We start from the raw sequence: 56,094 nt of genomic DNA on the forward strand, positions 1-56,094 counted from the left end.
GGATTTTCGGTTTTATGTAAAAGTTGCTGCTTGGCGAGGAAGTTTAAGTGCCGCGGCGATCAATTTTTTGTTTACTTGATGAGGGATATACCATGCCTTTCGTATATTGGACTTCCGATTTGGACACCGGACTCGACGATATCGATGCACAACACCGCCAATTGGTTAATTATACTAATAAGTTGTATGATGCCAGAGAAGCTAACGATAAAGAAGCTATCGAGCTGGAACTCCAACACCTGATTGACTACACCGTAGAACACTTCAGCTACGAAGAAATGATGTTGGAGGAGGCACAGTACCGTCTGGTAGAGCAGCACAGAAAAGTGCATCAAAACTTCGTAAACCGTATGAGTACCCTGCAAGCCCGTTATCACAACGGCGACCTTGAAGCCTTGGATGAAGTAATTACTTTATGTGAAGGCTGGTTGTTCCGCCACATCCGTATTAACGACCATGGCTACGTTGACAGCGTGAAAGCATCCGGCATCCGCTCTTAATCTGAGTAGATTTTGCTCCATAGGCTACCTGAAAATCGTTTCAGGTAGCCTGTTTGTATAGCCATCCAGAATAGGAATGATACGGTGTTGCCTTGTCTTGCTACTGTTTTTTGTCTGTAGTTCGGCGTCTTCATCCTACTTGGGAAGACTATATTAAGGAGCACATTATAAATAGAATGCAGAAATGATTTACTCCTCTGGTATATATTGAACATTACTTATCCGTATTACTTTGCAGCTCCATCCCAGCTATGAAGGGAGCTTTCATGAACCTACTTGATGAAACTATAAAACACAACAAACACTTCGTTGAAAGCGGCGAATGCGTAGAATTTTTCAGCAATAAATACCCTGAAAAGAAACTGGCCATCCTATCCTGCATGGATATACGTATTTTTCGAGCTGCTGTATGCCGCCTTAAACTTGAAAAACGGCGATGGCAAAGTTATCCGTAATACCGGCGCTATAGTGCTGCACCCGTGGGGTTCAGGAATACGCAGACTCTTGGTGGTTGTGTTTGATTTAGATGTGGAAGAAATCATGGTGGTGGTGCATCATGACTGCAGCATGTGCGGCTTTTCTCCCAATCGCCCGTTTAATAAGGCCCGCGCCGCCAGCATTCCGGAGGCGAACACCAACATCCTATGTCATACTGGTATTGACTTAGACGTCTGACTCACCGGCTTCGATAATGCTGACGACAGCGTACGCCAACCGTGAAGTCCATCAAACAACACCTGCTGATGTCTGAGTGCATCGCCGTATGCGGCTTGGCTATCCACCCTGCTACCGGCAAGCTCACCGTGGTGGTGGAAGGCAATAAAAAAGCCGCCGAGTAAATGCCGCTTTGTCCAATAGCCTGCGCTTCATGCCCGCTGCTCTAGTTTTCAGGTAGCTTTTTACTGATGTCTGCGGCGTGGTATTTAGTGGTCGCCTACGGTGTCGGCAGCACGGGTTAGACCTTGGGATAGGGATTCCACCATGGAGGAGTAGCCGTCACCTTGCTGCGGGGTTTTGATGTTGAATGGGGTGGTGCGGCCGTTCGGCCATTGGGCATAGCCGCTCACGAGGGTGTGGCCTTGGAAGCTGCCTTGGAATTGTTCGATATAAATCTTGAGCACGGGCAGGCCGTTGCCGCGGCCGTAGGGCACGAAGCGGGCGCTGCCGTGGCGGTTGAGCCGGTTGCTGAAGGCGGCGGCAAGGCTTTGATCCAGCGGGGCGGCCCATAGGTGGTGGCGGGCGAAGTTGAGGCGGTGGGCGTCGGTTTGGTAAACGAGGCCGCCTTGGCCGAGCGGCTCGGCCAGGATGATTTGCACGGCGGTTTGGCCACTGCTTTGGCCGGCGGGCGGCACGAAGGCGCTGTCGGGCAGGCTGAAATACTGGGTAGCGGGGGTAGAGGCACAGGCAGCCAGCAGCAGGGCTGTGGCGGCAGCGGACAGTTTGGCAAACAAGGACATCAGCGACTTCCTTTCGGGGTAGGGTCGGTGGCGGAAGAGTTGAAAATCAGGGCGTTGGGTTGCTCTTTGAGGGTGTTGAGCACGGGCGCGGCCTGTTGCAGGGTGCGGTCGATGCTGCGCAGGGTTTTCTGCACGTCGCCATACACGGGCGATTGCGGGGATACGCCCTGCAGGGTAGTGCGCAGTTCGGCCAGGGTGCGGTTGAGCTCGCCGGGCAGCTGTTGGGTTTGCGGCTGGCCGAGCAGGCGGTTGGCTTGGGCGAGCGTGCCTTTCAGCTCGGTTAGGCTGCCGTTGAGTTCGCGTACGGTTTTATCCAGCGGCAGGCGGTTGAATTTATCGAGTAGGGCGGATACCTGCTGCTGCAAATCGCCCAGGCTGCCTCCGTTGCGGCTGGCAATCACAGTGTTGCCCTGATAGCTGGCGGCGGGTTTGAGCACGCTTTGGCCGGGGGCTTCGGAAAGCTCGACAAACAGGGAGCCGGTGAGCAGGTTGTTGCTGGAAAGGGTGGCGCTGAGGCCTTTATTGAGGGCGCGGCTGATTTGGTCGGCCCAGGCTTCTTTGCTTTGGCTGTCGGCGTTGATTTCGAGGCGGGAGGGATCGATGCGGATGCGCACGGGAATCCAGCCGTTATCGAACAGGTTGAGACTGTCGTTGCGGCTGAAATAGGGCACATCAGTTACCGTGCCGATGGGGATACCTTTGTATTCCACGGGCGCGCCGGCGGCTAGGCCGCGCACGCTTTGTTTGAAGAAGACCACATAATACAGCGAGCGTGCGTCGGCTTGGTTGTCCACGTCGGCACGGCTGTCGTAGAGGGGGAAGAGGGTGTTGTTGCCTACTTGGCTGCCTTTGTTGCCGCCGGGCGGGTCGTCGAAGGCGATGGCACCGGAAATCAGGGCGGGCAGGGAAGGAGTGTCCACTTTGAGGCCGCTGCCGCCGAGCTCGATTTTGAGGCCGCTTTGCAGCCAGAAGCGCACGTTGTTGCCGATGAGTTTGTCGTTGGGGCTGCCTATGAAGATTTGGTAGTCGGTGGTTTTAGACACGGGGTCGAATTTCGCGCCCTCTACGATGCCCACCACGATGTCGCGGTACATCACCGGGCTGCCGCCGCTAAGAATTTTGCTGCTGCCGCCTTTTAAGCGCAACCGCAGGCCGCCTTGGGAGAAGGCAGACACGGGCGGCACATCGGCCACGGTGAATTCGCGTGCTTCTTCCGGGCTTTTCCCGGGCATCAGGGCGATATACGAGCCGGACACGAGCGTGCTCAAGCCGGTGATGCCGCTTTGGTCCACGCGCGGTTTCACCATCCAAAATTGGCTGTCTTTACGGATCATGTCTTTAGCTTCGCCGGTGAGCTGGGCGGTGAGTGCTACGCCTTCCTGGCTAGGGCGCAGGTGGATGGCGGTAACGCGGCCCACGTCTACATCCAACACCTTAATCACGGTGTTATTCACTTCAATGCCCTCGGCATTACTCATATACAGCGTGACTTCCGGGCCGGTGTTGCGGATGTGGTCGAACAGCAGCCAGCCGCCGGTGAAGAGGGCAATGAGCGGAATCAGCCAAACCATAAAGGAAAAACTGCGGTTGCGGCGGATTTTTGCCTGTGGTTCGCGTGTGGAAGAAGGTTTATTCATTGTGTGATTTGCGTTTTATGGAAGAGGTTTTCAGGTAGCCTATGCTGCGTTGGGGCTACCTGAAAATGGTTCGGGCAGCCCTAATGGTTTCAGGTAGCCTTTGTGTTGCGCTGGGCAGCTTTGTCCCACATCAGGCGCGGGTCGAAAAAATGTGCCGACAGCATGGTGAGCAGCACCACCAAGCAGAAATACAGCGCCGCCGGCCCGGGCACAACTCGCGCCATGTGCGTGCGGAAAGTGGACATCAGCATGATGATGACGAAAATATCAATCATCGACCAACGCCCGATGGATTCCGTAAGCAAATACAGCTTGGAAAGCTTCTGCGGCGCCATCTTGGTGCCGAACTTCGCCGCATACAGCAGCACGCCCATGGCGATGATCTTCAGCCACGGCACCATAATGCTGGCGCTGAAAATAATCATGGCAATGTAGTGGTCGCCGTCGCGCCACATAAACTGGATGCCGCTGAAAATCGTGCTGCGTTCGATAACCGTGGGGTTGGACGACACCATAATCGTCATCAGATTGGCCGGCAGCAGCAAAATCACAGAAGTAATCAATAGTGCCAAGCTCAAGCTCAGACTGTTTGGCCGCCGTTTGTGCAGCCCCGAGCCGCAAATTTCGCATTCGGTTTCGTGTGCCGGCCGCTCAAACAAACACTTGCCGCAAAACACCGAGCCGCCTTCTGGTCGCACCAAATCCTTATCCCCACGCAGCCGCTGGATTTGGTAATACACCCAATGCTCCGGCACGGAAAGCGCAGTGCGGATAAGCAGCACGGACAGCACAAACATCAAATAAAACGCCGGCCCGAAATACACTTCCGCCACTTTGCCTAGCTTGATGTAGGCCACCAGCGTGGAAATAAAAAACACATCCACCATCATCCAGCCGCGCAGCCGCACCAGCCAGCGCGTGGCCCGCAGCACACCAGGCGGCGGCTTGCCCCACAGCAGCCCGCCATACACATACAAACACAGCAGGCAGAAGAAAAACGGCGCGCCGAAGGTGAGCACAAACATCACCTCGGCCAAAAAGCCGGATTTCTGCAAAATCAGCACCTTCATCATTTCCGGCATAGTGAGCGGCACCTCTAGGCCCAACACCGTAACATGCATATACAGCCCGGAAAACACCACCGCCAGCATAACCAGCGAAGCCAAAGCCAGCGCCAGTGGCAGCAGAAACGGGTTGGTTTCCACACGCGCCAGCGGATGGCCGCAGCGCGGGCAAAACGCCGCTTTCCCCGGCTTGAGCGGCGGCAGGCGCAGCTCAAGCCCGCAGGAATGGCAGGAAATATAGTGTGCCGGCATTACCGCCTTCGGCTGATAAGGTCGGTAGCGGCGCGCGCGGCGCAAGCGGGTAGCGAATTTCAAAAGGAAACCGGAAGATAATGAAAAATGATGATTATAGCCTAAAGCGGATTGGCAGCAATAGCTTAGGGGCTGTTGACAACTGCTGGTTTCCGCGTCTTTTTGCCCCAAAGGCGGCATCTTCCGCGTTGGAAATTCTCGCAAGGTGTCCAACCTTACTGCGGTTTCCGCCTTGAATCTGCCGCCTTTGGGGCAAAAATCCGCTTGGAAAAGTAGCTGTCAGCAGACTCTAGCAGGTTTTCAGGTAGCCTTGGCTGGGGAGAAGGCTAGCTGAAAAATAATCGGTATTGGAAAAAAGAGTTGGGCAGATAGTGTTCAGGTAGCCTCTTTGTGTAAAAGACAGGCTACCTGAAAATGGTGGAAGCGGTATCTGCTGTCCGCAAAAAAAGGCTACCTGAAAAATCGTGGCTGTTGCGGATAGGAGTTTGGTGTGGAAGTGCGGCACACTGTTTCAGGTAGCCTGAAGCAGCAAGTTAGGATTGAGTTTAGACGATGGCGGTGGCCAGCCACAGTTTGGCCGCGAAGAAGATAAACAGAGCGCCGGTACCACTTTTACCGAACACAGCCACACGGCTGTATTTGGTGCCCACACGGCCAACCGAGTTAGCCATCAGAATCAGCATACCCATGCACAGCAGGCTGCACAGCTGGAAGGTGCCGCCCAAGAGCAGGAAGCTCAGGTGCGGGTGTTCATAGCGGATATCGACAAACTGCACCATGATGGCTGGGAAAAACAGCAGGCTTTGCGGATTGAGCAAGGAAATGGTGAGCGATTTGCGGAACACTTGCAGCAGGGTGCCTTCGGCAGCATGATGCAGTTTGAGCCAACCTTTGCGTAACAGCATGATGCCCAAATAGGCTAAGTATGCGCCACCGGCCAGTTGCAGCAAGTGGAAGCCACAATCAACACACCATTGCCGACAAAGATACCGGCGAAGGCACTCCAACCTGTTTTGGTGCCGTATTGCCTGACCACTGATAAGCAGTAAATCATATTCGGTCCGGGCAGCAACACCAGCAGCAAAACGGCTAGCAAATAAGCAGAAAAATTAATAATACCGAACATTTATATACTCCCAAATACTCAGGTGGCCATACTATTACAACTGGTTTCTTGATTAGAATACTGCTTAAGGAAGCCTGTGATAGGTAAAATAGATGATAAATTTCCGCCTCATTCGCCATTTGTGGATGTTTTTTGCCGTGGCCGAAGAAGAACACTTCGGGCGCGCCGCTGAACAGCTGAATATGTCGCAGCCGCCGCTCACCGAACATATCAAACAGCTCGAGCAGACCTTGGGTATGGTGTTGTTTGAACGCTCGCGGCGTGGTACCAAACTCACCGCTGCCGGCTATTCCATCCTGCCTGCCGTGCGCAAATTTGCCGAGCAGATGCAGCAGCTGCAAACCACCGTGCAGGAAATCGCCGCTGGCCATAGCGGCATTCTGCATATCGGTGCGATTACCGTGGCGCTGTTGGAAGTGGTGGTGCCGCTCATTGAGCACATCCGGCACTATCCCACACTCACCGTGCGGGTGCGCGAAATCGATAGCGGCGACGCCGAGCCGCTGCTGCAAGTGGGCGACATTGACCTCGCCTTCGCCCGCCTGGAAATTCCATGGGACAGCACCATCCGCCTGCACACCCTACGCCGCGAGCAGCTAGCCGTGGTGTTGCCGAAAAGCCATCCCTTTGCCAAACGAGAATCGATCGATTTAAAAGACCTGGCTTGCGAAGGCTTTGTGATGTTTGAGCGCGCAGTCAGCCCCGATTCCTTCGACGCCCTGCTTGCCGCCTGCCAACGCGCCGGCTTTGTGCCCAATATCCTGCACGAAGTGCGCTCTATCGCCTTACAGGTAGCCTTTGCCGGTTGCGAGCAGGAAGTGGCATTGGTGCCGGTGTCTTCCGAACGCTACCTGCCCGATAACGCCGTGTTGCGGCCGCTGAACGACGATATCCAAATCACCAGCGTGGTCCTGGCCTGGCATGAGGGGCAGCACGATCCGCTGTTGGAGAATGTGCTGGATTTGGTGCGGGAGTATTTTGGCGACAAGGGAGAGGAAGGGATAAAGGCTACCTGAAAATTTCAGGTAGCCTTTGGGAGATAAGGTATAACAACGGTATTTTGCCAGGTGGGGTGAATAAATACAGGTGTGCATTCTTTGAATCAAGTTCAACACTTCGGCGCGGGTATTAATGTTTCGTTGGATAAGGGTAGTCTGCCTAACAGTTATTCAAAATAAAGTAGAATGATAGCGAAATGAATTCACTTTAACTTCATTGCTCTAATAGTTTGATGGCCGGGAATGCTTGACCGAACTATTTAATATAGCTATCTTTCAATAAAAAATAAAAATATTTACATACGCACCGCAATGCTTTTCCCACTCCTTAAATAGAAAGGATCTTGCAATGCCTTGCTTCCCCCGCACTTTACCGCGTCTGACCGCTCTCCTGCTGTTGGCCTGTACTGCTGTTTCCGCTGCCGCACACGGTGACCACACCCATTGGGGCTACACCGGACATGACTCTCCCGAAAGCTGGGGCAACCTGTCTGAAGAATTCCGTTTGTGCTCCACAGGCAAAAACCAATCACCTGTAAACATTACCGAAACCGTTTCCGGCAGACTGCCTGCCATTCAAGTTAATTACCGTCCGAGTGCCGTAGAAGTTGAAAACAACGGTCACACCATCCAGGTTAATTATCCTGAAGGCGGCAACATCCTGACTGTGAACGGCCGTACCTACACCCTGAAACAGTTCCACTTCCACGTGCCGAGCGAAAACCAAATCAAAGGCCGCACTTTCCCGATGGAAGCCCACTTCGTCCACTTGGACGAAAACAAACAGCCTTTGGTATTGGCAGTACTGTATGAAGCCGGCAGAACCAACAACCGCCTGTCTTCCATCTGGAACGCAATGCCGATGACGGCAGGAAAAGTGAAACTGGATCAGCCGTTCAATGCCGCATCACTGTTGCCGCGGAACCTGCAATACTACCGCTTTGCCGGTTCGCTGACCACACCGCCATGCACCGAGGGCGTATCATGGTTGGTGTTGAAAACTTATGACCACATCGACCAGGCGCAAGCGGAGAAATTCACCCGTGCCGTTGGTTCACACAACAACCGCCCTGTACAGCCGCTGAATGCGCGGGTCGTTATTGAATAAGCAGTAAAGCCGCGAACAGAAAAGCAGCTTGCACTTTGGAAATTTGGAAGTGCAGGCTGCTTTTTTGGGTTTGAGTACAGGTCAGGCTGACATTTCAGACAGGGTGGCAATGGATTACAATAACAGAATTGTTAAAGGTCTTATCGGATACAAGCATCTGATAAAAATTAAGATATTAAAGTTGTCTGAAAGTTTGAAACAATGGTTTAAACGGCAAAAAGCGCATGTATACCGCACACACCCTACATATCGGTTTTAAAGTTTGTGCCGCTCGCAGGTAGTAAGGCTTGTGGCACAGCCAAGCACACGGCGGGTGGGAACGCAGGCTGCGGCTCATTGAAATCGTTTGTATTTTGCGAAGGGAGAATATTGATTTATGTTTTCAATATTAGGTGCAATATTATTTGGAGTTATAGCAACTATGACAGTGCTTGTTGCTTGCGGTTTGCCTTTGGGCGAATTTACAATGGGTGGACAACATAAAATCTTACCTAAAAAATTTAGGGTTGTAGCAGCCATTTCGGTGGCTATCCAAATTTTTGCAATGATAATTATTTTGCAAGCCGGAGGTTTTATTCCCTTGTGGTTTTCTTTTAAGGTTACTAAAAATATTTGTTTCTTCTTTGCCGCTTACCTATCTTTGAATACTATTATGAACATGATTTCAAAAAGCAGAAAAGAAAAATATGTGATGACTCCGCTTTCACTTATAGCCGGAATATGTTTTTGGATAACGGCATTTCAGATATAGTATGTAAAAGGGGCAAAGAACGCGTGCGTACCGCATGGCTTGTGTGACGCAGCTACGCACACGGTTGGTGGGATGCAGGCTATGGCTTGCTACGCTTACTAAAAGTTTGCTTTTCTAAAGTCTTTAGTTTCCACTTTAGGATTAAACTCTGTGCCCAAATAAATTGTAGCTTTACTATCCAACCAGCAAATAAAATTTGCCAAATGACTGGCATGATAATTAAATATTGCATCAATTTTATTTTTGTCAAATTTTAAGTATCCATTATCATCAAAATTAGTGAGGTTTTTTTGAGTAAAGTTTTTTTCTTCATTTTGATCAAATTTAGCATCGTTATGAATAATCATATGCCTTAATTTTATAGTCATATTTATCCATGGAATAACCTGTCTATCACTAAATAATAAAGGCAAATCATTTGTATTATTGCAACAATGCCTACAAACAATATATGGATAAATTAATGTTTTCGAATCAATGACGATATCCTTGGATGATATTGAGGTCTGATATTTTTTCTTCTTTATGTTAGCTAAATCCATATTAGGTAGATACAATTCTGTAATTTTTACCATAGCTTCATCAAGCGATGCTACTAACTCCACCAAAACAGGATAAGAAACATTGCTCATAAATTTTTCATTTTTAACATCATGCCAAATTGTTCTTATGTCTGTTGTTGTTGTCCAATCTCGATCAAAATCATCGCTAGCTATTAGTGAGTTATTCAAAATATCTAAAATATTACCCGGTATTAATTTTACGTCTTTAATACTTAATAATAATTCATTAACTGCTCTTAGAATGATAAAATTATTCATCGCATATTGAGTACGGTTACGATATGAGTTATAAATGTTCGCCAAAGTATCATTTGATTCACAATTAAGCTTTATAAAATGATTCATCTCAACTCCTAGAAATATAAAACTATTCCGCACCAAACAACAAATTCTCCTTAATCCCCCGAATCCTATCCCTCAACACCGCCGCCTCTTCAAACTGCAAATCCCTAGCCGCCTGCTGCATGGCTTTTTCCAGTTTGGCGATTTCTTTAATCGCGTCTTCTTCGTTGTGAATCTCGCCGACTTTAACCTTGTTCTTGCCTTTCAGACGGCCTTTGCCGCCGTCTTCTTCGTGGTACACGCCGTCGATGATGTCTTTGACCTGTTTTTTAATCTGCTGCGGCACGATGCCGTGTTCTTCGTTGAATTTAATCTGTTTTTCGCGGCGGCGTTCGGTTTCGTCGATGGCGGCTTTCATGGAGTCGGTGATTTTGTCGGCGTACAGGATGGTGACGCCGTTCACGTTGCGCGCGGCGCGGCCTATGGTTTGAATCAGGCTGCGGTGCGAGCGCAGGAAGCCTTCTTTGTCGGCGTCGAGGATGGCGACGAGGGAGACTTCGGGGATGTCGAGGCCTTCGCGCAAGAGGTTGATGCCGACCAGCACGTCAAACAATCCGAGCCGCAAATCTCTAATGATTTCAACGCGCTCTACGGTGTCGATGTCGCTATGCAGGTAGCGCACTTTGATGCCGAGTTCGCTGTAATAGTCGGTGAGTTGCTCCGCCATGCGTTTGGTGAGGGTGGTAACGAGCACGCGTTCGCCTTTTTGGATGCGATCGTTGATTTCGCTCATTAAGTCGTCGACTTGGGTGGCGACGGGACGGATGATGATTTTGGGGTCGACCAACCCTGTGGGGCGGATGACTTGTTCGACCACTTGTCCGGCGTGTTCTTCTTCGTATTTGGCGGGGGTGGCGGAAACGAAGACGGTTTGCGGCATGACTTTTTCAAATTCGTGGAATTTGAGCGGGCGGTTGTCGCGGGCGGAAGGCAACCTGAAACCATAATCGACGAGGTTTTGCTTGCGCGATGCGTCGCCTTTGTACATGCCGCCGATTTGGGTAACGGTAACGTGGCTTTCGTCGATGAACATGATGGCGTTGCTTGGCAGGTAGTCCATCAGCGTGGGCGGCGGTTCGCCTTCTTTTTTGCCGGAGAAGTGGCGGGAGTAGTTTTCGATGCCTTTGCAGAAGCCCATTTCGTAGAGCATTTCGAGGTCGAAACGGGTGCGCTGTTCGATGCGTTGTTGTTCGACGGGGCGTTGTTCGCGGGCGAAAAATTCGATGCGTTCGCGCAATTCTTCTTTGATGGACTCGCAGGCGCGCAAGACGGTGTCGCGCGGGGTAACGTAGTGGCTGGACGGGAAGACGGTGTAGCGGCCGACGCGTTGGTGCAGGCTGCCTGAAAGCGGGTCGAACATATCGAGGCGGTCGATTTCGTCGTCGAACAGGCTGATGCGCAGGGCGTTTTCGGAGCTTTCGGCGGGGTACACGTCAATCACGTCGCCGCGTACGCGGAAGCTGCCGCGTTTGAAGTCCAAATCGCCGCGTTCGTACTGCATGGAAACGAGCGTGGCGATGATGTCGCGCTGCTCGATGGTGTCGCCTTCTTTGACGGACAACACCATTTGTTGATACTCGGTCGGGTCGCCGATACCGTAAATGGCGGATACGGTGGCGACGATAATCACGTCGTCGCGCGTCATCAGGTTTTTGGTGGCGGAAAGACGCATTTGCTCGATGTGTTCGTTGATCGCGCTGTCTTTTTCGATGAACAGGTCGCGGCTGGGCACATAGGCTTCGGGTTGGTAATAGTCATAGTAGGAGACGAAATATTCCACCGCGTTTTCGGGGAAAAACTCGCGCATTTCGGCATAAAGCTGGGCGGCAAGGGTTTTGTTGTGTGCCATGATGATGGCGGGGCGGCCGCTTTGCGCGATGACGTTCGCCATGGTGTAGGTTTTGCCCGAACCGGTTACGCCGAGCAGGGTTTGGTAGGCCAGGCCGTCTGAAAGCCCTTCGAGCAGGCCGGCAATGGCGGTGGGCTGGTCGCCTGCGGGCGGGAAGGGTTGGTGGAGTTTGAAGGGGGAGTTGGGGTATTGGATGATGTCCATGAGGCTACCTGAAAAAGCGCGGGCAAAGGTGGAATTATAACGCTAATGCGTGTGTTTGCTGCTGGGTGGCTGGGGAAGTTTCAGGTAGCCTTTTGTGGCAGGATAGAGCGGCAATGGGGGAGGGTGGTATTGTTATGCTGCCGGCTCAGTTTCTACACAGCTAAAACCACAGCCCGGCTTTGCCTCCATCCGATTTTCAGGTAGCCTTTGCGGCTTGATACGAACCAGGAGTTTTCCATGAGCAATATCCGCCCTTATTTGGATACCGTGCCGCAGGTGCATGGCAGTTGTTATCTCGATCCGCTATGTTTGGTGGCGGGGGATGTAGTGTTGGCCGAGGAGGTGTCGGTATGGCCGTTTGCCGTATTGCGCGGGGATGTGAACAGCATCCGTGTGGGGCGGGGCAGCAATATTCAAGATCATGTGATGCTGCATGTGAGCCACAAAACGGACAGCAAGCCGGAAGGTTCGCCGCTGATCATTGGCGAGGATTGCACCATCGGCCATCATGTTACGCTGCACGGCTGCACCGTTGGCAACCGTGTGTTGGTGGGAATGGGCAGTATTGTGTTGGATGATGTGGTGATTGAAGATGATGTGATGATTGGGGCGGGCAGCTTGGTGCCGCCGCGCAAACGGCTGGAAAGCGGCTATTTGTATGTGGGCTCGCCGGTAAAGCAAGTGCGGCGGCTTACGGCAGAGGAGCTGGCGTTTCTGCCTTATTCGGCGGCGCATTATGTGCGGGTGGCAGAGGGGCATAAGGCGGGCGGCTGATTTTAGTTTTGTAGAACCCCGTCGTCTTCGGCTACTTCGTTTTCATTTCGTGGAAGCGGGGGCTTTCAGGTAGCCTGCTGTGTCATAGAGGCTACCTGAAAATGATTGTGCTATTATTTGAAAATACTTGTTTTGTATTCAATTGGATGAAAGGAAAAAACCATGAAAGCAACATATCGATTGGCCGCTGCGGCGGTGTTGGCTGCCCTGTTGTCGGCCTGCGGTGCCGGCGTGGGCGTGAGCGGCGGCAACGGCCATGTGGGTGCGCGCGGCTCGGTAGATTTGGGCAACGGCAATAGCAGCGTTACGCCTTATGGCAAAGTGGGTGTGGGGGTGGAGGTAACGCGTTAAACGGTTTTACCTTCGGTTGATGCTGCCCCGTTTGAAAGGCTACCTGAAAACTGTTTGGATGGTTTCAGGTAGCCTTTTTGTTGTTCGGTATTGTTATTCAGCCGCGGCACATCAGGCGTTGTGTTTCGTGCCACATGCCGTCGGGGCGCGGTTCGACCACGGCGATGAGGCCGTGGGCTTGACAGGCAAGCTCGGCGGCACTGATGGTTTGCTCAAACGGAACGCGGGCGGGGGCGAGGTAGGCGAGTCGGGGCAGGGGGTGGAAGCGTTGTGCGGCTTGGGTGGGGGAGTCTGCCCATTGTGGGAGGAGGAGGCCGCTCCAGCCGAGGAGATTGAGGGGACTGCCGTTGAGGATGCCGTTTGGAGTGAAGCCGATGCCGCGGATGATGGTGGCGGTGTTGAGGGCTTGGCTAAAGTTTTTGGGTTGGAGGCAATCTGTTTTGCTCGTATTGGCTTCGCGGGGGCTTGCTTCGTTCGTTTTAGCTTCGCAGAAACTCGCTGCGCTCGTTTTCAGGTAGCCTTGGAGTGGGGCGGGCAGTTGGACGCGGGCTTGAGGGGTGCGGAAGAGGCGGCATTGTTGTTGCAGTTTGGCGGCTTTGCCAAGCAGGGTGTCGGTGGGGTTGAGGCCTTGGAAGTCGGCAGGCGTTGTGCCGCCGTAGTATTTGCAGGTGAGTTCGAGGTGGTAGAGGGCGGAGTCGAGCAGGCAGAGGAAGTCGGCGGCGCCGATGGTTTGGCCGCTTTCGCTGCGGACGGGGTGGTTGCGGGTGATGAGTTGGCAATGGGGGGCGTGGGCCAGCCAGAAGGCGAGCAGGCTTTCGGCGTAGTGACCTAGGCGGTGGCCGAAGGGGGCTTCTTGTTCGAGCCATTGCGTCAGTGGGGCAGGGGCGTCGTCGAGGCTGAGCAGGAAGCGGAAGCCTTGGCTGCCGAGCAGTCGGAGGATGGGGAGCTCGCAGCCGCTGTGCCATAGGGGCGGGGCGGTGAGTAGGGAGGCGAGGTCGCGCACGGCGGGGTGGCTCAGCCGCCACCAGATGGCATCGAGGGCGTAGTTCATGCTTGTGCGGGGAGGGAATGGGATGGCAGGAATGTAGCGATGGCGGGGTGGGCAGTCAAGTTGTCTCAAAAGGCTACCTGAAAAGGGGGCGTGGTTTCAGGTAGCCTTTCTTGTTGATTGTGTGTGAAATCATTTGTTTTTTATGGGTTGACACCGGATAATGCGTGCGACGCGGCGTGTGCCGGATGAATTAACGAGGCTGTGTATGTATAAAACGAAGAAGCGTGGCTGGCTGCCGTGGGTGGTTGGGGTATCGCTGTTGTTGGTGGTGGTGCTTTTAATTGTGCAGATGCGCGATGTGCTTTCGCCGTTTGTGGCGGCTGCGGTGTTGGCCTATATTTTGAACCCGCTGGTGGAAAAGCTTTGCCGACACAGGGTGCGGCGTGCGACGGCGGCGATGCTGGTGATGGTGTTTGCGTTGCTGCTGCTGGTGTTGTTGCTGTTGATTGTGGTGCCGATGTTGGTGCAGCAATTTGGCAGTTTGCTGGATAAACTGCCGGAATTGGTGGCATTTGCGCAAAATAAGGCGCTGCCCTGGATTAATCATATGCTGGGCACGCATTGGGTGTTAAACGACCAATCGGTATCGAAATGGCTGAGCGGCCATGTGGGTAGCGTTCAGGCAGGGCTTTCCAAGGCGTTGCCAGCCTTGCTGGAACAGGGCGGCAGTTTGGTAACCAGTTTTGGTAATTTGATGGTGCTGCCATTTTTGCTGTATTACTTCTTGCTGGATTGGTCGCGCTGGGCAGAGGGAATTAACACCATGATTCCGCGCCGCTATCTGGCGGCTTATACGCGTATCGGCGGTAATATGGATACGGTGTTGGGCGAATTTTTGCGCGGGCAGCTGATTGTAATGTTGATTATGGGCCTGCTCTATGGTTTGGGCCTGATGCTAGCTGGGTTGGAATCTGGCTTTGCTATTGGTATGGTGGCCGGGCTGTTGGTGTTCGTGCCTTATTTGGGCGCGTTCACCGGCCTGCTGCTGGCCACAATGGCTGCGTTGTTGCAGTTTGGCACTTGGCAGGGGCTGATTACGGTGTGGGCAGTGTTTGCCGTGGGGCAGTTTTTGGAAAGTTTCTTCATCACGCCGAAGATTGTGGGCGACCGCATCGGGCTTTCGCCGTTTTGGGTGATTTTCGCCTTGATGGCTTTCGGTAGCCTGCTGGGCTTTGTGGGCATGCTGCTGGCGCTGCCTTTGGCCGCGGTAACGCTGGTGTTGCTGCGCGAGGGTGTGGCGGCATATATGGATAGCGGGTTCTACCGGCGCGAGAAATAGTCGGGTAGGGCAGGCGTTGTTTGCAAAGGCTACCTGAAACGCAGCACGGCGGAATTTTGGTGTAACTAAAGTTTCAGGTAGCCTTTGGTTTGGCTTTGGAGGCTGGCTGGAAAATGCGCTAGGCCGTATCGGTTTTGTTGTATCAGGCAAACGTTCTTTCCCTACTTACCCGCCGTTTGCCGAAAATAGCTCGTGGCTGCTTGCATTTAGGCAACATCGCCAGTAAAATGCCGCGCTTACGGATTTTATTTTACTTATCAGGAGATTTTTCATATGGCCAATAGCGCCCAGGCACGCAAACGCGCCCGCCAGTCGCAGAAAAACCGTGCACACAATGCCAGCCTGCGTACTGCTTTCCGTACCGCAGTGAAGAAAGTTTTGAAGGTTGTGGAAAGTGGCGATAAAGCCGCCGCCCAAGCCGAATTCGTGGCAGCCACCAAAGTGATGGACCGCATCGCCGACAAAGGCGTGTTCCACAAAAACAAAGCCGCCCGCCACAAAAGCCGCTTGGCTGCCAAAATCAAAGCCATGGCCTAAGCCGCTTACTGCATAAACGTTGCCGCATCTTGCAAATAGATGCGGCTTTGTTTTGCGCGGAAGATTTGCAGAACGGCTGTGAGGCTACCTGAAAAATATGCCAATCCCGGCAAGCCTCTGCCGTCCCACCTGTAAGGCTGCAGCCAAAATGCGCTACAATGCGCCCACTATCTTGCACAACAGGAATACTCAATGATCTACGGCATCGGCACCGACATCCTGCGTATCGAGCGCATCGAGCAGCTATACGACAAATACGGCCAGGCATTGGCCGAACGCCTGCTCAGCCGCATCGAACTTTTGGAGTGGCGCTCCGTCGGCAACAAGGTAAACTTCCTGGCCAAGCGGTTTGCCGCCAAAGAAGCCTTTGCTAAAGCCGTGCACACCGGCTTGCGCTCGCCGGTAACACTGCACCACATTTCCATCGCCCACGACAAACTCGGCCGCCCGGAATTCGTGGTGGAGCCGCCCTTGCAGGAATGGCTGCGCCAACAAGGTATCGGGCGGGTGCATTTGAGCCTGAGCGACGACAACGGCGCGGTGGTAGCCTTCGTCGTGGCCGAAAAAGAGTAGGGCAAAGCAGTTTAGAAAAATAATAAAAACAATCGCATCAAGTTTTAGTTTCGCAGAAGCCAGCAGGGCTTGTTTTAGCTTCGTTAAAGCTGCGCTTTCAGGTAGCCTGCTGCATGGGCTGCCCGCTAAAACCATTTAATCCAAAGCAAATAGAGAAAGGAAACACCATGTTCTATAGCCGAAACGTCGTCAGCAACACCTTGCTATACGAACGCCCCGCCGACAGCATGGACGCCTTCAGCCAAAACCTGGCCGAAATGCGCACCGCCCAGCGCCGCTTTGCCGCTGCCGGCGTACAGGCGCGGGTGGCTATGCTTGCTGCCTTTGCCGACCGCCTCGAAGCCGAAAAAACCAAGCTCGCCCGCATGATTTGCGAAGAAGTCGGCCGCTGCCTGCGCGAATGCGAAGCCGAGATGGACAAATCCGTCTCCCTCATCCGCTATTATGTGAAGCTCGCCCCCCAGCTTCTGCAACACCAAACCATCGCCACCCAGGCCAGCCTCAGCCAAGTACGCTTCGAGCCCTTGGGCGTGGTACTGGCCGTGATGCCGTGGAACTACCCCGTGTGGCAGATTATCCGATTTGCCGTGCCAGCCCTCTGCTCCGGCAATGCCTGTTTGGTGAAACCCGCGCCCAGCGTGGCTCGTGTAACCGCCGCCTTGTTTGATATTGTTGGCAGCGAATTGCCCTGGCGAGCCACTTGGTTGGCACACGAAGATGTGGAATACGCCATTGCCAAAACCGATGCCTTGGCCTTTACCGGCTCTGCCGACGTCGGCCGCCGCCTGGCCGGCTACGCCGGAAGCCATCTGAAAAAATCCGTGATGGAACTCGGCGGCAGCAACGCCTTCATCGTGCTCGACGATGCCGACATCGCCCAAGCCGCCGCCGATGCCTGCTACGCCCGCTTCCGCGATGCCGGCCAATCCTGCAACGCCGGCAAACGCATCATCCTCACCAAAGGCATCGCCGCAGAATTCACCCGCCTCTTCCTCGAACACTGCCGCCGCCTCACCCCCGGCTGTCCGCTCGATCCCGACACCACCCTCGCCCCGCTGCACCGCAAAGACCTGCAGTTGCAAGTGCACGAACAAGTGCAAGACGCGCTCGAACACGGCGCCAAACTGCTGCTCGGCGGCGAGCTGCCCAACGAAGCCGACACCACTTTCTACCCCGCCACCGTGCTCGACAACATCACTCCCGCCTGCCGCATGTACCGTGAAGAAGTGTTCGGCCCCGCCGTGGGCATTTTCCACGCCCGCGATGCTGCCGACGCCGTGCGCCTGGCCAACGACAACCCCTTCGGGCTCGGTGCCAGTATCTACTCCGCCAACCTCGACAAAGCCTGGGAGCTTGGCCAGCAAATCGAAGCCGGCAGCGTATTCATCAACCGCCACACCAGCAGCGACCTGCGCCTGCCCTTCGGCGGCGTGAAAGACTCCGGCTTCGGGCGCGAACTTTCCGAATTTGGCTTGTATGAATTTGTGAACGTGAAGGCATATTGGCAGAAATAGCGCAGCAGAAGGCTACCTGAAAGCGCAGCTTCAACGCAGTTAAAACGATGTTTGGGCGCAGCCCAAACTGAGTTTTTGCGAAGCTAAAACGGCAGCCCCGTAGGCCGGTTCGCAGCCGGGCGGTATTGCCGCACCGATGCCGGATTATTTTCAGGTAGCCTCTATGCCACAGCAAAGGCTACCTGAAAGAGTAAGTACCAACAAAGTTTCAATCGGTCTCTCATGTTTCAATCTCTAGCCGGAACACATTTTTCACAAGACGGCGAGCTGCAGACAATATGGCAGTAGTAGGATGAGCTAATGCCTCATGAAGAGAAGTGCCTTGGCTATTTCCGAACACTGTGGTGCAAGCGCAATATAAAAGGCTACCTGAAATATTTTCAGGTAGCCTTTTTGCTTGCTTAATCCGCTTAGTGCTCAATCGGTTTGGCCGGGCGGGTAGCGGCCTGGCCCAAGGAGGCGCGCCATTGTTGTGGAGCTTTCACCAGTTCCAAAGCGCGGCGCAATTGGTCGTCTTTGGCCGGATCGGGTTTGTAGCGAGTGGCGGGGTTGTTGTCGGCCTCGTCTTTGGCAGCGGGCTCGGAGGCGGCTTTGTTTTCGGCGCTGTGGTTGTTCAGTGCACGGCCGCGCACTTCGTGGCCGCCGTTGGGGTTGCTCAGGTGGCCGGAGAGGTCGGCTTCGCGGCTTTCATAACGGCGGGTTTTATCAGCCACTTCCACGTCGGGCATGATACCTTGGGCTTGTATGGAGCGGCCGCTGGGGGTGTAGTAGAGCTGGGTGGTGATCTTCAGCGCGCCGCCATTGGAAAGGGGCATCACGGATTGTACGGAGCCTTTGCCGAAGCTTTGGGTGCCCACAATCACGGCGCGTTTGTGGTCTTGCAGGGCGCCGGCCACGATCTCGGAGGCGGAGGCGGAGCCGGAGTTAATCAACACGGTGATGGGGATGGTTTTAAATTCGGCAGGCAGGCCAGCAAGAGGGTCTTTGCTGCTGCCGATTTGGTAGTCGGCGGGCTGGGCTTTGAGATTCATGTTTTCTTTGCCGTTGCGGCCTTTGGTACTCACCACGAGCTGGCCATTTTGCAGGAAGGCGGCAGATACGCCCACTGCGCCATTGAGCAGGCCGCCAGGGTCGTCGCGCAGGTCGATGACGAGGCCTTTGAGAGGGCCGCCGTTGGTGCGGCGCATAGTTTGCAGAGCCTCAACCATAGCAGGCACGGTACGTTCTTGGAACTGACTGATACGTAGGTAGCCGTAGCTGGGCTCGATGAGGTCGTGGCGCACGCTGCGCACTTTGATGATGGCGCGGGTAAGGGTAACCACGATGGGCTGGGGCGCGTCTTTTCGGGTGAGGGTAAGGGTGATTTTGGTGCCGGGCTCGCCGCGCATGCGCTTCACGGCATCGTTTACACTCATGTTGCGGGTGGAGGCATCATCGATTTTGATGATGTAGTCGCCACTTTGGATACCGGCACGTTCGGCCGGCGTATCTTCAATCGGGGCAACGATCTTGATGAAGTTATTTTCAGAACTGACCTCCATGCCTAAGCCGCCGAATTCACCTTTAGTATTTTCCTGCAGGTCGGCATAGTCTTTGGTGTTCATGTATTCGGAGTGCGGATCGAGGTGGGCAACCATGCCTTTGAGCGCGCCTTCGAGGATTTCGTCGTCGGTTTTGTCTTGATAGTAGTTGGCTTTCACCTGGCTGTACACTTCGGCCATGGTGCGCAGGGAATCCACGGGCAGGGGCTGCTGGCTGCGGGTTTCGGCAAAGCTCTGCATGCTCAGGCTCACGGCGATGCCGGTGAAGGTGCCCAGGGTGTAGAGGGCGATTTTTTTGAAGGTGTTGTTGGACATAATGGGTTTTTGTCTTTCAGTTTGCTGATTAGGTGGCTGGGATGGTTTGCAGTGGCGGGGCTATTTGGTTTTCAGGTAGCCTGCTGCTCAGCCAGATTGAACTTTAGGCAAATTTTCTTGTTCCAGCAAGGGGGTGGGGGTAAATAAATGCTAAATGGGGAATTTTAGCAGGTTCTGTGTGAGTGGAGGCTGCCTGAAAATGTAGCGCAGCGAGGTTTCTGCAAAGCTAAAGGTCGACTGTTTGGTTTGATTAATTTACCCATGAAGTGGGATTCATGGCTTGGTTACGGTAGCGGATTTCGAAGTAGAGGCCGTTTTCGCCGTCGGGGAGGCTGCCGCTGCGGCCGATGGTTTGGCGGGCGGATACGCGGCTGCCTGCGCCGGCGCTGATTTGGGAGAGGCCGGTGTAGATGCTGAGGTAGCCGCTGCCGTGGTCGACGATGACGGTGTTGCCGTAGCCTTGCAGTGGGGCGGCGTAGGCGACTTCACCTTCGGCGATACTGCGCACGGCGGTGGGCGGGGTGCTGATGAAGAGGCCTTTCCAGGTACCGCCGCCGGGACGGGCTTGGCCGAAGCGGCCGCTGATGCTGCCACTGGCAGGGCGTTGCAGGCGGCCTTGCATGCGGCTGAAGCCGTGACTTTGCGGCTCTTGGGCTTCGGGGGCTTCGAGGGCGAGGTCTTCGGCGGTGAGGGTGTTGCGGTTGGGGTTTTCTGGTGTTGGGGTGTCGTGGTGACGGGCTTCGTTGCGTTCGCTTTCAGGTAGCCTTTGGGGGCGTGGGGTGGGTTTGTTGCCGTTTTGGGCTTGCTGCGGGCGGCGTTGGCGCAGGGCTTGGGCTCGGCGCTGGCGTTCGGCTTCCTGCCGTTGGGCGGAGCGGCGGCTGAGGCTGGCGATGAGGCCGTTGAGGCGGCTTTCGTTTTGGCGCAGGGTTTGCAGCTTGGCGGTTTCGCGGCTGATGTCTTGCTCGAGGCTTTGCTGTTGGCGTTGCTGCTGTTGCTGTTGGCGGCCGAGGCGGGCGGCGGTGGTTTGCTGTTGGCGTTTGAGGGCGTCGAGCCGCTTCAGCTGCTCGTTGATGCTGTCTTGCTGCTGTTTGAGCTCTTGGCGGTTGTGTTGCAGCTGGGTGAGGGCTTCGGCGTTGGCTTGGTTGAGGTGGCGCAGGTATTCGAGGTGGCGGCCTTTCTGCTGGGGGTCGGCGTTTTGCAGAAACAGGGTTACGGCGTTGGGCTGCTGATTGCGATAACGGCTGTTGAGCAGGCGGGCGGCTTGGGCTTGGGTGTTTTGGATGCGGGTTTGCAGGCTGTCGAGCTTGGCCTGCATGGCTTGCAGCTCGCGCCAGGCGGTTTGGCGGCTGCGGGTGAGGCGGTCGAGCTCGCGGCGCACGGTGTCGAGTTCGCTTTGGGTTTGGCGGATGTTGCTTTGCAGCTGGCGTTGTTCGCTTTGCTGCTGTTGGAGTTTGCGGTTGCTCTCGCCGATGGCGCGCTGCACTTGGCGCAGGTCGTCTTTGGGTGCGGCGGCGGCGGGCAGGGCGCTGCAGAGGAGGGCGAGGAGGATGAGGATTTTACTGGGGTTCATGAGGCTACCTGAAAAGGGAGAGGCTACCTGAAAAGGGTTTAGAGGAAATGGAGGTGTTCGGCAAGGATGAGTGTGCCGATGCCGATGAGTATGAGGCTGCCGAGGATTTCGGCGCGTTTGCCGATGGCGCTGCCCAGGAGGCTGCCCAAGCGCAGGCCGAGGGCGGCCATGATGGTGGTGGCCAGGCCGATGGTGAGGGCGGTGAGCAGGATGTTGACTTCGAGGAAGGCCAGGCCGACGCCGACGATCATGGAGTCGATGCTGGTGGCGAAGGCAATGGCGACGAGCATGAGCGGCGAGGGCGGGCGGCGGCCGGATTGGCCGCTTTCGGGCTTCGCCTCTGCAGATTGTTCCCCGGCGGGCTGTTCCGGCTGCAGCGCGCCGTAAATCATGCGCAGGCCGAGTAGGAGCAGCAGGCTGAAGGCGATCCAGTGGTCCCAATCGGCGATGTAGCGTTGTGCCACTGAGCCGATTGCCCAGCCGATGAGCGGGGTGAGAGCTTCCACACTGCCAAACACGGCTGCGGTACGCAGTGTACCTCGGCGGGTGGGCGTGCCGATGGCGGCGCCTTGGGCGATGGCGGCGGCGAAGGCGTCCATAGACATGCCGAAGGCGAGGGCGAGGATGGTGAGGAAGCTCATGGCGGGTGGAGGCTACCTGAAGCTTTCAGGTAGCCTGCTGCTGGGCGGTCAAACAAACTCAATCAGGCTCTCGCCGCTCATTTCCTGCGGCTTGGGCAGGCCGAGCATGGCGAGGAGGGTGGGGGCGATGTCTTTCAGCGCGCCGCCGGCTTTGATGCGGGCGGGGCGGCCCACATACAGGAAGGGTACGGGGTTGGTGGTGTGCTGGGTGTGCGGCTGGCCGTTGGCGGGGTCGAACATCTGCTCGCAGTTGCCGTGGTCGGCGGTAATCAGCACTTCGCCGCCGGCTGCTTGGGCGGCGGCCACGATTTTGCCCACGCAGTCGTCGAGTGTTTCCACTGCTTTGATGGTGGCGGCCAGCACACCGCTGTGGCCGACCATGTCGCCGTTGGCGAAGTTGCACAGAATCACATCGAAACGCTTGGCGGCGAGGCTGTCGAGGATGTGTTGGCACACTTGCGGTGCGCTCATTTCGGGCTGCAAATCGTAGGTGGCGACTTTGGGCGAGGGCACGAGGATGCGCTCTTCGCCGGGATAGGGCTCTTCGCGGCCGCCGCTGAGGAAGTAGGTAACGTGCGGATATTTCTCGGTTTCGGCAATGCGCAGCTGGCTGATGCCTTGGGCGGACAGGTATTCGCCCAGGCCGTTGCGGATGCTTTCTTGGGCAAACAGCACGGGGAAGCGGTATTGGCTGCCGTAGCTGGTGAGCGAGGTGAAATAGCCGGGGCGGAAGCGCTGTTGGCGCGGGAAGCCTTGGAAATCGTCGAACAGTAGGGCTTGGGTGAGTTCGCGGGCGCGGTCGGCGCGGAAGTTCATGAAGACAACCGTATCGCCGTCGTGCAGGGCGGCTGCGGGGTCGATTACGGTGGGTTGCACGAATTCGTCGTGTTCGCCGCGTTCATAGGCGGCGGCCAGGGCCTGCAGCGGCGTGTCGGCGCGGAACGGGGCTTGGCCGAACAGGGCGTTGTAGGCCTGCTCAACGCGCTCCCAGCGGTTGTCGCGGTCCATGGCGAAGAAGCGGCCGACCACGCAGCCCACTTTCACTTGTGGGTGTTGCTCGCAATAGCTTTGCAGGGTTTTCAGGTAGCCTTCCGCACTTTGCGGCGGGGTATCGCGGCCGTCTAGGAAGGGGTGGAACACGATTTTCTGCATACCGGCGGCCAGGGCGGCGTCGGCCACGGCGAAGAAGTGGTTGATGTGGCTGTGTACGCCGCCGTCGGAGAAGCAGCCGAGCAGGTGTACGGTTTTCGTGGGGCTTTGCCAGGCGGCGGTGAGGGCAGGGTTTTGCGCGAGCGAGCCATTTTCGATGGCCATATCGATGCGCGTTATGTCTTGCGCCACCACGCGGCCGGCGCCGATATTCAAATGCCCCACTTCGGAGTTGCCGAACTGGCCGGAGGGCAGGCCCACCATGCGTTCGGAGGCGTCGATCGTGCCGTAGGCGTATTGGGCTTTGAGGCGGTCGAAATTGGGGGTGTTGGCGAGGAGGACGGAGTTGTCGTCGCCTTCGAGGCGGTGGCCGAAGCCGTCGAGAATGAGGAGGACGATGGGTTTGGTGAGCTTGCTCATGGTGTGCGTTTCAGATGGAAATTGGGATGACGGCATTATATAGCGGATTGGGTGAGAATTGAATGCGGGGGGAGGGCAGGGTGTTGTTTGGGAAGAGGGTTGGGCAAAGGGGGTGGTACATAAAGGCTACCTGAAATTTCAGGTAGCCTTCGTATTGCGGCGGGGAGATGATTACCAAGTTTTTTCTTGCTGAAAAACAGGCTACCTGAAGAAGCTAAATCGGTTTTCAGGTAGCCTTTATTCAACCAAACGGCCTTACACCACGATATTCACCAGCCGTTTCGGCACCACGATGATTTTCTTCGGCTCTTTGCCTTCCATAAACTTCTGCGCACCGGCAGTGGCGAGAGCGGCAGCTTCGATGGTGGCTTTGTCGGCCTCGGCAGGAACAGTGATTTTATCGCGCAGTTTGCCGTTTACCTGCACCATCATCTCCATCTCGGTTTGCACCAGCGCGGCAGGGTCGGCTTTTGGCCAGGGCTGTTGCCACACATTACCGCCCTCGCGCAGCTGCTCCCAAAGGTTTTCGCAAATATGCGGCACGATGGGCCACAGCAGAAGCAGTACGGTTTCGAGAGTTTCCTGCGCCACTTCGCGGCCGTGTGTTTCGGCGAATGCGCCGTTTTTGGCGGTGGCATCGTATTGGTTCAGCAGCTCCATCACGGCGGCGATGGCGGTGTTGAACTGCTGGCGGCGGTCGTAGTCGTCCGTTACTTTGGCGATGGTGCTGTGCAGTTTGAAGCGCAGGTCTTTCAGGCTGCCTGACAAGGCTTCCTGGCTACCTGAAAACTTGCTCGCGCCGCTGCCGCCGTTTTGCACGAATTCGTACACGGTGCGCCACAGGCGGCGCAGGAAGCGGTGAGCGCCTTCCACGCCTGCGTCCGACCATTCCAGCGACTGTTCGGGCGGGCTGGCGAACATCATAAACAGGCGGGCGGTGTCCGCGCCGTAGGCATCGATGATTTGCTGCGGGTCCACGCCGTTGTTTTTGGATTTGGACATTTTTTCCACGCCGCCAATCACCACGGGCTGCCCGTCTGCTTCCAGCACAGCGGATACAGGGCGGCCTTTGTCGTCGGTCTGCACGCGCACTTCGGCGGGGTTGAACCAGGTTTTTTTGCCGTCCGCGCTTTCGCGGTAATACGTCGCCGCCAGCACCATGCCCTGCGTGAGCAGCTGTTTGAACGGCTCGCGAACGGACACGATGCCTTCGTCGTTCATCAGCTTGGTGAAGAAACGGGCGTACAAAAGGTGCAGAATGGCGTGTTCGATGCCGCCGATATACTGGTTGGCCTGCCCCCAATACGCGGCGGCTTCGGGCGCAACCATGTGCACATCGTCGCGCGGCGACATATAGCGGAACTGGTACCAGCTTGATTCCACAAACGTGTCCATGGTGTCGGTTTCGCGCTTGGCCGCGCCGCCGCATTTCGGACATTTTATCTCGTAAAATTCGGGCATTTTGGCCAGCGGCGAACCTGCGCCGTCGGGCACGACGTTTTCAGGCAGCACCACGGGCAAGTCTTGTTCGGGCACGGGCACGTCGCCGCAGGTATCGCAATGGATAATCGGCACGGGGCAGCCCCAATAGCGTTGGCGCGAAATGCCCCAGTCGCGCAGGCGGTATTGCGTTTTCGGTTCGCCCGCAGAAGCAGCCTGCAACTTGACGGCAATGGCATCGAAGGCAGCCTGAAAATTCAAACCGTTGAATTCGTTGCTGTTTACCAGCACACCGTTTTCCTTATCGGCATACCAATCCTGCCATTGCGCCGCATCAAACGGCTGGCTGTCCACGCTAATCACCTGCTTAATCGGCAGATGATACTGTTTGGCAAAGGCGAAATCGCGTTCGTCATGCGCGGGCACGGCCATCACCGCGCCGTCGCCGTAGCCCCACAGCACATAGTTCGCCACCCACACTTCCAGCCGCTCGCCGTTGAGCGGGTTGATGACGAAGCGGCCGGTGGGCATGCCTTTTTTCTCCATGGTCGCCATATCGGCTTCCGCCACGCTGCCCGCCTTGCATTCGGCAATGAACGCTTGCAGTGCAGGCTGCTTTTCGGCAGCGGCAGTGGCCAGCGGATGCTCGGCGGCCACGGCCACATAAGTCGCGCCCATCAGCGTGTCGGGGCGGGTGGTATACACCTGCATAAACTCGCGGTGGCTTTCAGGTAGCCCTTCGCGACTGTCGGCGGCTACCTGAAAACGCACCGTCATGCCGCGCGATTTGCCAATCCAGTTGCGCTGCATGGTTTTCACTTGTTCCGGCCAGTCCAAATCGTCCAAATCCGCCAGCAGTTGCTCGGCATAATCGGTGATTTTGAAGTAGTACATCGGGATTTCGCGCTTTTCCACCAGCGCGCCGGAACGCCAGCCGCGCCCGTCAATCACCTGCTCGTTGGCCAGCACGGTTTGATCGACTGGGTCCCAGTTCACCGTGCCCAACTTCTTGTACACAATGCCTTTTTCAAACAGCTTGGTAAACAGGAGCTGCTCCCAGCGGTAGTATTCCGGGCGGCAGGTGGCGATTTCGCGCTCCCAATCCAGCGCAAAGCCCAGGCTCTGCAACTGCTTGCGCATATAGGCAATGTTTTCATACGTCCATTTGGACGGCGCAACTTGGTGGTTAATCGCCGCATTTTCGGCGGGCATGCCGAACGCGTCCCAACCCATTGGCTGCAACACGTTGAACCCCTGCATTTTTTTGAAGCGGCTGCGCACATCGCCGATGGTGTAGTTGCGCACATGCCCCATGTGCAGCTTGCCGCTGGGATAGGGGAACATGGAGAGGCAGTAGAATTTGGGTTTGGAAGCGTCTTCGGACACATTGAACATGCGTTCAGCAGCCCATTTTTTCTGCGCAGCGGGTTCGGTGAGTGAGGGTTGGTAGTGTTCTTGCATGATGAGGTTTTGCCGATGGTTTCGGATAGATTGAAAAACTATGGATTATAAGCCAGCAGCGGGCGCTACGCCAAACGGGATGACGGCGGGAAAATCAATTAGGAATGATACAGCGTTAGCTTGCCTTACTAACCTGTACTGTCTATGGCTAGCCACCTGATCTCATTCCTACTTGGAATAATTATAAATTGGGAGGCTGTTGTTTGAAACAGCCTCCCAAAGCGATGTAATGATTCTGAAAAACGAGCTCATAGATTGCAATAGTCGGTTCCACATTTCTCTGTGGCCAGAGGCTACCTGAAAGCACAAAACTTAAATGAGCTTAGTTTCCTTCCCTTCGTTTTGGTTGGCTAATATAAAAACCCCCTCCATCTAGCCTACACAAAAAAACCATCAATACCAAGGGAGGAAGTATTGATGGCCAATTTGCGGGAAAACGTCTACTTACTATCCATGCTTGCCTACCAAGAAGCAGCACAGATGTAGTACATTATATAGAACATTTTCCACGATGTCGCTACCTAATTGTCTTTTTTACCTAACTGCCGCAATTTACTGCAATTAAATTGCATAAAAATACACTTTGCCAACAACTCGATCGTTTACTTTACTTAATATTGATATCAGTATTTAAACAATATTATTTAACATTTATTCACTTTTTACCTGATAATGCCGTGCGATATTATGTTGTTTCAAATGTTGTATTTTTGTCATCATCCATTGTATTCATCTTTTTAACGGCTTGCCGCACCTTCTCCGGATCGCTCAGGCGCAGCAGTTTTTGCACCTGTGCTGCCAGCTCGCCGGCGTGGCTTTGAATGATTACATTCTTCACGGCCAAAAGATTGCTGGCGTTCATGGAGAAGCGGCGCAAGCCCAAGCCGAGCAGCAGGCGGATGAAATGTAAATCACCAGCCATTTCGCCGCATACCGACACTGGCTTGCCCATGCGTTTGGCAGTGCGGAAAATATGGTGCAGTAGTTTCAACACTGCTGGATGGGCGGGCTGGTAGAGGTAGCTCACGCTATCGTCGCCACGGTCTACTGATAAGGTGTATTGAATCAAATCGTTGGTGCCCACCGAGATAAAATCCAAGTGTTGCAGGATATGGCCTACTGTGAGCGCGGCAGAGGGAATTTCAATCATCGCGCCCACCTGCACTTCGCCATATTCTGTGTCACGTTCATCCAGCTGCTTACGGGCAACGGCCAAATGATTGATACATTGTCGCACTTCATCCACCGAAGTAATCATCGGCCACATAATCTTTACCGACCCGTGCGCCGCTGCGCGCAAAATCGCACGCATTTGGGTACGGAACATCAGTGGCTCGGCCAGGCATAGGCGGATACCGGTCATGCCCAGTGCGGGATTGAGCGCATGGTCCTCGCCGAACCAGCGCGGGTTTTTGTCCACGCCCAAATCCACGGTACGCACGGTGAGCGGCTTGCCTTTGAGCTTTTTCACAATGCCGGCATACACGCGGTATTGCTCGTCTTCATCAGGCAGATTGTCGCGGTTGAGAAACAGAAATTCACTGCGAAACAGTCCCACGCCGTCGGCAGAGAGGCGGTGCATCAGGCGCACATCCTGGGCGGATTCAATATTAGCCAACAGCTCTATATCTACGCCGTCTTTGGTGGTGGCGGTGATGTCTTTGAGTTTGTTGAGCAGGCGGCGCTGGCTGCGGTATACGCGGTCGCGCTTGCGGTATTCGCTGAGGATTAAATCGTCGGGATTGATAATCAGCACACCACTGATGCCGTCCACGATAATCCAGTCGTCTTGGCTGATGAGTTCGCGTGCGTTGTAGAGCCCGATTACCGAGGGCATATCCAGGCTGCGCCCCAAAATGGCGGTATGGCTGGTGGGGCCGCCGGCATCGGTGGCGAATCCGGCAATGTGGTGTTCTTTGAAATACACTGCATCGGCAGGCGACAAATCGTGGGCAATCAGGATGATGTCGTCGTCTAACTTACTTTCTTCGGGCATGAAATCGGTGTTCTGCCCCATCAGGTTTTGGTGAATCCGCTCGGCTACCTGAAGCATATCCTGCTTGCGTTCGCGCAGGTATTCATCTTCAATCGCATCAAACTGCTCGGCCAACTTGTCGGTTTGCAGCTTCAGTGCCCATTCGGCATTGATGGCCTGCGCGCGCAGAATATCAATCGGCTCGCGCGAAAGTGTAACGTCGGTCAGGAGCATCAGGTGCAGCGAAATAAACGCGCCCAATTCGGTTGGCGCATTTTCCGGAATGGCGCTGCGCAGCTGCTCCAGTTGTCGGCGCGTGGCCTTGATGGCGGCATCGAAACGTTCGGCTTCCGCATCAATTTCTTCCGGCGCCAAATCCAGCTGCGGTACTTCCTCCATACCGCGCACCACCAAATGCGCCCGCCCGATGGCAATCCCGCCGCCTGCTGCAAATCCGTGCAACACCACGCTCATGTTTATTCGCCTTCGTCAAAATAATTGTTGATTAAAGCCGTCAGCACCTGCATGGCTACTTGTTCGTCTGCGCCCTCGGTTTCAATTTCAATCACCGAGCCCTTGGCTGCTGCCAGCATCATCAAACCCATAATGCTTTTGCCGTTTACGCATCTGCCGTTGCGGCACACCCGCACTTCCGCCGCAAACGCGCCTGCCGTTTGCGTGAACTTGCTGCACGCGCGCGCGTGCAGCCCCAGTTTGTTTATAATCTCCACCTCCTGTTTCAGCATACACCCCGCTCCTCTTCCGGCAACACCAACATAATTCCCGCCAAGGCCGACTGGCGGACCGACTCGGCCATTGCCAGTAAATCATCAGCCTTTTCCGCCTCCTGCACCGCTTTCACCATCATCGGCGCATTCAGCCCGGTGAGCATCACCATGCGATGGTGCGACAGTAGCCGGCGGCCGATATTGCACGGCGTAGCGCCAAACACGTCGGCCAAAAGCAAAATACCGTCGCCAAACGCCAAACGCTCCGCTTCCGCTTGGGCTCGAGCGGCGGCCACGTCCACATCTTCATCCGGGTTCACGCCCACAATCGCCAAATGCGCCGGCATCTGCTTGAAAAAATGCCGGGCCAGCTTGGTGTACGACTCGCCCAGCGTTTCATGCGTGATAATCATCAAACCAATCATGTGTTTCTCATTCCATTGCAAAATTTTTTCAGGTAGCCTTGAGCCAGTTAAAAGGGTAATGCTAAACAGGTTGGAGGCTACCTGAAAGCGTTTAATCGGCCATTTTCCGTTTTCAGGTAGCCTTTGGCAACAGGCGCAGGCGGCAAGCAGATGCGGCAAGTTCTGCTATAAATTAGGAGGCGGTAGCCGTCTGAAGTCAACGTGTTAAACGGTTTTAGCCAGCCCTTAGGCAATAACAAAATTTCAGGTAGCCTCTGCTTGGCAACAGGCTACCTTAAACTTTAACTCAACCAATAATACACATACAGCCCGAAAATGCTAAACAGCACCACCAGCGCACAGCCCAACTTCGCCACCACGCCCGCCACAAAGCCCAAGAGCGTGCCCAGCCCCACTTTGCCAGCCGCCCACAAGTTGCGTTGCGCCGCAAATTCTCCCATTGCCGCGCCAACCAGCGTGCCCAGCACCATGCCCGGCAGCGCAAAAAACAGCCCCACAACGCCGCCCGCCAACGAGCCCCACAGCGCCTGTTTGCTCGCCCCGGTAAACTTCGCCCCCAGCAGCCCCGCCACATAATCCAGCGTCCAGGCCAGCGCCATAATCAGCCCCAACACCGTCAGCGCCGTGGTGCCGATAACTTCGTAATTCTGGCTGTAGGCCAAGAGCCAAGTGCCCGCAAACATCAGCGGCATCCCCGGCAGCAGCGGGTGTATTGCGCCCGCCAAACCCGCCAGCAGCAACACCAGTGCCAGAATAATCAGCAAAGCCGTCATCATTAAATTCCTTTATCAAACAAGGCAGGCAACTTCCCGCACATTCAATCAGATAAGGCCGCTGCCGCCAATTTAAAGCCCGGGCGCTTTTGCCCGTCTGCCGCCCAAGGTATAATGCCGCCCCAACATCGGCTGCCGTTTCCGGCGCAGCCTTTCCATTTTCAGGTAGTCTGCCAGCAGCAGCCTGCCCCCACCAGCCAAATCGGAGAAATATGAATCCCGTCCTCAACACCGCTGTCAAAGCCGCCCGCCGCGCCGGCGACATGATGCTACGTGCCGCCAACAACCTGCCCGCAGTTAAAATCGACAGCAAGGCCTTCAACGATTTCGTTTCCGACATAGACCGCACCGCCGAGGAAATCATCCGCGAAATCCTACAAGAAGCCTATCCCCAGCACAAAATCACCGCCGAAGAAGGCGGCAGTAGCGGCCCCGAAAAAGCCGAATACGAATGGATTATCGACCCGCTCGACGGCACCACCAACTACCTGCACGGCCATCCCCAATACGCCATCAGCATGGCTCTGCTGCACAAAGGCGTATTGCAGGAAGCCCTCGTTTACGCCCCCGAGCGCAACGACCTCTACCTCGCCTCACGCGGCCAAGGCGCCCTACTCAACGACCGCCGCATCCGCGTATCCAGCCGCATCGAGCTCAACCGCTGCCTGATCGGCACCGGCTTCCCCGTGGTGGATCAAAGCATGATGGAACGCTACCTAAACATCCTGCGCGACTTCCTCGCCAAAACCGCCGGCGCCCGCCGCGAAGGTGCCGCCTCGCTTGACCTGTGCGCCGTGGCCTGCGGCCGCTTCGATGGTTTCTTCGAATTCAACCTCAAACCCTGGGACATCGCCGCCGGCGCACTGATCGTGCAGGAAGCGGGCGGTATTGTAACCGATATGCGCGGCAACGAAGGCTGGCTCGAAAGCGGCGACATCGTAGCCGCCCCGCCCAAAGTGCTGGCACAAATGCTGCAAACCATCGCCCCGCATTTGGCTGCCTAATACTCTTACATAGTATAAAGGCTATCTGAAAGCGGAGCGTCAATGAGATTCAAACCACACGCTGTGTTTTCAGGTAGCCTTTTCTCATCCCCACACTTATTCAGCCTCCACATAATACCCCAGCTGATTCTCCCGCACTTTCACCCGCACCGTCTGCCCAATCATCTCCCATGGCGCACTCCGCAAAAAACCGTATTCCACATCAAACTGCGTACCATCCTCCAGCTCCAGCACCCACGTATTGAATCCACTCTGGCTTCCCCGTATTTCCAACAGCCGGGCTTGCACTAAAGCTGGCTGCAGCGGCAGCAATGTGGCCAGCACGATGCCGTTTACCGCCACCCGCGTCATCACGCAAGCCAGCAACACGCCCCACATCACGCGCGACATATTAGATTTAAACTTATTATGCGCACCCGTACCGCCCTGCCCTCCGTTTGCCGGCCAGCGCAGCAGCCAACGCACGCAGTACATCGCCAGCGGCACAAACACAATGATGCCCAGCCGCGAAGCATCTGCCTTCCACACCAGCGGCCGGGTAAGCAGCAAAAGCGACCCCAGCAACACCGCCATCACCAATGCCAGCTTGTTCCACCATTCCCATTCGCTCATTTTGAACCAAGCCATTTCGCTTTCTCCATTCGGTGTTCAGGCTACCTGAAAATATGCCTACTAGATTTTTCAGGCAGCCTTGCACGTTCTTAACAAACAAGCACTTAAGTCTACCTGATAACCATGATTGTCTCCTAAGAACAGTTAAAGAATACAAGGCCAAGATGCGCAAACCAGCTCGCGCTCACTCAACAAAGGCTACCTGAAACCCATTTTCAGGTAGCCTCTTATCAACTCAGCTTCGCCGCATGTTCCCTGGTTTCATGGAACACAATATCCGGCCAGCGTTCCTGCGTCAGGTTCAAGTTCACGCGGTTGGGCGCGAGGTAGGCGAGGTTGCCGCCTGCGTCTATCGCCAGATTACCCGCATTGGCTTTTTCAAACTCCGCCAGCTTTTTCTTGTCTTCGCACGATACCCAGCGCGCCGACCAGATGGATGCGCTGTCGAACACGGCTTCTACGCCATATTCGTTGGCCAGCCGCGAGGTAACGACTTCAAACTGCAACACGCCAACCGCGCCCAAAATCAAATTCGCGCCGCTCATCGGTTTGAAGACCTGTACCGCGCCTTCTTCGCCAAGCTGTTGCAAGCCTTTTTGCAGTTGCTTGATTTTCAGCGGGTTTTTGATGCGGACGCTGCGGAACAGTTCGGGCGCGAAGAAGGGGATGCCGGTGAACGCCAGTTGTTCGCCTTCGGAAAAGCTGTCGCCGATTTGGATGTTGCCGTGGTTCGGGATGCCGATGATGTCGCCTGCGTAGGCTTCTTCCACCAGCTCGCGGTCGTGCGACATGAATGTAACCACGCTGGAGGCGGCTATTTCGCGGTTTATGCGCAGGTGCTTCATCTTCATGCCGCGTTCGAATTTGCCGGAGCAGACACGCAAAAAGGCGATGCGGTCGCGGTGTTTCGGGTCCATATTGGCTTGGATTTTAAAGATAAATCCGGAAAATTTCGGCTCGTCCGGCTCGACCATGCGCACGGTTGCGTCGCGCGGTTTCGGCGCGGGCGCCCAGTCAATCAGTGAATTGAGGATTTCCTGAATACCGAAGTTGTTAATCGCCGAGCCGAAGAACACGGGTGTGAGGCTACCTGAAAGAAATTCGTCAAGATTAAACTCGTTGGAAGCAGCCTGCACTAATTCGATTTCGTCGCGCAACTGCTGGATTTCCAATGGAAAGCGTTGTTCCAATTCAGGATTATTGATACCTTTGATGATGTCGAACTCGTGCGGCAGACGTTCGCCGCCCGCTTCAAAGAGATAGATTTCATCGTTCAGGATGTGGTATACGCCTTTGAAGTTTTTGCCCATGCCGATCGGCCAAGTAACGGGCGTGCAGCGGATTTTTAAAATATTTTCCACTTCGTCCAGCAATTCCAAGGAATCGCGCACTTCGCGGTCGTATTTGTTCATGAACGTGACAATCGGCGTATTGCGCAGGCGGCAGACGTTCAAGAGTTTGATGGTTTGCGCTTCCACGCCTTTTGCCGCGTCGATGACCATCAAGGCGCTGTCGACGGCGGTCAAAACGCGGTAGGTGTCTTCGGAGAAGTCTTGGTGGCCCGGCGTGTCCAAGAGATTGACGGTGTGGTCTTTGTAGTCGAACTGCATCACGCTTGATGCCACGGAAATGCCGCGCTGTTTCTCGATTTCCATCCAGTCGGAGGTGGCGAATTTGCCGGTTTTCTTGCCTTTTACCGTACCCGCGCTCTGAATCGCACCTGAAAACAGCAGCAGCTTTTCGGTCAGCGTGGTTTTACCTGCGTCGGGGTGGGAGATGATGGCAAATGTGCGGCGGCGGCGCACTTGGTCTGGAATATTGGACATGGCGGAAAATCCGAATTGAAAACGGCGTATTTTAACATATTGCCGCGTAGAGAAAGGCTACCTGAAAATATCGGCTTGGGCGGAATGGATACCATAATAGAAACAGCCCGCTATCTTGTTTGGGATAGCGGGCTGGGTTTTGGCGGCGGATTAGGTTCCCTGAAATTTATCTTACCCCTAATGGCTTGGTGTTGCAGCGGATTTCCTGCTCCAAGTTGGCAAATTCGGTTTTGAATCGTTGATTGATTTCCTCACTTTTTGCCGTGTATTCGCGGTCGCCGATATTCAATTTGTTGCGTTCGCTTATATATCCCTCTGTCAATTTCCGGCAATCTTGCTCATGTGCTTCGATTTTATCTTTAAAACCAGCATCAACCTTTATGTAGCTTTGGTTACCCACATACAACGTTTTACGGTCATCCGATAAATTGAACACCATTTCGCCCATACCGCTGTTTATCGACAGCTTGCCGTCTTTTTCGGTTAAAACTATCGCATTCTTTCGCGAACCGAAAAAATCGGTTTGGTTAATCAGCTCCTGAGCAAAATAGTTGCCATTTTCTTTTTTAATTTCCAGGATTTCTTCTCCACGATCCTGCTGCTCACGCCAATACCCCACATAATCGTCAGCACTCTTGCCGCAGGCGGCCAACAAACAAACTGCCGTTATCAAAGCCAAACGTTTCAACATGATTTGCTCCTTATCAATACAGGTGTAAAAAGATTTTTGGCAGTATATTGTTTTTTTTTTTTGATTTGTCAATTTTAATTTACACAGACTATTTCAGTTTGAGAGGCTACCTGAAAAAGCAGGCAAATCTATCCGCCAGATTTTTCAGGTAGCCTTCCCCTTGTATAATGCCGCCTTTGTTTATTTTCCCGCCGTCTTGCCATGTCCGACCTATTCGCCCCCGCCGCGCTTTCTGTTTCTGAGCTCAACCATTTGGCCAAAAACCTGCTGGAAGACCAGCTTGCCGGGCTGTGGGTGGGCGGCGAAGTGTCGAATTTGGTGAAGGCGGCGAGCGGGCACTATTATTTTGTTTTAAAAGACCAACGCGCCCAGGTGCGCTGCACTTTGTTTAAGCATGCCGCCCGTTCGCTGGCCGCGCTGCTGCGCGAGGGCGAGGAAGTGGAGGTGTTGGGCAAAATCACGCTGTATGAAGCGCGCGGGGAGTTTCAGATTAATGTGCAGGAAGTGCGGCGCAAGGGGCTGGGGCAGCTGTTTGAGGCTTATGAGAGGCTGAAGCAGCGCCTACAGGCGGAAGGCTTGTTTGATGCGGCACACAAACGGCCGTTGCCTACCGCGCCGCAATGTATCGGCGTGGTCACCAGTCTGGCAGCGGCGGCATTGCGCGATGTGGTCACCACGTTGCGGCGGCGTGCGCCGGATGTGCGCGTGGTGGTGTATCCCACGGCGGTGCAGGGCGCGGGCAGCGAGTTTCAGGTAGCCTCGGCCATTGCGGCGGCGGCGGAACATGCGCAGGCGGATGTGCTGATTGTGTGCCGCGGCGGGGGCAGCATTGAGGATTTGTGGGCGTTTAACGAAGAAGCGGCGGTGCGCGCGGTAGCGGCCTCGCCGATTCCGGTGGTGAGCGGGGTGGGGCACGAAACGGATTTCACGCTTACAGATTTTGCCGCCGACGTGCGCGCACCCACGCCTACCGCCGCCGCCGAGCTGGCCAGCCCGAACCGTGCGGAGCAGCTGGACAAAATGTGCCGCCTGCACAGCCATATGCGCCACACGCTGCAACGGCGCTGCACAGACGCGGCGCAACGGCTTGACTGGCATGCCGCGCAGTTGCACCATCCGCGCCAGAAATGGCAGGAGCAGCTGGCTGGCTTGTTGCGCAGCCGCCAAATGCTTGCTGACAATATGCTGCGTCACCTGCGTCGCAAACAGGAACAGCTGGCCTACTTGGCCGAGCTGTGCCGTCGCAGCCGGCCACAAGTGCAGACTGCTGTGCGGCAGCTACAAACACAGGCTATACAACTCAACCGCTACATGGCCGCACTCTTGGCACAAAAGCAGGCACAGTGCCAAAAGCAGGTGGGCATTTTGGATGCCCTCTCGCCACAACACACGTTGTCGCGCGGCTATAGCGTGATTACCGACCGTACGGGCAAAGTGGTGCGCGATGCGGGCAGACTGCACAGCGGGCAGATGTTGCAGCTGCATTTCGAAACCGGCACGGCCAAGGCGCAGGTGTTGCCGCAGCGTACCGGGCAGCAGGATTTGTTTGATTAGCGCGTGCAAATATCGCTGCAGCAATTTTTTCCTGCGAGGTGGCACAAGCCAATGCAATCAAGAAACATCATCGCTGTAGTTATAGTTTTTCAGGTAGCCTCACTATAGGAAGGCTACCTGAAAAAGCAAAACGGCTTCCTTTGCGGAAGCCGTTTGTTGTTTGACCGATACGTTTATGCCACGGTAAAACCTTCTGCCGAGATGGCAGCTTTGAATGTTTCAAGGTCGAAGCCTTCGCCGTGTGTAATGACTACGCGGCCATTGTCATGATTAGCATTCACCATTCTCACACCCGCAACAGTTTCGCCCTTCAAAACCAAGCGATCCTCATCCGTTTTGTGCTTCATACCGGATACTTGAATCAACGTTTGTGGCATATTAACCTCTAAATATAAGTTGATTGAAAACAAAGATCTGGCCATACTGCACTGTTTTTTACAATTATGCGGCCGTGTATCACAAAAATATTGTTCACACTTTGTTACGCGTTTCCCCCAACATCCTTGCTGCATCAAACAGGCAATGTATACATTTTGCCTAGGTAGCGGCAACTTGTCCAGCATTATTAAGGGGGGGAGGCCATATTCGTCGCTCGGTGTGTGGCAGCACACCCTAATGCTGCCAATGGCGCATTTGGTAAGATGCTGATGGATACGCAAAGTTGGATAACTATAGTGGATTAACTTTAAATCAGTAAGGCATTGGCTCGCTTTGCCGTTATGTGTGTACTATTTGTACTTGCCACCTTGTTCTGATTCTTGTTGGGTCACTATTATAAAGAGGTGGAAAAATGATCAGTATTTTTGACATGTTCAAAATCGGTATCGGCCCGTCCAGTTTGCATACCGTGGGACCGATGCGTGCTGGTATACTGTTTCGCAAACAGCTTATCAAACAGGGACTACTGGATAAGATTGCTCGGTTTAGCGCCCATGTGTACGGCTCGCTCTCTTTCACTGGCAAAAACCACGGCACAGACCACGCCATCATTGGCGGCTTGGCGGGCTACGAGCCGGATACGGTGGACACCACCGCTTTCCCCAAATTCATTGCACAAGTATTGAGCAGTAAAACCCTCACCGACATTGGCGGCCACTACACCCCGTTTGACTACGAACGCGACTTCATGTTCCATTCTTCCTTCCGCTACACGAAAACGGCATGCGCCTGGAAGCCTATGTCGGCGATGAGTTAGCGATGCAGGAAGTGTTTTACTCCATCGGCGGCGGTTTTGTGATGACCGAAAAACAGTTTGCTGATAGCGGTAAGCAGTCCGCCCCTGTAAATGTGCTCTACCCATACACCAATGCGGACGATCTCATCCGCTAGTGTGCCGAATACAAGCTCTCTCCGAATTGATGTTTCGCAACGAATGCGCCCTGCGTCCGGAGCAGGAAGTATGCGACTATGTGTGCCAAACCCTCGGGATAATCCGGCGCGGCCTGCATACCGAGGGTGTGCTGCCCGGCCCCATGCAGATACGCTGCCGCGCGCCACTTTCGCGCAAACAATTTGAAAAAAACGGGCTGAACGATAAAGACCCGATGGCGGCGGTGGATTGAGTAAATATGGTGGTCTTTGCCGTAAACGAAGAAAATGCGGCGGGTGGGTGGTTACCGCCCCCACCAACGGCGCTTGCGGCATTGTACCCACCGTGTTGGCCTACTACGACCATTTTATTTTCCACGCCGATGAAAACACATTCTGCGTTATTTGATCATTGTCAGCGCCATCGGCAGCTTGTATAAAATGAACGCATCCATTTCCGGCGCGGAAGTGAGCTGCCAAGGCGAAGCGGGCGTGGCCTGCTCCATGGCTGCTGGGCTGACCGAGATTCAGGGCGGCAATGTCGAAAAGTGTGTATGGGTCGCCGAAATTGCCATGGAACACCATCTCGGCCCCACTTGTGACCTGGTAGCGGCCAAGTGCGGGTGCCGTGTATCGAGCGTAATGCCATTTCCTCCATCAAAGCCATCAATGCTTCACGCATGGCGCAGCAACGCACCACCGATCCCATAGTATCGCTGGACGCAGTCATAAAAACCATGTATGAAACCGGCAAAGATATGAATCCGAAATACCGCGAAACCTCTACCGGTGGCTTGGCTACGCATGTAGTGCATGTGATGTGTTGAGACTTAATGCTATTTAGTGCCGTAGAGGCAAGAAGGCTACCTGAAAATGGTTTTTCAGGTAGCCTTTTGATTGTAGCCATAGCCAAAGCAATTATTTTCTCTACCAAGCGGCGGGCTGCAAACAGTATGAATCACTTGGCAAAGCGAGCCTGCGCCATTGGGAATTAAGTGCTTCGGCTATACGATATTAACAGTTGGCCTGCCGCTTATCTTCTCCTAGCTGTCGACACCGTTTGCCATACACTTTTTTACGTGCTTGAAAAGTTTTGTTTTAATGTTTGCCCGAACGCCAGATAGACCAGATAATCCACAGGCTGTTGGCAAAGGCCAAGAGATAGCCGAGGAAGCCAACAAACGACAAGCCAAATAGCTTCGGGCCGATATTGCTGCTGAGCAGGATGGATGAACCGATAATCAACGCCGCCGTCACCATGCCCATGGTCAGCCGGTTGGCGCTGTATTCCAAGTGCCGGTTCAAACTGTCGAGGCGTTTCAAATCCAGGTTCACGTTTAATCGGCCGCTTTGCAGATTGCGGTTTAGGCGCAGCAGGTTTTTGGGCAACTCGCCCAGCATCTGCACCAGCATACGGCTTTGCGTGCGGCTTCGGCGCCAAAGTTGCTGTGGCGAAAGGCGTTGGCGGATGACCTTCTGCACAATCGGTTTGGCGTGCTCCAGCAGTTGGAAGCTGCCGTCCAGCCTTTTCACTACACCTTCGAGAGTGAGTAGGGCTTTGAACAGCATCACCAAGTCGCCCGGTAAGGCCAGCTCGTGCTCGCGCATGATGCGGGTTAAATCGTTAATCACTTGGCTGACGCGCAAATCGCGCACGGCGGTGTGTTCGTAGTCGAGCAGCATTTCCATCACATCGGCACCGAGCAGGTCTTCATCGGGAATATCGCCCTGCGCCCAGTTGCTCAGAATATATTGCACGGCAAACGGGTCGCGATGGATGAGGGCTTCAATCAGCGCATTGATTTCCTGCCGGCGCACCGGACTCAGGTAGCCCGTCATGCCGAAGTCGATCAGGCCGATGCGCAAATCGGGATAAATAAAGATATTGCCCGGGTGCGGATCGGCATGAAACAGGCCCTGCCCCAGTATCATATCGAGCAGCACGTCGGTGATGCGGCAAGCCAGAATATGCCGCTCTTCGGCGCCCAGTAATTTGATGTTGGTATCTTTCAGCAGGGTGGCAGCCACGTATTCCTGCACCAGCACCTGCCGGTTGCTGTATTCGGGATATACCTTGGGAATATGCACCGCCGGATGGTTGGCATACAGCGCAGCAAACCGCTGCAAATGGCGCATTTCAGCCAGCAAATCAGTTTCCCTGGCGAGGCTTTTAGCAAAATATTGCACCATCTGCACCGGCTGATAGCGGCGGGTTTCCGGCATTTCCGATTCGGTGAGCTGCGCCAGATGGGTTAGAATACGCAAATCTGCCCGGATGAGCGGTTCGATATCCGGCCGGCGCACCTTTACCGCCACCTCGCTGCCGTCGAGCAACACCGCGCGGTGCACCTGCGCGATAGAGGCGCTGCCCAAAGGCTTGCTGTCGATGTGCCGGAATACTTGCTCCGGCGGGCAGCCCAGCTGCTCGGTGAGCAGGGAGAGAATCGCCTCGAAGGGCAAGGGATTCGCGCTGCTTTGCAGATGCTCGAATTCCTCAATCCATTCGGCGTTGAAAATATCAACCCGGGTGGCCAAAATCTGGCCGAGCTTGATAAAGGTCGGCCCCAGCTCCTCAAACGCCAGCCGGAAACGGTGCGCCGTGCTCGAAATATCCGCATTTTCCTGCTCCGGCTTGCTACCGAGCCAAGAAGCGCGATTCAGCTTAATCCGGCTGAGAAAACCGCCCAAACCGTGCCGCGCGAGTGTGGCTACGATTTGACGCAAACGATTGATGTCGCCCAAAGCGGGCATGGCAGATCTAACCATACGGCACCCCTATTGCGGAATAAGCGTCCGCACAAACAGGCACACAGCATAACATACGCGCCTACTGGTGCGTACAAGCTGCCCCTATTGCTCATCGCCTTGTCAAACACATTGCCGCCGCTTGCCGCACTATGCTATAACATGGGCAAAACAAGAAAGTTTCAGATTGATGAAGTGGATAAAACAAGTAACCCTCTGTGCCCTGGCCGCCCTTGCTTTCGGCCTCGCTCCCGCTGCATACGCCGCCCCGGAAGGATTGGATAACGACGCACTCGAGCGCCTTATCCGCGAACGCACCGGACGTGGTGGCCACAGCAACAACGCCCCTGCACCCAGCCGACAATCTTCATCTGCCGGCAGCCGCGCCTCCTCCGGCAGCCAAGACGAAGCTGGCGACCTCATTATGAACGCCATGAGCCTCATCGGTCTCTCCTACCGCTTTGGCGGCAACTCCCCCACCCAAGGCCTCGATTGCAGCGGTTTCATGCAATACATCTTCAAACGCAGCATGGGCATTACCCTGCCGCGCACTTCCGCCGAGATGGCCACTGTAGGCCAACGGGTAGACCGTGCCAACCTCAAGCCCGGCGACATGGTGTTCTTCGGTGCCGGCGGCCGCGTTTCCCACGTAGGTATGTATATCGGCAACGACCGCTTCATCCACGCCCCGCGCACTGGTCGCGACATCGAAATCACCAGCATGAACGGTACTTACTGGAAAAACCGCTACATCACCGCCCGCCGGGTAGACCGCTCCACCCGCTTCACCCGCTAAAGGCCTGCATCATGAATATGCCCATCATGCCCAAATGGCACAGCGACGACGGCAGCATCGTATCGTGCACCGAAAAAGTGAAAGTGATGCAGGAAAACATGCAAGAGCTCTATCAGCTTGCGCAAGACACTTTCGAAGACGCCCTGCTGATGGGCTGCAGCGAAAAACAAGTGCGCGAATTCCTGCAAGATTTGGTACGCAGCGTGCACAACCCATATAACTGATGCAAGCCGCATCTGCCAATTAATAAAAGGCTACCTGAAAATTTCAGGTAGCCTTTTCTATATGCTGTATGTGGTCGGTATGAGCGATGGCAGCACTGTGGTAGATGGTTTGTCTAGATTGTCAGTAAATAATTGCCGTACCGAATACTGGTCAGGCAGCACGCTATTTATTTTTCAGGTAGCCTCAAGCGTATGGAAGGCTACCTGAAAATTGCCAGCCTAGATAAAACAGCACGGTATTAAATCAGGCATAACCGCTATATAATCAAACCATTTCCACACACGCCGAAACCGATTATGGATTTAACCAACCATTTCCTTATCGCTATGCCCGATATGCAGGATAATTTCTTTGCCGAAAGCGTGGTGTATGTTTGCTCCTATTCCGCCGAAGGCTGCATGGGCGTGATCATCAACAAGCCCTCGCCGCTGCCGCTGCGACAGATTCTTTCCGCCCAGCAGCACACCGTGCCGCAGCATCTGTTTGACGACTGCATTTTCCTGGGCGGCCCGGTTCAGGTAGACCGCGGGTTTGTGCTGCACAGCCCGGCGGGCAACTGGACGAGCAGCATCATCGTGAGCGACAACCTCGCACTCACCTCCTCCGGCGACATCCTTCCCCACCTGCACGACGAGCAAAGCGTGAAGCAGGCCATGCTGTTTATGGGCTACACCGGCTGGAGCGCCGGCCAGCTCGAGCGCGAGCTGGCGGAAAACAGCTGGCTCACTGTGCCTGCCAGCGAGCACATCATGTTCGGCATGCCGCACGAGCAACGCTACCACGCCGCCATATCGCTGCTCAACATCGCTCCCGAACAACTCATCCGAACCGGCGGCCATGCTTAATATTCCACACGGCACCACGCTGGCCTTCGATTTTGGTGAAACCCGTATCGGTGTGGCGCAGGGCGACGCCGAAGTGGGCATCGCCCACCCTCTGGCCACCATCAGCGGCGAGGGCAACGACAAAAAATTCGCCGCCATTGCCGCTCTGGTGGCCGAATGGCGGCCGGTGCAATTCGTGGTGGGGCTGCCGCTTTCCACCGACGGCAGCGAACACGAAATGACCCGTCTGGCCCGCAAATTCGGCCACCGCCTCAACGGCCGCTTCGGCTTGCCCGTGTATTGGGCCGACGAGCGGCTCACCTCGCTTTACGCCGCCGAGCTCCTCAACCAAACCGGCCTGCGCGGCCGCAAGCAAAAGCCCGTGCTCGACCAAGTGGCCGCGCAGGCGATTTTGCAGGGCTTCTTTGAAGGGGGCTGGGTGGAAGAGTTTCACGGTTGATCGCATGAAGGCTATCTGAAAACGGGAGTGAGGTTTCAGGTAGCCTTTTGGCAATGTGCAGGCAAATCTTTGGAGCAATATGCTGCCCGTTGCCATCTGGTTTGATCTATCCCCACTCAAATCATTAAGGATGAAAACATGAAACTAAAATTATGGCCGGCCATATTGATGCTGTTGCCCGCGGTGGCTCTGGCCAAGCCTGCCCCGCGCAGCGAAGAAATCATTTATTTCGGTGCAACACCGACAGGTTTTGAAATCGGGTATCGGGCTTCGCAAGGCGGGCAGACGATTGTGGAGCTGGTGCCGAGAGGGCAAACGGTGCAGAATTGGGAGCGGATGGTTACCCTACAAACCTTCGCCGGCAACACCCGCTCGGTAAGCGATTTCCGCCGTGCGGTGTCGGACGGTTGGCGGAGCGCCTGCCCGGGCGGCAACACAATCAATCTGAGCGAAGGGCAGGAAAACGGCTATCCCTTCGCTTTTTGGCAAATGACCTGCGAGCACAACCCGCAAAGCGGCAGGCCGGAATATACTTGGATAAAAGCGATGCGGGGCGAACGTGCGCTTTATGTGGCGCAATACGCCTTCCGTCACTTGCCGAGCCGGGCGGATCTGACCGATGCGGCACGCCGACTGCGCGGCATGTCGCTGTGCGATACGCGGCCGGGCAGGGCGCGCCAGCATCCTTGCGGCCGGCGTTAGGCGTATGCAAAAGGCTACCTGAAAGCTCACTATATCCGCTTTCAGGTAGCCTCTAAGCTGAATGCTGCCGCATTCTTGGCAGGCAGGGAACTGTCGATGCAAAGTTGAACTACGGTGATGTGGTAAGAGTTGGCTGAAGTTTTTCAGGTAGCCTGTGGGGGAAAGGGGCTACCTGAAAACATATGGGCTGCTTCTCGACAGTTCTGAAGCCAAATAGCAATCTGCTCCAATTACTCCATTTCGTTATCATGCTTCCCGTTCGGATTTGTAGGTGTGTGGAACCGAAACGACTGGGTGTGGAAGCATTTTGCCGGTGGAATCATTTAACCATTTGGCGTGTCGGCTACCTTTGCTGCGGCAGCTTGAAAAAACAGGGCGGCGGGGTATAATCGCGCCCAATTAGTCGGGGTGCTGCTTTGGGCGGCTGAGAGGATACCCGTTGTACCTGATCCGGTTAGCACCGGCGTAGGGAACTATCAGGCAGAGGATGCGGGCGGCGTGTGCTGTTCGGGTTGCTTTGCCTCATCCGGAACGGATGGTTTCTTCTCTGCTTGCGCTGCTCCCCCCGGCTTGGTGTGCCGGGCTTTTTTGTGCGCATTTGATATGCGGCTCGGTGGAGTAGTTTTTCACAATATAATAGAGGAAACAATTTGATGGAACAGCAGGCAGATAAACTTTCGATTACCGCTTCGGCGGTGATTTGGTTTGGGGCGGCGGTGTCGGTGGCGGAAATCCTCACCGGTATGCTGTTTGCGCCGTTGGGTTGGCGCATGGGCCTTTTGGCAGTGGCTATTGGCCATGTGATCGGCGGGGTGCTGTTTTATCTGGCCGGCCTGATTGGGGCGCAAACGGGGCGCAGTGCGATGGAAACGGTACAGCTTTCCTTCGGCCGTTGCGGCTCGCTACTGTTTTCGGCGGCCAACGTGGTGCAGCTGGTGGGCTGGACGGCGATTATGATTTTCACCGGGGCGCAGGCTGCGGCGGCGCTCACGGCGGGCTGGAGCGGCGCGCAGATAGGGTGGAGCGTGATTATCGGCGCGCTGATTTTGCTGTGGCTGCGTATTGGGATGCGGAATTTCAGCAAAATCAATTTTGTGTCGATGAGCACGCTATTTGCTCTCACGTTGTGGCTGAGTGTTCAGGTAGCATCCGGCGAGCCGGCGGTAGCCGGGCAAGCAGATGCGGAGGCGATGAGTTTCGGCCTGGCGGTGGAGCTGGCGGCGGTGATGCCGCTGTCGTGGCTGCCGCTAGTATCGGACTACACCCGCTGCGTAGACAAGGCTCGGGCGGCCACGCTTTCGGCTACGCTGGCTTATTTCTGCACCAGCTCGTGGATGTATGCCATCGGGCTGGCGGCGGCACTGTTTGCCGGCCAAAGCGAAATCGCGCCGATGCTGCAATATGCCGGGCTGGGCGCCGCTGGGATTTTGGTGGTGGTGTTGTCCACGGTGAGCACGACGTTTTTGGATGCGTATTCGGCCGGGGTGAGCTTTCACAGCATCAGCAGCCGCTTTGGTGAAGTGGCGGTGGCAGCGGCGGTTACGCTGCTGGGCACGCTGCTGGCGCTGGTGTTTGATGTGAGCCGCTTTGAAGGATTTCTGTATTTTATCGGCTCGGTGTTTGCGCCGATGATTGCGGTGCAGATTGCGGATTATTTTGTGCTGAAACGCAGGCCGGCTTCAGGAGAAGCGGATTGGGTGAGCCTGGCCTTGTGGCTGGCGGGTTTTGTGTTCTACCGCCTGATGCTGCAATGGCAGCCGCCGCTGGGCACCACGCTGCCGGTGATTGCGGCCACGTTTGCGCTGACGCTGCTGGTGCGTAAGTTGCTGCCAGCATCGGACGGGGCGGTAGTGCATGAAAGTTGAGTAGAACCAAGAGCAAAAGGCTACCTGAAAAATTTCCGGTAGCCTTTCGTTTTGTTGTAGATGGAGGAAAGTCTGTTCCCCACTATTTTTCAGGTAGCCGCTATCCGAAGGCTACCTGAAATTTTTGGCGGGTATCAGCCATTAAATACGGGCAGGATATTGGCACGGCTGAGGATTTGAGCGGCTACGTTGGCTAGCCCGAAGAAGAACACCCAAGCCATCAGCCATTTCCCGCCGTACACGCGGTAGCCTTTGCCTTCGCCGAATTTTTTGCGGCAGGCGTAGAGCAGCAGGGCGGGCACGAATGCTGTCCACACGGTGGCGGCAAAGCCGACGTAGCTGATGGCGAGCACGAAGCCGGTGGGGAACAGCAGGCAGGCAACGAGTGGAGGCAGGAAGGTAAGGGCGGCGGCTTTGCTGCGGCCGGCGCGGCTGGTGCCGAAGCCGAACAGGTCGGTGAGGTAGTCGAGCAGGCCGAGGGTTACGCCGAGGAAGGAGGAGGCGATGGCCATGTAGGAAAACAGGGAGAGCACGCGCACCAGCCCGCTGCCGGCCACTTGGGCGAGGGCGGCGAGCAGGGCGGCCACGTTGTCTTGCGCGGCAATCACGGGGCCGAACTGGCTGCGCGGCAGGTTGCCTTGCACGGCGAACTGCCAGAGGGCGTAGATCACCAGCGCCACCAAAGTGCCGAGCCAGAGCGAGCGGGCCACTTTTTTAGCGTCGCCCCGGAAGTAGTCGAACAGGCCGGACACGTTGCCGTGGAAGCCGAAGGAGGCGAGGCAGACGGGCAGGGCAGTGCCGAGATAGATCCAGTAGCTGCCGTTTCCGCTGCCGGCGGTATCGAATAATACGGCGGGCTGGGCGGAAAGGAGCAGGCCGCCGTTGGCCCAGAGGAAGGTCATAATCATGCCGCCGATGAGGATGGTGGTGCCGCGGTCTACCCAAAAGGTGGACCACCATACGCAACCGGCGAAGATGAGGGCAAACACGATCTGCCCCACCCATAGCGGCGCTTGGAGGGCTTGGGCGGTGAGGTTGCCACCGGTGAAGATGTAGGCATAGGTGAGCAGATAGAGCACAAAGGCCACGGAGAGACCAGTGATGATGCTCCAGCCGCGGCCGAGCAGGTCTTTAACGATGGTGTCGAAGTTGGCGCTGGGCGGGTAGTGGGTGGTGGCTTCGAGAATCATCAGGCCGCTAGAGAGCATGGAAAACCAGGTGTAGAGCAGCACGATGAGTGAGCCGACAAACCAGATGCCGGCAGTGGCGGTGGGGTTGGCGAGCATACCGGCACCGATTACAGTGCCGGCGATAATCATAGCGCCGCCGAGTACGGAGGGTTTTTGATTCATGGTGATGTGGGTATGGAGTGGGTTTCGGTATGGTTAAAGCACTGAATTGCTTCCTACGGCGTTGGCTTGCCTTGCTGTCTGTGGCTCACCGCCATGTAGGAACAAATCATTGCTTCTGCCACACCCTGGGGCAGGAAAATGAAACGGCCGCCCAAATCTGCAGCGGCCGGAGGCGGAATTATACAGGGCAGAGGCTTGGCTTGACTATATGATTTGCGATTTTTGTGAACCTGGTTTTTGGCATATTCTCACGTTATTGCTTATTTAATGGCGTTTAGTTTCTAATATGCAGTTTTGTTGTCATGTTGTTGCTTGGATGTTGTCTGGCAGGCAGATCATACTGTTTGAGCCAGAGGCTACCTGAAATAAATTGTTAGCTTCACGGGAACGGGTAAAGCTCGTTGGAACTTTGTCGAAGCCTTATGTTTTCAGGTAGCCTGTGGCGTAGAACAAGTAACTTGCTGCTCACGTGGCAACTGTATTGGCTGTGTAATGCTGCATATGTTTCAACTAGAGAAAAAGGCTACCTGAAAATACCGGATAGGGTTTCAGGTAGCCTTTTCAATCAGGCAGAGCGATTGGTTTAGAACAGGGCGTCAATCTCTGGCGAGGGTGCTGCGCCACCACCGCCGTTTTGCGGCTGTACCGGCTCTACCGCGGTTTCTTCCGGGATCACCGGATCGCCGCCTGCGGCTTGGATATCTTCGGCATCAGGAGTGGCGCCACGGTTGTCGATAGCCAGGCGCGGGCTGGTGCTCTGCTGCTCTTGCAGGAAGTATTCGCCGCCATTGCGGACAATCTTCGCGGGCATCGGCATGCCTTTTTGCGGTACTCCTTTGAGTGCGTAGCGCATGTATTCCACCCATACGGGCAGGGCGATTGTGCCGCCAAAGCCGGCGCGACCCATGCTGCGCGGTTTGTCGAAACCGATATACACCACGCCCACCAAGTCGGGATTGAAACCGGCAAACCAGGCGTCTTTGTTCTCGTTGGTGGTACCGGTTTTACCGGCAATATCGCGTCGACCCAGTGCGTTGGCGCGGGCACCGGTGCCTCGGCGCACCACGTCTTGCATGATGGTATACATGATGTAGGCGTTGCGCGGATCGATAACCTGCGGCGCGCTTTCGCCGGCCACCAAAGGTTTCATCTGGGCACGCAGACGGCCTTGGTTATTTTCAATACGGTCAATCACATAGGGCGATACTTTATAGCCGCCGTTGGCAAATACGGCATAGGCCTGCGCCATTTGCAGCGGGGTAGCCACGCCACTACCCAAGGCCATAGACAGCGAATCGGGAACCTGGCGGGCATTGAAGCCGAAACGCTGTACGTATTGATGCACTTCGTGCACACCGAGTGCCATCACGATGCGGATAGAAACCATATTTTTAGACGCAGTAAGCGCCTGGCGTAGGGTGATGAAGCCAGAGTAGCGGCCATCAGAGTTTTTCGGACGCCACGGACGACCGCCGCTACCCATGCCGGGCAATTCGATCGGGGCATCATTGATGGTGGTGGCGGCAGTCATCCCTTTGGCCAAAGCAGCGGAGTACACAAAGGGCTTGAAGGTAGACCCGGGCTGGCGCTCGGCCTGAGTGGCACGGTTGAAGCTCTTACTATGGAAGTCGAAACCGCCCACCAAGGCGCGGATAGCGCCAGTTTTGCTGTCTAATGCCACAAATGCGCCTTGCAGCTCGGGCATTTGGCTGATTTGCCAGCCGCGATCGAGTTTGCGCACGCGGATAACCGCACCGGGGCGGATGGCATTGTCTTTACCGTTGTTGATAGTACGCGCTACATAATTGAGTGCGTTGCCGCTGATTTTGATGCGGTTGCCGCCTTGTGTGTAGGCTTCTATCGAAGAGCGGCTGGCCTGCAACACCACGGCCGGTTGTAGGCCGTCTACGGTGTAAACCGTATCTAGATATTGATCTAAGTTTTCATCTAAGGCATCAGCTTCTATCGTTTTTAAATCGATAAAGGCTTCTGCACCACGATAAGCACCCAGCCCGAAGCCTTTCAGGGCACGGCGCAGGGCTAGGGTGGCTACTCTTTGGCTTTCGGAGCTAACGGTGGTGTATACACGGAAGCCTTGTGTGTAGGCATCCTCACCATATCGGTCGTACATTTCTTGGCGAACCATTTCGGCTACATATAGAGAGTTTTGGTCAATCTCTACTTGTTGGCGCCGGTAATGCAGCTCTTCGGCCAGCGCTTGATCGCGTTCTGCTTGCGTAATCATCTTTTCTTCAACCATGTTGTTGAGAATATAACGCTGGCGTAAACGGGCACGCTCGGGGTTCACAATCGGGTTAAAAGAAGAGGGCGCTTTAGGCAGGCCGGCCAGGATGGTGGCTTCGGCCAAAGTCAGCTCTTTTACCGGTTTGTTGAAGTAGATCTGCGAAGCGGCAGCAAAGCCGTAGGCACGCTGGCCCAAGTAGATTTGATTGAAATACAGCTCCAAAATCTGTTGTTTGCTCAAGGATTGCTCGATTTTGTAGGCCAACAGTGCCTCGTTGAATTTACGGCGGTAGCTGCGCTCGTTGGTGAGATAAAAGTTGCGGGCTACCTGTTGGGTAATGGTACTGGCACCGGATTGCACACCCCCGGCACGGAAGTTGCTGATCAGGGCACGAGCTACGCCGGTAACGTCTACCCCCCAGTGTTGGTAGAAGCGTTTGTCTTCTGCTGCGATAACAGCATTTACCAACATCGGCGGGAATTCGTCAATTTTAGTAAACGCACGGCGCTCTTCGCCATACATACCGATGAGCTTGCCATCTGATGAATAAATAGTTAGCGGCATCCTGGGTTGATAATTTGTTATTATCTCTAAGCTGGGTAGTTTTGGGTAGGTTGCTAAAACTGCAATAGCCAGCAATCCGATACCGAACAAGGCTAGCCCCAATAATAATCCAAAGACAGTTTTAAATATTTTTCTAAACATAGTTACAAATTTTTCTATCAATAAGTACTTTGATTAAAGTAAACTATACCTTAATTTATGCAAGAAAACGCAAAACCTGATATAAATTTACCTGTGACCGTTCAATTGGTCTTTCAAAGGGAGACTTAAAGATGCGAATATTAAAAAAACCAAGAAAATCAAAACAAAAGACTAAAATATCTTTTGGCAGCAAAGGCTGCTTGGGCGTGGATATTACGCCAACCGCCATTAATATGGTACATCTTGTTGGCAGCGTTCCGGGTAATCTTCGGTTGGAAAATTACACCATCCAGCCCCTACCTAAAGGCGTTATTATAAACGGCAACATCGAAGATCATGACCAACTCGTGTCATATTTACAACAAGCTTACCAACAGCTCGGTAGTGGGTGCAAGAATGTAACAGCAGCCTTGCCGCAAGCTCTAACCAACATACAAACGATTACTTATGATGTTCGTAGTTCTGATTTGCCGATAGATGAGTTCGTTGAACTGGAAGCCAGCCAAACCATCGGCTCCGATAATCTGAGCTATGATTTCCAAGTTACTGCTGAATTGCAAAACGGTAATGTGCAGGAAATCGTGATGGCCGCCGCCAAGCGCGACGATGTGGATTTGCGCACAGACTTGTTCTCGGATGCTGATATTCCATTGACACAAATGGATGTGGATACTTTCGCTGTTGTAAATGCTTTCTCTGTTTGGATCGATCAATTCGCTCCCGATTTGGAACATCAAAAACTGGCTATCTTCCATGTAGATGAAGATCAGACCAAAGCTTTGATCCTCCAAAATGGCAATCTTGTTTATAAACAAGAAACCAATTTTGGTAACAAGCAGCTGACCCACAATATCCAGCGCCAATATAAATTGAGCGAGGATGATGCGTGGAGTATGCGTTTCAAAAGCAATAAGCCCGCAGATTTCCAAGGCGCAGTAGCTGATCACTTTAATAGTCAGCTTACTCAGGAAATCCAAAGGGTTCTGCAATTCTATTACACCACGGTTAGCAGTGATTACCAAGATAGCATTAAGCACATCTTGATTTCTGGATGTCCGTTTATGCAGCCTTTCGGTCTTGCAAAAAGCGTGTACGCTCAAACAAATATCTCTACTCAGCAAGTGGAGCCTATTGCTAGCACACGAGGCAGCAAACAAACCGAAACTTCGAAATTTAATTTGGAATCCGGGCAACTAACCGTTGCATTTGGATTGGCTGTAAGAGGATTGTAAAATGATTCCATTGATTCAACTGAATATGCTCCCTTATCGTGAGGAGCAGGATAAGCAGAAAAAAGCTCAGTTTACCAGACTGATGGTATTTTCCAGTTTGATAGGAGTTGGTTTGTTGGTGTTTACCTATGTATCGCTTAGTGGCTTGATTTTGAACCAAGAGTCCCGCAATCAGCAGTTAACTGCTGGTATCGAGCAACTAGATATTCAAATCAAGGAAGTAGAAACCTTGGAAGCTGAGAAACGTGACTTCTTGGCTCGGAAAGCCAAAGTAGAAGAACTGGAAAATAAACGTTTTGAAGCGGCTAGGATGATTGATTCTCTGAATACTGTTGCACCTGAAGGTGTTTACCTTACAGGGATTAAGGCAAAAGATGTCAGTACTTATACCCTGTCGGGCAAAGCTACCAGCGATAGCAAAATTGCCGATCTCATGCGTGTGATCCCGAGTACCAATGTATTTGGTCAGCCCTCATTAGATCGCATCAATAAAGTAGAATCAGTGCAAGAATTTGAATTGACCGTAGCAGTTTCTGCTTCTGCACCGATGAATGGCGACTATGCGAATGTTGCTCCTGTTGTGATGCCGTCAGAGTCTGCTTCTGCTGCCAGCGACGTTTCCGCATCAATACCTAATACACCTGTAGCGCCTGCGTCATCTGCTACAGCCACTTCCTCCCCTGCGAATTAATGGAAGGATGAAATCATGGCACAAAAAATTGACCTTAACACCCTATATAAACAGAACAAGCTGGTTCAGCTTGGGGCTGGTATTGTTATTGTTGTTCTTCTTTTAGTTGCAGGCTACTTTGTTTTGTTTAAAGAGCAGTGGGAAGAGTTTGAAGCCTTGCAGCAGAAAGAAGAGCAGTTGAAGCAGGACTATCAGAGTAAAGCTGATCAAGCGGCTAATCTGCCGGTTTTGAAAGATGAACTGGAAAAAATCCGAACTGCATTTAATGTGTTGCTGAAGCAGCTGCCAACTGATGCAGAAATTCCGAACCTGATTCAGGAGCTGCATCAAGCTGGGGCCAAAAACAGTATGCGGATGAATAGTGTGAAGCCTCTACCCCCGGTGGATCTTGATAACGTACAACAATTGCCTTATGAAATTTCCATTTCGGGAAATTATGATCAAATTGCACAATTTATACGTGATGTGGGTCGTCTGTCCCGTATCGTAACTTTGGATAAGATCAATCTTGCTCCTGCAGATGCAAAAGATAGTAATGGCGTACTCACTTTGACTGCTAATGCTAATACCTATAAGGCGTTGGCGCAGAGTGAGGTGGCTGCTGCATCAGCTGCATCCCAAGCTGAATGATAAGAATGGTTCTTTATAAAGGATTTTATAATGAAGAAAAATATACTAAGGTTCTTAGCTATTATTTTTTTGCTGACGGCCTGTTCTTTGGCAGAGGGTGATTTGCAGCAGTGGATGGATAACGCCCGGGCTGAAGCAAAAAATAAAGTTCGTCAACCTCAGATACCAACTATTTCAAAGTCGCCTGAGTATATCGATCCTGTTATTAATGGTTTGAATATATTTGATTCAAAGCGGCTTCGTGTGAATCAGCAATCAGGTATTAATGCTCCAAACCCCGATAGGCCAAAAGAGATTTTGGAGAACTTTAGTTTGGAAAGCTTGCGTTATGTGGGCTCTATTAAGCGGGGTGGGCAGGTTTCTGCCTTTGTTGAAGCCGGTGGGCATACCTATACCGTACATGTTGGCAATTATCTCGGTCAAAACTACGGACAAATTACAGCTATTACGCCGGATAAGCTGATTTTATCGGAGGTAACTGAAGACAGCTATGGTGCATGGCAACGTCGAACAGCGGAGTTGGAACTGAACACAACTCCAGATGCTTCTAATCAATCAAAACCTAATTAAACTTATCAAGGGATTTACGCTATGAAAATCAAAAAACTGCAATATCTAACTGCTTTAGGTATGGGCTTGGCCATGCAAGGCGTACTAGCTGGTAATATTACAGATATTAATGTCTCTGCTTTGCCAAATAATCAAAAAGTTATCAAAATCCATTTCGATCGGGATGTGTTGAAGCCTAGTGGTTTCATTACTACTACGCCTGCTCGTATTGCTTTGGATTTCCAAAATACCGGTGCTAATCTTAGCCAACCGGTACTTCAATATAATGACTCCTTACTCAGCCAAATCGCAGTTGCTCAAGACGGCAATAAGACCCGTGTTTTGCTCAACTTAAACAGACCAGGGCAATACAATGCTGAAATCAAAGGTAACGAAGTTTGGATTTATCTGAACGAGTCTGGTCAAGCATCTTCTGCAGCTGCCAGAACTACTGCACCCAACAACCAGATTCAGCAAGAGTCTCTGGGTGTAACTGAGAGTAAGCCTGCCGCAGGACAAACTGCTCTTGGCAGCAATACTGCAAACGTAGCAGTTGATTTTCACAAAGGTGCAAATAATTCAGGTGTGATTGAAATTAATACTGCCGGCTATCGTGGCACTCCTGAAATCAAACAGCGTTCAAATAACCTGGTTATTTTACTGAAAAATAACCAATTGCCGATTGCTGCTCAGCGCAATTTGGATGTGACCGATTTCAGCACACCGGTTCGGACTATCAGTTTGCGCCGTTTAGGTAACGATACTGAGATTACCATTAAAAATCAAGGCGGCTGGGAGCATAAAACCAGCCAGTCTGCTGGTCGGTATACTATTACCGTTTCTCCCAAATCTATAGTGGCCGAAGATGGTATCAACCGTAATCGCAACCGTAACTTTACCGGCAAACGTGTTTCTTTAGATTTCCAAGACGTAGATGTGCGTACCATTCTGCAAATTTTAGCTAAAGAATCCAATATGAACATTGTGGCTAGTGACAGTGTTTCTGGCAAGATGACCTTGTCATTAAAAGATGTGCCTTGGGATCAGGCTTTGGACTTGGTAATGCAATCACGCGGGCTAGAGTCACGTCGTAACGGTAATATTATCCGTGTTGCTCCTGCTGATGAATTTCGAGAAATTGATCTTAAAGCTTTGGAAGGTGCTAAACGTATCGAAGAGCTTGGTCCGCTGGTGTCTCGTACATTTCAGTTGAAGTATAAAGATGTTAATGAATTCCGCAAAATTTTGAATATTAATGAGAATGGTGGATCCAATAACAGTAATAACAGTAACTCTTTATTGAGCAGTCGTGGTTCTGCTGTTATTGATCCAGCTACTAATACTTTGATTATTAAAGATAATCAAAACGTTATTAAAGAGTTTGAGCGATTAATTGAACAGTTGGATGTTCCTGCCCGTCAAGTGATGATTGAGGCTCGTATTGTTGAAGCTAAAGATGGCTTCTCCCGTGCATTGGGTGTGAAATTTGGTTATGATCGTAAATTCGGTTCAACCCGAGTAGGTAGTGGTTTGGGTGGGGGCTCCAGCACCACCGGTAACATCTTTAACCTTGCTCCGAACGTGAATCTGCCGGCAGCATCTGCGACTTCTTCGCTGACCATTGTTCGTGCCCTGTCTTCCGGTGCACTTGGTTTGGAGTTGACTGCCATGCAGGAGCAAAACCGTGGCAAGATTATTTCTAGTCCGCGCGTGCTGACTCAAGACCGTAAAGAAGCAACCATTAAAGCTGGTCGGGAAATTCCTTACCAAGAAGCTTCTTCCAGTGGTGCTACCAGTACCAGCTTCAAAGAAGCTGTATTGGGCTTGACCGTTACTCCGCAAATCACGCCTGATGGCAATGTGATTATGGATATCAAGCTGAATAAGGACTCTGTGGATCAGGGTTGTAGCGTATTAGGCACTCCGTGTATCAGCACCAAAGAGCTGACTACCCGTGCCATGGTAGAAGATGGTGGCACTATTATCTTGGGTGGTATCTATGAGGAAGACAACTCCAATACTCAGTATAAAGTACCGTTGTTGGGTGATATTCCGCTCGTTGGCCCCTTGTTCCGTGGTACTAAGCGCAACAATGAGAAAAACGAATTACTGATCTTCATCACCCCGAGAATCATGGGCAGTGAAGGTAACGTTCTGCGCTACTAAGCCACACTTCACCGATTGATTCGGTTACAATGCCTGCCATGGATACCATGGCAGGCAATATTTTTTTCATCGGATTGATGGGTGCGGGTAAGACCACGCATGGGAAGCAGTTGGCAGCGTTGCTGCAACGCGATTTTATCGATAGCGACCAACTGATTTGCCAACGCACTGGCGTTTCTATCCCCACTATTTTCGAGCTGGAAGGGGATAGTGGTTTTCGTAAGCGCGAAGCTGCCATTATTAACGAACTTACCCGCCGCCATCCCATCATCCTTGCCACAGGTGGTGGAGCTGTCTTGTCTCCCGACAATCGCCGTTGTCTGCATACGCGCGGCACAGTGATCTATTTGCACGCCACCCCAGAAATTCTATACCGGCGCATCCAATACGACAAAAACCGCCCCCTGTTGCAGGTAGCCGACCCACTCGACAAGCTGCAAACATCCTACCAACAGCGCGACCCGCTCTACCGCGAAACCGCCCACCTTATTTTCAATATTCCGCCGCAACACTCCTGCCCGCGAATCACCAAGCAACTGTTGCAGCTGATTCAACAACATAGCCAAGAAAACCGATGATGCAAACTCTGCACGTCCATACCCCCGGCCACAGCTACCCCATCCACATCGGCTTTCGCCTGCTTGATAATCTGGCCGAACACATCCGCCCACACATTAGCAGCAAAGCCGCCATCATCAGCAACCAGACCGTTGCCCCGCTCTACCTTGCTCCTGTTGAAGCCGCCTGCCGACAACTCGGCATTAGCACCTGTAGCATCATCCTGCCCGACGGCGAACAATACAAAAATAACGAATCCCTCCAGCAAATCTACACTGGATTGTTGCAGCACCATGCCGACCGCCGTACCACCATCCTCGCTCTCGGCGGCGGCGTAATCGGCGACCTTGCAGGCTTTGCTGCCGCTACCTACCAGCGCGGCATCCCCTTCATTCAAATTCCCACCACCCTGCTCAGCCAAGTCGATTCATCCGTGGGTGGGAAAACCGGTATCAACCATTCCCTCGGCAAAAACATGATCGGCGCGTTTTACCAGCCCCAAGCCGTCATTGCCGATATTGCCACCCTACAAACCCTTCCTCCGCGCGAATTTTCCGGTGGCTTGGCCGAAGTCATCAAATACGCCCTGCTCAGAGACATTGATTTTCTCGCCCGACTCGAACAAACCATGCCCAGCATTATGCAGCCAGAGCAAACCGCTCTCGCTGATACCATCCGCCACTGCTGCCAAATGAAGGCGCATATCGTTGAGCAGGACGAAAAAGAACAGGGCATCCGAGCCCTGCTCAACCTCGGCCACACCTTTGGCCATGCCATCGAAACCCAAATGGGCTATGGCAACTGGTTGCATGGCGAAGCTGTGGCTGCCGGCATGGTGCTTGCTGCGCGACTTTCCGAGCATAAAGGCTACCTGAAAACCGCCGACACCGAACGCATCATCCGCCTGCTGCAAGCCGCACGATTGCCCGTTGCACCGCCGGAGTTTGCGATTGATACCTGGCTTGCCCACATGCAGCATGACAAAA

The 56,094-nt window shown here is 54.0% G+C and carries 54 protein-coding genes, 2 pseudogenes and 1 riboswitch (1 of these 57 cut by a window edge); of the genes and pseudogenes, 31 read left to right on the forward strand and 25 right to left on the reverse strand.

Annotation, left to right across the window (positions count from 1 at the left end; translation table 11 throughout):
- The first annotated feature begins 92 nt into the window (after nucleotides 1–92).
- Complete coding sequence (locus A7P96_RS05750; RefSeq protein WP_067525469.1) at nucleotides 93–500, forward strand: bacteriohemerythrin; 408 nt, start codon at nucleotides 93–95, stop codon at nucleotides 498–500.
- A 266-nt stretch (nucleotides 501–766) separates the two neighbouring features.
- Nucleotides 767–1,339: pseudogene (locus A7P96_RS05755) on the forward strand (beta-class carbonic anhydrase).
- A gap of 84 nt (nucleotides 1,340–1,423) precedes the next feature.
- Here the strand turns inward: A7P96_RS05755 and A7P96_RS05760 are convergent.
- From A7P96_RS05760 to A7P96_RS10970, 5 genes are all read right to left on the reverse strand, one after another.
- Entirely contained in the window at nucleotides 1,424–1,957 is a 534-nt protein-coding gene (locus A7P96_RS05760; RefSeq protein ID WP_067525471.1) for a membrane integrity-associated transporter subunit PqiC, read from the reverse strand.
- Nucleotides 1,957–3,594 carry an intermembrane transport protein PqiB gene (pqiB, locus tag A7P96_RS05765; RefSeq protein WP_067525473.1) on the reverse strand — a complete coding sequence of 546 codons (1,638 nt, stop codon included), beginning with the start codon at nucleotides 3,592–3,594 and terminating at the stop codon, nucleotides 1,957–1,959. The genes A7P96_RS05760 and pqiB overlap by 1 nt, the downstream gene beginning before the upstream one ends.
- An 89-nt stretch (nucleotides 3,595–3,683) precedes the next feature.
- Entirely contained in the window at nucleotides 3,684–4,910 is a 1,227-nt protein-coding gene (locus tag A7P96_RS05770; protein ID WP_156496287.1) for a paraquat-inducible protein A, read from the reverse strand.
- 545 nt (nucleotides 4,911–5,455) lie between these two features.
- Nucleotides 5,456–5,815: a LysE family transporter gene (locus A7P96_RS05775; protein WP_231863644.1), complete on the reverse strand. Its 360-nt coding sequence runs from the start codon at nucleotides 5,813–5,815 to the stop codon at nucleotides 5,456–5,458.
- Nucleotides 5,816–5,829: 14 nt separating this feature from the next.
- Nucleotides 5,830–6,036, reverse strand: a complete 207-nt coding sequence (locus A7P96_RS10970) for a hypothetical protein (protein ID WP_067525477.1) — start codon at nucleotides 6,034–6,036, stop codon at nucleotides 5,830–5,832.
- Between the two features lie 92 nt (nucleotides 6,037–6,128).
- Here A7P96_RS10970 and A7P96_RS05785 point away from each other — a divergent pair, with 92 nt between their 5' ends.
- The 3 genes from A7P96_RS05785 to A7P96_RS05795 all read left to right on the forward strand — a co-directional run bounded on the left by A7P96_RS05785 (nucleotide 6,129) and on the right by A7P96_RS05795 (nucleotide 8,893).
- Nucleotides 6,129–7,052, forward strand: coding sequence for a LysR substrate-binding domain-containing protein (locus A7P96_RS05785; RefSeq protein WP_067525479.1), 924 nt, complete (start codon nucleotides 6,129–6,131; stop codon nucleotides 7,050–7,052).
- Between the two features lie 331 nt (nucleotides 7,053–7,383).
- Complete coding sequence (gene cah / locus A7P96_RS05790) at nucleotides 7,384–8,142, forward strand: carbonic anhydrase (RefSeq protein ID WP_067525481.1); 759 nt, start codon at nucleotides 7,384–7,386, stop codon at nucleotides 8,140–8,142.
- A gap of 376 nt (nucleotides 8,143–8,518) precedes the next feature.
- Nucleotides 8,519–8,893, forward strand: coding sequence for a hypothetical protein (locus A7P96_RS05795; RefSeq protein WP_067525484.1), 375 nt, complete (start codon nucleotides 8,519–8,521; stop codon nucleotides 8,891–8,893).
- Nucleotides 8,894–8,991: 98 nt separating this feature from the next.
- Here the strand turns inward: A7P96_RS05795 and A7P96_RS05800 are convergent, their stop codons facing one another.
- Both A7P96_RS05800 and uvrB read right to left on the reverse strand, forming a co-directional pair.
- Nucleotides 8,992–9,801 (reverse strand): hypothetical protein, encoded by an 810-nt coding sequence (locus A7P96_RS05800; protein ID WP_067525489.1) that lies wholly within the window; start codon nucleotides 9,799–9,801, stop codon nucleotides 8,992–8,994.
- Between the two features lie 22 nt (nucleotides 9,802–9,823).
- The gene (uvrB, locus tag A7P96_RS05805; protein ID WP_067525491.1) at nucleotides 9,824–11,851 is read right to left on the reverse strand and encodes an excinuclease ABC subunit UvrB; all 2,028 of its coding nucleotides are present in this window, start codon (nucleotides 11,849–11,851) and stop codon (nucleotides 9,824–9,826) included.
- Between the two features lie 237 nt (nucleotides 11,852–12,088).
- On the opposite strand from uvrB, the gene A7P96_RS05810 reads away from it, so the two are divergent.
- Both A7P96_RS05810 and A7P96_RS05815 read left to right on the forward strand, forming a co-directional pair.
- Nucleotides 12,089–12,625 (forward strand): gamma carbonic anhydrase family protein, encoded by a 537-nt coding sequence (locus tag A7P96_RS05810; protein WP_067525494.1) that lies wholly within the window; start codon nucleotides 12,089–12,091, stop codon nucleotides 12,623–12,625.
- A 162-nt stretch (nucleotides 12,626–12,787) separates the two neighbouring features.
- Nucleotides 12,788–12,976 carry a hypothetical protein gene (locus A7P96_RS05815; protein ID WP_067525496.1) on the forward strand — a complete coding sequence of 63 codons (189 nt, stop codon included), beginning with the start codon at nucleotides 12,788–12,790 and terminating at the stop codon, nucleotides 12,974–12,976.
- 97 nt (nucleotides 12,977–13,073) lie between these two features.
- On the opposite strand, the gene A7P96_RS05820 is transcribed toward A7P96_RS05815, so the two are convergent.
- Nucleotides 13,074–14,027: a DUF1853 family protein gene (locus A7P96_RS05820; RefSeq protein ID WP_067525498.1), complete on the reverse strand. Its 954-nt coding sequence runs from the start codon at nucleotides 14,025–14,027 to the stop codon at nucleotides 13,074–13,076.
- A gap of 205 nt (nucleotides 14,028–14,232) precedes the next feature.
- On the opposite strand from A7P96_RS05820, the gene A7P96_RS05825 reads away from it, so the two are divergent.
- From A7P96_RS05825 to A7P96_RS05840, 4 genes are all read left to right on the forward strand, one after another.
- Complete coding sequence (locus A7P96_RS05825) at nucleotides 14,233–15,306, forward strand: AI-2E family transporter (protein ID WP_067525500.1); 1,074 nt, start codon at nucleotides 14,233–14,235, stop codon at nucleotides 15,304–15,306.
- Nucleotides 15,307–15,579: 273 nt separating this feature from the next.
- On the forward strand, nucleotides 15,580–15,843 hold the full coding sequence (gene rpsT / locus A7P96_RS05830; RefSeq protein WP_003823349.1) for a 30S ribosomal protein S20: 264 nt from the start codon (nucleotides 15,580–15,582) through the stop codon (nucleotides 15,841–15,843).
- A gap of 192 nt (nucleotides 15,844–16,035) precedes the next feature.
- A complete protein-coding gene (gene acpS / locus A7P96_RS05835) occupies nucleotides 16,036–16,416 on the forward strand; it encodes a holo-ACP synthase (protein WP_067438371.1) in 381 nt (126 codons plus the stop codon).
- A gap of 167 nt (nucleotides 16,417–16,583) precedes the next feature.
- Nucleotides 16,584–17,930 carry an aldehyde dehydrogenase family protein gene (locus tag A7P96_RS05840; protein WP_067525502.1) on the forward strand — a complete coding sequence of 449 codons (1,347 nt, stop codon included), beginning with the start codon at nucleotides 16,584–16,586 and terminating at the stop codon, nucleotides 17,928–17,930.
- 410 nt (nucleotides 17,931–18,340) lie between these two features.
- Here the strand turns inward: A7P96_RS05840 and A7P96_RS05845 are convergent, their stop codons facing one another.
- From A7P96_RS05845 to A7P96_RS05885, 10 genes are all read right to left on the reverse strand, one after another.
- Nucleotides 18,341–19,786: a S41 family peptidase gene (locus A7P96_RS05845; protein ID WP_067449223.1), complete on the reverse strand. Its 1,446-nt coding sequence runs from the start codon at nucleotides 19,784–19,786 to the stop codon at nucleotides 18,341–18,343.
- Between the two features lie 250 nt (nucleotides 19,787–20,036).
- On the reverse strand, nucleotides 20,037–21,356 hold the full coding sequence (locus A7P96_RS05850) for a murein hydrolase activator EnvC (protein ID WP_067525504.1): 1,320 nt from the start codon (nucleotides 21,354–21,356) through the stop codon (nucleotides 20,037–20,039).
- A 38-nt stretch (nucleotides 21,357–21,394) separates the two neighbouring features.
- Nucleotides 21,395–21,997, reverse strand: a complete 603-nt coding sequence (locus A7P96_RS05855; protein WP_067525506.1) for a manganese efflux pump MntP family protein — start codon at nucleotides 21,995–21,997, stop codon at nucleotides 21,395–21,397.
- A gap of 48 nt (nucleotides 21,998–22,045) precedes the next feature.
- Nucleotides 22,046–23,566, reverse strand: coding sequence for a 2,3-bisphosphoglycerate-independent phosphoglycerate mutase (gene gpmI / locus A7P96_RS05860; protein ID WP_067525508.1), 1,521 nt, complete (start codon nucleotides 23,564–23,566; stop codon nucleotides 22,046–22,048).
- Between the two features lie 10 nt (nucleotides 23,567–23,576).
- Nucleotides 23,577–23,744 (reverse strand): hypothetical protein, encoded by a 168-nt coding sequence (locus A7P96_RS10740; protein ID WP_156496288.1) that lies wholly within the window; start codon nucleotides 23,742–23,744, stop codon nucleotides 23,577–23,579.
- A gap of 77 nt (nucleotides 23,745–23,821) precedes the next feature.
- Nucleotides 23,822–26,467: a leucine--tRNA ligase gene (gene leuS / locus A7P96_RS05865; RefSeq protein ID WP_067525510.1), complete on the reverse strand. Its 2,646-nt coding sequence runs from the start codon at nucleotides 26,465–26,467 to the stop codon at nucleotides 23,822–23,824.
- Nucleotides 26,468–27,152: 685 nt separating this feature from the next.
- A complete protein-coding gene (gene ptsP / locus A7P96_RS05870) occupies nucleotides 27,153–28,916 on the reverse strand; it encodes a phosphoenolpyruvate--protein phosphotransferase (protein WP_067525512.1) in 1,764 nt (587 codons plus the stop codon).
- Nucleotides 28,917–28,918: 2 nt separating this feature from the next.
- On the reverse strand, nucleotides 28,919–29,188 hold the full coding sequence (locus tag A7P96_RS05875; RefSeq protein WP_067525514.1) for an HPr family phosphocarrier protein: 270 nt from the start codon (nucleotides 29,186–29,188) through the stop codon (nucleotides 28,919–28,921).
- Entirely contained in the window at nucleotides 29,182–29,595 is a 414-nt protein-coding gene (locus tag A7P96_RS05880) for a PTS sugar transporter subunit IIA (RefSeq protein ID WP_067525516.1), read from the reverse strand. Before A7P96_RS05880 ends, A7P96_RS05875 begins: the two co-directional genes overlap by 7 nt.
- Before the next feature lie 281 nt (nucleotides 29,596–29,876).
- Nucleotides 29,877–30,371, reverse strand: coding sequence for a DUF456 domain-containing protein (locus A7P96_RS05885; RefSeq protein ID WP_082887923.1), 495 nt, complete (start codon nucleotides 30,369–30,371; stop codon nucleotides 29,877–29,879).
- Between the two features lie 209 nt (nucleotides 30,372–30,580).
- On the opposite strand from A7P96_RS05885, the gene A7P96_RS05890 reads away from it, so the two are divergent.
- On the forward strand, nucleotides 30,581–31,372 hold the full coding sequence (locus tag A7P96_RS05890; RefSeq protein ID WP_067525520.1) for an inositol monophosphatase family protein: 792 nt from the start codon (nucleotides 30,581–30,583) through the stop codon (nucleotides 31,370–31,372).
- Nucleotides 31,373–31,468: 96 nt separating this feature from the next.
- Here A7P96_RS05890 and A7P96_RS10745 read toward each other — a convergent pair whose 3' ends face one another.
- The 3 genes from A7P96_RS10745 to A7P96_RS05910 form a co-directional block, all read right to left on the reverse strand.
- Nucleotides 31,469–31,999, reverse strand: coding sequence for a hypothetical protein (locus A7P96_RS10745; RefSeq protein WP_156496289.1), 531 nt, complete (start codon nucleotides 31,997–31,999; stop codon nucleotides 31,469–31,471).
- 215 nt (nucleotides 32,000–32,214) lie between these two features.
- Complete coding sequence (locus tag A7P96_RS05905) at nucleotides 32,215–33,810, reverse strand: peptide chain release factor 3 (protein ID WP_067525526.1); 1,596 nt, start codon at nucleotides 33,808–33,810, stop codon at nucleotides 32,215–32,217.
- A 166-nt stretch (nucleotides 33,811–33,976) separates the two neighbouring features.
- Entirely contained in the window at nucleotides 33,977–34,501 is a 525-nt protein-coding gene (locus A7P96_RS05910) for a hypothetical protein (RefSeq protein ID WP_067525528.1), read from the reverse strand.
- A 201-nt stretch (nucleotides 34,502–34,702) separates the two neighbouring features.
- Here A7P96_RS05910 and xseA point away from each other — a divergent pair, with 201 nt between their 5' ends.
- Nucleotides 34,703–36,055 (forward strand): exodeoxyribonuclease VII large subunit, encoded by a 1,353-nt coding sequence (gene xseA / locus A7P96_RS05915; RefSeq protein ID WP_067525529.1) that lies wholly within the window; start codon nucleotides 34,703–34,705, stop codon nucleotides 36,053–36,055.
- A gap of 173 nt (nucleotides 36,056–36,228) precedes the next feature.
- Here the strand turns inward: xseA and A7P96_RS05920 are convergent, their stop codons facing one another.
- Complete coding sequence (locus A7P96_RS05920) at nucleotides 36,229–36,477, reverse strand: hypothetical protein (RefSeq protein WP_346265211.1); 249 nt, start codon at nucleotides 36,475–36,477, stop codon at nucleotides 36,229–36,231.
- A 434-nt stretch (nucleotides 36,478–36,911) separates the two neighbouring features.
- Here A7P96_RS05920 and A7P96_RS11390 point away from each other — a divergent pair.
- From A7P96_RS11390 to A7P96_RS11410, 5 genes and pseudogenes are all read left to right on the forward strand, one after another.
- Nucleotides 36,912–37,384 (forward strand): annotated as a pseudogene (locus tag A7P96_RS11390) (serine dehydratase beta chain).
- Nucleotides 37,385–37,413: 29 nt separating this feature from the next.
- Complete coding sequence (locus A7P96_RS11395; protein ID WP_255361169.1) at nucleotides 37,414–37,617, forward strand: hypothetical protein; 204 nt, start codon at nucleotides 37,414–37,416, stop codon at nucleotides 37,615–37,617.
- 47 nt (nucleotides 37,618–37,664) lie between these two features.
- Nucleotides 37,665–37,772 carry a hypothetical protein gene (locus A7P96_RS11400; RefSeq protein ID WP_255361170.1) on the forward strand — a complete coding sequence of 36 codons (108 nt, stop codon included), beginning with the start codon at nucleotides 37,665–37,667 and terminating at the stop codon, nucleotides 37,770–37,772.
- Between the two features lie 32 nt (nucleotides 37,773–37,804).
- On the forward strand, nucleotides 37,805–38,074 hold the full coding sequence (locus tag A7P96_RS11405) for an L-serine ammonia-lyase, iron-sulfur-dependent, subunit alpha (protein ID WP_255361171.1): 270 nt from the start codon (nucleotides 37,805–37,807) through the stop codon (nucleotides 38,072–38,074).
- Entirely contained in the window at nucleotides 37,981–38,190 is a 210-nt protein-coding gene (locus A7P96_RS11410) for an L-serine ammonia-lyase, iron-sulfur-dependent, subunit alpha (protein WP_255361172.1), read from the forward strand. The genes A7P96_RS11405 and A7P96_RS11410 overlap by 94 nt, the downstream gene beginning before the upstream one ends.
- 271 nt (nucleotides 38,191–38,461) lie before the next feature.
- On the opposite strand, the gene A7P96_RS05930 is transcribed toward A7P96_RS11410, so the two are convergent.
- The gene (locus A7P96_RS05930; protein WP_067525530.1) at nucleotides 38,462–40,129 is read right to left on the reverse strand and encodes an AarF/ABC1/UbiB kinase family protein; all 1,668 of its coding nucleotides are present in this window, start codon (nucleotides 40,127–40,129) and stop codon (nucleotides 38,462–38,464) included.
- A 169-nt stretch (nucleotides 40,130–40,298) separates the two neighbouring features.
- Here A7P96_RS05930 and A7P96_RS05935 point away from each other — a divergent pair, with 169 nt between their 5' ends.
- From A7P96_RS05935 to cytX, 6 genes are all read left to right on the forward strand, one after another.
- Complete coding sequence (locus A7P96_RS05935; protein ID WP_067525531.1) at nucleotides 40,299–40,904, forward strand: C40 family peptidase; 606 nt, start codon at nucleotides 40,299–40,301, stop codon at nucleotides 40,902–40,904.
- A gap of 11 nt (nucleotides 40,905–40,915) precedes the next feature.
- A complete protein-coding gene (locus A7P96_RS05940; RefSeq protein WP_067438421.1) occupies nucleotides 40,916–41,128 on the forward strand; it encodes a hypothetical protein in 213 nt (70 codons plus the stop codon).
- 297 nt (nucleotides 41,129–41,425) lie between these two features.
- Entirely contained in the window at nucleotides 41,426–41,974 is a 549-nt protein-coding gene (locus A7P96_RS05945) for a YqgE/AlgH family protein (RefSeq protein WP_067525532.1), read from the forward strand.
- Nucleotides 41,967–42,413 (forward strand): Holliday junction resolvase RuvX, encoded by a 447-nt coding sequence (gene ruvX / locus A7P96_RS05950; RefSeq protein ID WP_067525534.1) that lies wholly within the window; start codon nucleotides 41,967–41,969, stop codon nucleotides 42,411–42,413. Before A7P96_RS05945 ends, ruvX begins: the two co-directional genes overlap by 8 nt.
- 138 nt (nucleotides 42,414–42,551) lie before the next feature.
- Entirely contained in the window at nucleotides 42,552–43,115 is a 564-nt protein-coding gene (locus A7P96_RS05955) for a hypothetical protein (RefSeq protein ID WP_082887924.1), read from the forward strand.
- A 394-nt stretch (nucleotides 43,116–43,509) separates the two neighbouring features.
- Nucleotides 43,510–43,604: riboswitch (TPP riboswitch) on the forward strand.
- A gap of 164 nt (nucleotides 43,605–43,768) precedes the next feature.
- Nucleotides 43,769–44,980: a putative hydroxymethylpyrimidine transporter CytX gene (gene cytX / locus A7P96_RS05960; protein ID WP_067525539.1), complete on the forward strand. Its 1,212-nt coding sequence runs from the start codon at nucleotides 43,769–43,771 to the stop codon at nucleotides 44,978–44,980.
- Between the two features lie 134 nt (nucleotides 44,981–45,114).
- Here the strand turns inward: cytX and A7P96_RS05965 are convergent, their stop codons facing one another.
- Together A7P96_RS05965 and A7P96_RS05970 are read right to left on the reverse strand one after the other, a co-directional pair.
- A complete protein-coding gene (locus A7P96_RS05965) occupies nucleotides 45,115–46,332 on the reverse strand; it encodes an aromatic amino acid transporter (protein WP_067525541.1) in 1,218 nt (405 codons plus the stop codon).
- 583 nt (nucleotides 46,333–46,915) lie between these two features.
- Nucleotides 46,916–49,282: a penicillin-binding protein 1A gene (locus A7P96_RS05970; RefSeq protein WP_067525543.1), complete on the reverse strand. Its 2,367-nt coding sequence runs from the start codon at nucleotides 49,280–49,282 to the stop codon at nucleotides 46,916–46,918.
- A 131-nt stretch (nucleotides 49,283–49,413) separates the two neighbouring features.
- Between A7P96_RS05970 and pilM the strand changes: the two genes are divergently transcribed.
- The 7 genes in view from pilM to aroB are tightly spaced (at most 30 nt apart) and all read left to right on the forward strand, a layout consistent with a single transcriptional unit that may run on beyond the window.
- Nucleotides 49,414–50,514 (forward strand): type IV pilus biogenesis protein PilM, encoded by a 1,101-nt coding sequence (pilM, locus tag A7P96_RS05975; protein WP_067438439.1) that lies wholly within the window; start codon nucleotides 49,414–49,416, stop codon nucleotides 50,512–50,514.
- 1 nt (nucleotide 50,515) lies between these two features.
- Nucleotides 50,516–51,205, forward strand: a complete 690-nt coding sequence (locus A7P96_RS05980; RefSeq protein ID WP_067525545.1) for a PilN domain-containing protein — start codon at nucleotides 50,516–50,518, stop codon at nucleotides 51,203–51,205.
- Between the two features lie 15 nt (nucleotides 51,206–51,220).
- Entirely contained in the window at nucleotides 51,221–51,835 is a 615-nt protein-coding gene (locus A7P96_RS05985; protein WP_067525547.1) for a type 4a pilus biogenesis protein PilO, read from the forward strand.
- A 30-nt stretch (nucleotides 51,836–51,865) separates the two neighbouring features.
- Nucleotides 51,866–52,405: a pilus assembly protein PilP gene (locus A7P96_RS05990; RefSeq protein ID WP_067446180.1), complete on the forward strand. Its 540-nt coding sequence runs from the start codon at nucleotides 51,866–51,868 to the stop codon at nucleotides 52,403–52,405.
- Between the two features lie 21 nt (nucleotides 52,406–52,426).
- Nucleotides 52,427–54,550, forward strand: coding sequence for a type IV pilus secretin family protein (pilQ, locus tag A7P96_RS05995; protein WP_197476455.1), 2,124 nt, complete (start codon nucleotides 52,427–52,429; stop codon nucleotides 54,548–54,550).
- A gap of 29 nt (nucleotides 54,551–54,579) precedes the next feature.
- Nucleotides 54,580–55,128, forward strand: a complete 549-nt coding sequence (locus A7P96_RS06000; protein WP_067525549.1) for a shikimate kinase — start codon at nucleotides 54,580–54,582, stop codon at nucleotides 55,126–55,128.
- Nucleotides 55,128–56,094 carry the 5' portion of a 3-dehydroquinate synthase gene (aroB, locus tag A7P96_RS06005; protein ID WP_067525551.1) on the forward strand. The gene runs 110 nt beyond the window's last position, so 967 of the gene's 1,077 nt are visible here — the first part of the coding sequence; its start codon is at nucleotides 55,128–55,130; the stop codon falls past the right edge of the window. Before A7P96_RS06000 ends, aroB begins: the two co-directional genes overlap by 1 nt.

Source organism: Eikenella sp. NML03-A-027, assembly GCF_001648395.1.
In the GTDB taxonomy this organism is placed as follows: domain Bacteria; phylum Pseudomonadota; class Gammaproteobacteria; order Burkholderiales; family Neisseriaceae; genus Eikenella; species Eikenella exigua.

Bases quoted from the DNA above. Each gene is read 5' to 3' on its own strand.
- A7P96_RS05750 (WP_067525469.1), top strand. From the start codon at position 93: ATGCCTTTCGTATATTGGACTTCCGATTTGGACACCGGACTCGACGAT.
- A7P96_RS05760 (WP_067525471.1), bottom strand. From the start codon at position 1,957: ATGTCCTTGTTTGCCAAACTGTCCGCTGCCGCCACAGCCCTGCTGCTG.
- pqiB (WP_067525473.1), bottom strand. From the start codon at position 3,594: ATGAATAAACCTTCTTCCACACGCGAACCACAGGCAAAAATCCGCCGC.
- A7P96_RS05770 (WP_156496287.1), bottom strand. From the start codon at position 4,910: ATGCCGGCACACTATATTTCCTGCCATTCCTGCGGGCTTGAGCTGCGC.
- A7P96_RS05775 (WP_231863644.1), bottom strand. From the start codon at position 5,815: ATGCTGTTACGCAAAGGTTGGCTCAAACTGCATCATGCTGCCGAAGGC.
- A7P96_RS10970 (WP_067525477.1), bottom strand. From the start codon at position 6,036: ATGTTCGGTATTATTAATTTTTCTGCTTATTTGCTAGCCGTTTTGCTG.
- A7P96_RS05785 (WP_067525479.1), top strand. From the start codon at position 6,129: ATGATAAATTTCCGCCTCATTCGCCATTTGTGGATGTTTTTTGCCGTG.
- cah (WP_067525481.1), top strand. From the start codon at position 7,384: ATGCCTTGCTTCCCCCGCACTTTACCGCGTCTGACCGCTCTCCTGCTG.
- A7P96_RS05795 (WP_067525484.1), top strand. From the start codon at position 8,519: ATGTTTTCAATATTAGGTGCAATATTATTTGGAGTTATAGCAACTATG.
- A7P96_RS05800 (WP_067525489.1), bottom strand. From the start codon at position 9,801: ATGAATCATTTTATAAAGCTTAATTGTGAATCAAATGATACTTTGGCG.
- uvrB (WP_067525491.1), bottom strand. From the start codon at position 11,851: ATGGACATCATCCAATACCCCAACTCCCCCTTCAAACTCCACCAACCC.
- A7P96_RS05810 (WP_067525494.1), top strand. From the start codon at position 12,089: ATGAGCAATATCCGCCCTTATTTGGATACCGTGCCGCAGGTGCATGGC.
- A7P96_RS05815 (WP_067525496.1), top strand. From the start codon at position 12,788: ATGAAAGCAACATATCGATTGGCCGCTGCGGCGGTGTTGGCTGCCCTG.
- A7P96_RS05820 (WP_067525498.1), bottom strand. From the start codon at position 14,027: ATGAACTACGCCCTCGATGCCATCTGGTGGCGGCTGAGCCACCCCGCC.
- A7P96_RS05825 (WP_067525500.1), top strand. From the start codon at position 14,233: ATGTATAAAACGAAGAAGCGTGGCTGGCTGCCGTGGGTGGTTGGGGTA.
- rpsT (WP_003823349.1), top strand. From the start codon at position 15,580: ATGGCCAATAGCGCCCAGGCACGCAAACGCGCCCGCCAGTCGCAGAAA.
- acpS (WP_067438371.1), top strand. From the start codon at position 16,036: ATGATCTACGGCATCGGCACCGACATCCTGCGTATCGAGCGCATCGAG.
- A7P96_RS05840 (WP_067525502.1), top strand. From the start codon at position 16,584: ATGTTCTATAGCCGAAACGTCGTCAGCAACACCTTGCTATACGAACGC.
- A7P96_RS05845 (WP_067449223.1), bottom strand. From the start codon at position 19,786: ATGTCCAACAACACCTTCAAAAAAATCGCCCTCTACACCCTGGGCACC.
- A7P96_RS05850 (WP_067525504.1), bottom strand. From the start codon at position 21,356: ATGAACCCCAGTAAAATCCTCATCCTCCTCGCCCTCCTCTGCAGCGCC.
- A7P96_RS05855 (WP_067525506.1), bottom strand. From the start codon at position 21,997: ATGAGCTTCCTCACCATCCTCGCCCTCGCCTTCGGCATGTCTATGGAC.
- gpmI (WP_067525508.1), bottom strand. From the start codon at position 23,566: ATGAGCAAGCTCACCAAACCCATCGTCCTCCTCATTCTCGACGGCTTC.
- leuS (WP_067525510.1), bottom strand. From the start codon at position 26,467: ATGCAAGAACACTACCAACCCTCACTCACCGAACCCGCTGCGCAGAAA.
- ptsP (WP_067525512.1), bottom strand. From the start codon at position 28,916: ATGAGCGTGGTGTTGCACGGATTTGCAGCAGGCGGCGGGATTGCCATC.
- A7P96_RS05875 (WP_067525514.1), bottom strand. From the start codon at position 29,188: ATGCTGAAACAGGAGGTGGAGATTATAAACAAACTGGGGCTGCACGCG.
- A7P96_RS05880 (WP_067525516.1), bottom strand. From the start codon at position 29,595: ATGATTGGTTTGATGATTATCACGCATGAAACGCTGGGCGAGTCGTAC.
- A7P96_RS05885 (WP_082887923.1), bottom strand. From the start codon at position 30,371: ATGATGACGGCTTTGCTGATTATTCTGGCACTGGTGTTGCTGCTGGCG.
- A7P96_RS05890 (WP_067525520.1), top strand. From the start codon at position 30,581: ATGAATCCCGTCCTCAACACCGCTGTCAAAGCCGCCCGCCGCGCCGGC.
- A7P96_RS10745 (WP_156496289.1), bottom strand. From the start codon at position 31,999: ATGGCTTGGTTCAAAATGAGCGAATGGGAATGGTGGAACAAGCTGGCA.
- A7P96_RS05905 (WP_067525526.1), bottom strand. From the start codon at position 33,810: ATGTCCAATATTCCAGACCAAGTGCGCCGCCGCCGCACATTTGCCATC.
- A7P96_RS05910 (WP_067525528.1), bottom strand. From the start codon at position 34,501: ATGTTGAAACGTTTGGCTTTGATAACGGCAGTTTGTTTGTTGGCCGCC.
- xseA (WP_067525529.1), top strand. From the start codon at position 34,703: ATGTCCGACCTATTCGCCCCCGCCGCGCTTTCTGTTTCTGAGCTCAAC.
- A7P96_RS05920 (WP_346265211.1), bottom strand. From the start codon at position 36,477: ATGGCCAGATCTTTGTTTTCAATCAACTTATATTTAGAGGTTAATATG.
- A7P96_RS11395 (WP_255361169.1), top strand. From the start codon at position 37,414: ATGTTTCGCAACGAATGCGCCCTGCGTCCGGAGCAGGAAGTATGCGAC.
- A7P96_RS11405 (WP_255361171.1), top strand. From the start codon at position 37,805: ATGAACGCATCCATTTCCGGCGCGGAAGTGAGCTGCCAAGGCGAAGCG.
- A7P96_RS05930 (WP_067525530.1), bottom strand. From the start codon at position 40,129: ATGGTTAGATCTGCCATGCCCGCTTTGGGCGACATCAATCGTTTGCGT.
- A7P96_RS05935 (WP_067525531.1), top strand. From the start codon at position 40,299: ATGAAGTGGATAAAACAAGTAACCCTCTGTGCCCTGGCCGCCCTTGCT.
- A7P96_RS05940 (WP_067438421.1), top strand. From the start codon at position 40,916: ATGAATATGCCCATCATGCCCAAATGGCACAGCGACGACGGCAGCATC.
- A7P96_RS05945 (WP_067525532.1), top strand. From the start codon at position 41,426: ATGGATTTAACCAACCATTTCCTTATCGCTATGCCCGATATGCAGGAT.
- ruvX (WP_067525534.1), top strand. From the start codon at position 41,967: ATGCTTAATATTCCACACGGCACCACGCTGGCCTTCGATTTTGGTGAA.
- A7P96_RS05955 (WP_082887924.1), top strand. From the start codon at position 42,552: ATGAAACTAAAATTATGGCCGGCCATATTGATGCTGTTGCCCGCGGTG.
- cytX (WP_067525539.1), top strand. From the start codon at position 43,769: ATGGAACAGCAGGCAGATAAACTTTCGATTACCGCTTCGGCGGTGATT.
- A7P96_RS05965 (WP_067525541.1), bottom strand. From the start codon at position 46,332: ATGAATCAAAAACCCTCCGTACTCGGCGGCGCTATGATTATCGCCGGC.
- A7P96_RS05970 (WP_067525543.1), bottom strand. From the start codon at position 49,282: ATGTTTAGAAAAATATTTAAAACTGTCTTTGGATTATTATTGGGGCTA.
- pilM (WP_067438439.1), top strand. From the start codon at position 49,414: ATGCGAATATTAAAAAAACCAAGAAAATCAAAACAAAAGACTAAAATA.
- A7P96_RS05980 (WP_067525545.1), top strand. From the start codon at position 50,516: ATGATTCCATTGATTCAACTGAATATGCTCCCTTATCGTGAGGAGCAG.
- A7P96_RS05985 (WP_067525547.1), top strand. From the start codon at position 51,221: ATGGCACAAAAAATTGACCTTAACACCCTATATAAACAGAACAAGCTG.
- A7P96_RS05990 (WP_067446180.1), top strand. From the start codon at position 51,866: ATGAAGAAAAATATACTAAGGTTCTTAGCTATTATTTTTTTGCTGACG.
- pilQ (WP_197476455.1), top strand. From the start codon at position 52,427: ATGAAAATCAAAAAACTGCAATATCTAACTGCTTTAGGTATGGGCTTG.
- A7P96_RS06000 (WP_067525549.1), top strand. From the start codon at position 54,580: ATGCCTGCCATGGATACCATGGCAGGCAATATTTTTTTCATCGGATTG.